Source organism: Streptomyces sp. NPDC046727, assembly GCF_040645635.1.
GTDB lineage: Bacteria > Actinomycetota > Actinomycetes > Streptomycetales > Streptomycetaceae > Streptomyces.
The window spans coordinates 1-56,556 of sequence record NZ_JBEYYR010000008.1 but is presented as its reverse complement, the minus strand read 5'-3'; the positions used below and the strand labels follow the sequence as shown (position 1 = coordinate 56,556).

Sequence of the window (56,556 nt, the reverse complement as noted above, 5' to 3'; positions counted from 1 at the left end):
GCGTCGAAGTAGCGGGCGACGGCGATCTCGTAGCGGTCGGTGTTCGCGGACATGGGCGATCAGCCTCCATCGAGAGGGTCAGTACTGGTCAGGGCCCGGATCCCGGCTTGCGGCGACCCGGTACGACAACCATGCCCGCCGCCGCGAGGACCGTCGATTACCCCGTGGGTCATGGCCGGGCCCGCGCATTTCGGCCAACGACCCTGCGGAATATGCCAAGAGACTGGCCGGAAAGTCATGGTGACAGTGATTCAGCAGTGAACATACTCGACTGTGTGGACTTCACTTCGAGCGAGGTTCCGATCACGCACCGCACATGAGCCGCATGGAAAGCGAGGCCGGCCGGCAGGCGAACGGCGCGACGGGGGGAGTGTGCATGCACGACGAATTCCTGTGCCATGTCACCGCGTACGGCATCTGCGGCGGACAGCGCATCGGAGTGCCCCTCGGTACCTACCGGGCGCCCACCCTGGCCCTCGCCCTGTGGTGGCTGCGCGATCGGGCGAGCTGGATCGCCGACCGCCTCGACCCGCGGCCCGAGGCGGGGCACTTCCCGCCCAGCTCCCTCGTCCCGGTCGCGGACACCGTGCCCGACGTGCCGGCCGTCCTGCGCGCCTGGTGCGGCGATCCGGCCCAACAGGAGCTGAACGCCGACGAGTTGGCCGCCGGCCGGCTGGTGAGGATCGCCACCGGCGACGACACGACGGAGTACGAGCTGCTCGCGGAGTCCGTCGACGCGCTGCGCATGCAGCGGACCGTCCCGGCGCTCGTCGTACCCGTCGCCTGACCGGCCGCACCGGCCGTCCCGGGGGTGCGCGGACGACCGCGGCGCGGGGCGCACATGTGCGCGAATCGGTAGAATTTTCCGCATGGCTGAGCGGCGACTCCACGGGTTCGCGGTCGCCCGGCCGCCGCGCCGGCAGGAGCCGGCCGTGATGCGGAAGTAGGCAGGTGATGGCCGCTCTCGGATTCCGGCCCACGCACGTCGTCCCGGCGCGCGGCATGCCCTCCTGGGAGGCCCCGGACCCGGCGCGGCCCACGGTGCCCCTGGACCCGCTGCTGCCGGTGCAGCTCGTGGAGCGGCGCGGCGACTGGGCGTACATCCGCTGCGCCAACGGCTGGTCCGCCTGGGTCGACGGCCGCTGCCTGGTCGCCGTACCCGAGGACCCGCCCGCCACCGAAGGCACCGAAGCCACCGCCGATCCCCTGCCCCTGCTGACCCGTGCCGAAGAGGCGCTCGCCGACTACCGGACCGCCGTGGCGGAACTGGCGGCCGGCGCCCTGGACGGCGAGGCGTTCGAGACCCGCACCCGGGGCCTGCGGATCGGGCTCGTGGTCGACGGCGAGTCCATGTGGCTGTACGACCCGCAGGAGGAGCGGTGGATGTACGGCGACGGACGGCGGCTGAGCACGTACACCACCGACCGGTCGGTCGCCGGCGCGGACGACGCCGAGCGCGCCCCTACCCGGCTGGTCGCGCGTGAGGGTGAGCGCTGATGGCGAGCGACACGAGCCTGTTCTCCGGCCGCCCCGCGGAGCCGGCCGGCCGGCAGGTGGCGGGCTACCGGATCGAGAGCGAGATCGGGCGCGGCGGGATGGCCGTCGTGTACCGCGCCCAGGACCTGCGCCTCGACCGCACGGTCGCGCTCAAGCTGCTCGCCCCGGAACTGGCCCGCAACGACACCTTCCGCAAGCGCTTCATCCACGAGTCCCAGGTGGCCGCCTCGATCGACCACCCGCACATCGTGCCCGTCTTCGAGGCCGGCGAGACCGACGGGGTGCTCTACATCGCCATGCGCTACGTCTCCGGCAGTGACCTGCGCCACCTCCTCGATGTGCGCGGCCCGCTGCCGCCGCCGGACGCGGTGCGGATCGCCGCCCAGGTGGCCTCCGCGCTGGACGCCGCCCACGAGCACGGTCTGGTCCACCGGGACGTCAAGCCCGGCAACATCCTGGTCGCCGAGGGCGCCGACAGCGACCACCCCGAGCACGTGTACCTGACCGACTTCGGGCTCACCAAGAAGTCGCTGTCCCTGACCGGGTTCACCAGCGTCGGCCAGTTCGTCGGCACGCTCGACTATGTGGCGCCCGAGCAGATCTCCGGGCGCCCGGTCGACGGCCGCTGCGACGTCTACGGCCTCGCCTGCGTCGTCTACGAGACCCTCACCGGCCGCCCGCCGTTCCAGCGCGACGACGACATGGCCCTGCTGTGGGCGCACCAGTACGACGAGCCGCCCCCGCCGAGCGGGGCCCGCCCCGGTCTCGCCCCGGCCGTCGACCCCGTCTTCGTCGAGGCCCTGGCCAAGAGCCCGGACGCCCGCCACGACACCTGCCTGGCCTTCGTCGCCGCCCTGCGCACGGCCGCGAACACCACCGGCGACGGCACGGAGCCGGACCACGCCCCGCCGGCCCCACGACCCCCGCACTGGGCCGAGCCGGTCTTCGGCTCGGTCGGGACGGGCGGCGGGGACTAGATCCGGGGGCCGTCCGCGTCGGCTTGCGAGCCGCACGGTACTCCGGCACACAATAGTGGTCACTGTGGAGGCAAACGCACCAAAAAGGGTTTAGCGGAATTGTGTGAGTAGAGCCACGCGTCGCGACAGGAAGAAGTGCTCGTGAGCGTCGAACCACCGGCCTCCGGCCGCCCCACCGGACCGCCTTCCGGCCCGCTGTCGGGGTCTTCCCGGCCGCCCTCCGGACCGCCGCCCACGCAGCCCCCGCCCGGTGCCACCGGACCTCGGCAGCCGCACGGGCCGTGGTGGAAGTCGGTGCCCCGCGTGGCCGCGCTCACCGCCGTCCTGATCGCCGGCGTGGTCCTCGCGGTGGTCTTCACCCGCTCCGGCGGCGGACCCACCGCCAAGGGCGGCGAGGTCTTCCTGGAGGCCGCCAACAGCACGGGCCAGGACCCGTTCACGGCGTCGACCGCGAACGAGAGCGCCACACGGCCACAGTCCCCCGGCCGCACCACGGCCACGACCCCCGCGCACACCTCGGCCGCGAAACCCACCTCCACGTCGACGGCCACCTCCAGGTCCACGTCCGCGTCCACCGCTCCCTCGGGCTCCGGCTCCGCCGCACCCACCGGACCGGGCACCGGCACGAACGAGGTCCGCGGGGTGGAGGGCGGGGCGCCCGGCCTCTACAGCGGCATCCGGAGCACGCCCAGCTGTGACGTCGAGAAGCAGATCAGAGCCCTGCAGGCCGACCCGCGCAAGAACCGGGCGTTCGCCGCGGAGGCCGGTGTCAAGCCCTCCGGCGTCGCCGCCTACCTCCGCGCCCTCACCTCGGTGCAGCTGCGCGCGGACACCCGCGTCACCAACCACGGGTACCGGGACGGCGCCACCACCGCCTATCAGGCCGTCCTGCAGTCCGGTACCGCCGTCCTCGTCGACGGACACGGCGCGCCCCGGCTGCGCTGCGCCTGCGGCAACCCGCTGACCCAGCCGGTCGCCCAGCGCACCGCGCCGAAGCTGGTCGGCACACGCTGGTCGTCGTACCGGCCCGCGAACGTCGTCGTGGTGATGCCCGCCCCGGTGATCGTCAACATCTTCGTGATCTACGACCCGCGCCACGACGAGTGGCTGCACCGCCACCGCGGCGACGAGCACGGCCGCCACGACCAGCACGGCAAGCCGCCGAAGCACCCCGACCCGTGGAACCGTCCCCTGCCCTGCACGTCCGCCCCGGGTACGACCCGGATGCCGGGCTCCACGATGCAGCCCTGCCCGCCGACCTCGACCAGGACCGGCACCTCGACGTCGTCCGTGTCGTCATCGTCCTCGTCCACGACGTCACCGTCCTCGCCGGCATCGGCGTCCCCGACGTCCTCCTCCTCGTCGCCCACCTCGAAATCGTCGTCGCCGTCCTCGAAGTCGACCCCGCCGTCGTCCAAGTCGTCGTCGCCGTCCTCGAAGTCGCCGTCGTCGGAGTCGGCCTCACCGTCGTCGAAGTCCTCGTCACCCTCCTCGAAGTCGTCGTCACCGTCGTCGGAGTCGGCCCCGCCGTCCTCGAAGTCCTCACCACCCTCCTCGAAGGAGACCCCTCCCTCCTCGAAGTCGACCTCCCCCTCCTCGGAGCCGGCCTCCCCCTCCGAGCCCGCTTCCTCGTCCGCCCCGCCGCCCTCCGCGTCCCCGGGGACCACGTCGCCGTCACGGGAGACGGAGACGCCGGCGACCGAGACCCCGCAGGCCACGCCCCCGTCCACCGAGGCGTCGGTCCCGTCGGCGGGCTCCCCGGCGACCGAGCGGTCCGTCGCCACGCCCCCGTCATCGGCCGCCACCCCGCCGGAGTCGGCGCCCGGCCCGGTCACCCCCCAGACCAGCGAACAGCCGCAGGCACCGACCTCCGAGCCGCAGGCGCCCGCCTCCGAGCCGCAGGAGCCGGGCGGTCCCGAGAGCTGAGCCGGCGCGCTACGGCCCGGCCCGACGGCGTGACGATCGCCACTGTGCGCGGTCCGCGAACGCATCCGGTGGACTGGCGGGCCGGGCTCGGGGTACGAGGACTGGTGCAACAGAGACCGGCCGGACCGGGCATTCCGAGAGAGACAGCATGACCGAACACCTGGGCGGGGCAGTGATACCGACTGGTTTCGACGTACCCGTGGAGCCACTGCGGCGCGCGGCGCACTACACCGGCGAACCCGGATGCATCGCCGAGGCGCGCACCTTCGCGGCCCAGTTCCTCCAGCAACTGCGGACCGAATGGTGCGCCACCGCCGACGGCCGCGCCGACGGCGAACTGCTCCTGATGGTGAGCGAGCTGGTCACCAACGCCGACCAGCACAGCAACGGCCCCTACATCCTGGAGCTGGAGGGCACGGACACCGCGATCGCGGTGTCCGTGTACGACAGCAGCAGCGCCCTGCCCCGCCGCTTCCCGAAGGACCCCCGGCGCGTCGGCCGGCACGGGCTGGAGATCGTGCACGCGCTGGCCTCCCAGGTCACCGTGGAGCGCGTCCCCGTGGGCAAGCGCGTGCGGGCGGTCTTCGAGCTGCGGCGGGACTGAGACGTCAGACGTAGTCGAGTTCGCCGAGCATCCCCTGGCGCAGCCGGGCGATGATCCGCTTGATCAGCCGGGAGACGTGCATCTGGGAGCACCCCAGCCGCTCCCCGATCTCCGCCTGGGTGGCCTCCTCCACGAACCGCAGGTGGATGATCTGCCGGTCACGGTCGCTCAGCTCGGCCATCAGCGGGGCGAGCGCCTGGAAGTCCTCGACGAGCTGCAGACCCTCCTCCTCCACACCGATGAAGTCGGCGAGCACCGCCTCGCCGTCCTCGGGCCCGTCGCCGGTGAGCGCGGCGTCCAGGGAGGCGGAGTTGTAGCCGTTGGAGGCCAGCTGGCCCTCCACCACCTCGTCCTCGGAGATGTTCATCAGGGTTGCCAGCTCGGCGACCGTCGGGTCCCGGTCCAGCCGGCTGGACAGCTCCTCGCGCGCCTTGGCCAGCTCCACGCGCAGCTCCTGGAGCCGGCGCGGCACGTGCACGGCCCACGTGGTGTCCCGGAAGAACCGCTTGATCTCGCCGACGATGTACGGCAGTGCGAAGGACGTGAACTCGACCTCGCGCGAGAGCTCGAACCGGTCGATGGCCTTGATCAGACCGATCATGCCGGTCTGGACGATGTCCTCCATGTCGTCGCCGCGGCCCCGGAAGCGTCCGGCCGCGAACCGCACCAGCGACATGTTCATCTCGATCAGCGTGTTGCGGGCGTACTGGTACTCGTGCGTGCCCTCTTCCAGCTCGGTCAGCCGGCGGAAGAACTGGCGCGACAGCTCCCGCGCGTCCCGCGGGGCGACGGACGACGGGTCCGCGATGCCGGGCAATGCTCCCTCGCCCGTCCTGTCCTGCTCGGTCCCCTCGACGACCTCTGCTTCCGACCGGATCCCGGCGGCGGTGTCCATTCCCTCTCCCACGAAAGTCACGTCGGCTCTCCGGCTGCCTCTTGGGCCTCCGCGTCCGCCCTGTCGTCTGCTCCTTGTCCAGGTCGCGGTCTGCGCGTACCCACTGTGCAGCGGGTCATGCCTCCCGCAGAGCCGCTCACGGCGCGGGTACCCACGGTGACGCCCCGCATGCGCCGCCCGTGCCGCTCTGGCGTGAATCGGCTGCCCCGGACCCCGGTCGGGGACGGATTTCCCTCAGGGCGCAACGCCGGGCCCTTGTCCCGGGCCGCACCGCACCTAGGCTGACGGGATGACCGACCCGGTGAGCGACGAAGCCCGAGTGATCCCCCTGCGACCGGCGCCCGCCCGCCCGGCCGCGCCGGAACCCGAGCCCGCCCCCAGGGAACCCCTCTGGCGTGATCTGGTCGGCGAGGTGCTGCGCCGCGAGCGGCAGGCGCAGGAACGCACGCTCAAGGACGTGGCCGACACGGCCCGGATCTCACTGCCCTACCTGTCGGAGATCGAGCGCGGCCGCAAGGAGGCGTCCTCCGAGGTCCTCGCCGCCGCCGCGCACGCGCTCGGCCTGGGCCTCGGGGAACTCCTGTCGCTGACGCACGGCGAGCTGACCCGGCGCACCGCCGGTGCGGTGCGCCGGCCCGCCGCCGTGCCGTACCGGTCGTACCAAGGTCTCTGCCTGGCCGCCTGACGCTCTGTGCGGAGGTCATGATCCGGATGGCAGGGGGACGCTCTTTCACCCGTTCGGATGATCCGGCGGCCCGGCCGATGAGTTTCGGGCCGGGCGGCGGTCCCTACCCCTGACCGCGTTCCACGCCCCAGGAGGTGCTCATGACCACCGACGGATTCATCACGTGTCTCTGGTTCGACGGCCAGGCGGAGGAGGCCGCGCAGTTCTACGTGTCGATCTTCAAGGACTCCGGCATCGGGCGCGTCGTCCGGTGGACCGAGTCGGGGCCGGGTCCGGCCGGCTCCGTGCTGACCGTGGAGTTCACGGCCAACGGCCAGAAGTTCGTCGCGCTCAACGGCGGCCCGGAGTTCACCTTCAACGAGGCGATCTCCTTCCAGATCCTCTGCGCCGACCAGGACGAGATCGACCACTACTGGACGAAGCTCACCGAGGACGGCGGCGAGGGCGGCCCCTGCGGCTGGCTCAAGGACAAGTACGGCGTCTCCTGGCAGGTCGTCTACGCCCGGCTGCTCGACATGATCGGCGACCCGGACCAGGAGAAGGCCGCGCGCGCCACCAAGGCCATGATGGGCATGGGCAAGCTGGACGCCGCGGCCCTGGAGCAGGCGTACGCGGGGGAGTGACAGCCTCCGGCGGGCCGGGGCGCCGTCACTCGGCCCGCCGCCCTGCCTCGGCGAGGATCTCGGCGATCACATGCCGGGAGTTCTCCGCCAGGGCCGGGTTGGTGTCCCAGTAGTACGGCAGCTGGATCAGGGACACGGACAGCGCCCAGCCCCGCCCGCGCGCCCACTGCGCGTCATCGGCGCCGACGGCCTTGCGGAAGGCGTCCCGGGCGGTCGCGGGCAGCAGGTTCCAGGCCACGATCAGATCCACGGCGGGGTCACCGGCCCCGGCGGTGGCGAAATCGATCACGGCGCTGAGCCGGCCCCCGTCGACCAGCACGTTCCCGGGAGACAGGTCCCCATGGGCCCACACCGGCGGCCCGCTGTGCTCCGGGGCCCGCAGCGCCTGCTCCCAGCAGGCCGTGACCGCGCCGGTGTCGACCCTCCCGCCCAGCTCGGCGATGGCCGCGCGGGTGGGTTCGTCCCGGTCCCGCAGCGGCCCGGACCGGTAACCGGGCGGGACGTCCCGCGGGGCGATCCGGCGCAGCGCGCGCACGAACGCCCCGAGATCCCCGGCGAGCCGCTCCGGCTGCTCGACGGCTCCGGCCACCGGGTTACGGCCCTCCAGCCAGCGGTAGACGGACCAGGGCCACGGGAAGTCCTCGTCCGCCTCGCCCGCCCCCAGCGGCTCGGGCACCGCCACCGGCAGCAGCGGCCCGAGCCGGGGGAGCCATCGCCGCTCGTGCAGTACGTCCGGTACGGCGGAGGGGCGCCGGGGCAGCCGTACCACGAGGTCGGTGCCCAGCCGGAACACGGCGTTCTCGGTCCCGGAGGACGGGAGGCGCCGTACGGGCAGCGCGGCCCACTCCGGGAACCGTCGGGCGATCAGGCGATGGACCAGCGGGGCGTCGAGGTCGATCTCGTCCGCGTGCATGCGCGGCGGTCGCAGGCTGTCGTAGGCACTCATCGGAGGCCATCCCAGCGTCTTGACGCCCTCGCTGTCGACGGAATTACCTGGGCTCAGACCCGGTCGGCCACGATGAGCAGGTACTGGAAGCTGCCGTTGCGGTACGCGGACAGGAAGGTGTCCTCGATGCCGGTGACCAGGTGGTCCGCCTCCTTGCGCAGTTCCCAGTAGGGGATCGTCGCCTCGGTCAGGTCCTCGACGTGGACCGGCACCAGCCGGTTGCGGGACATCGCGCGGAAGTACGCGGACCGTGGGTGGATGTCGCAGATGTAGTGCGCGTTGATCAGCGACACCTCGCGGGACGCCTGCCCGTAGGTGTCGTTGTAGCAGCCGGTGATCACGACGTAGCGTCCGCCGCGGCGCAGCAGCCGGGCGTGCTCGGCGAACAGCAGGTCCAGCTCGACGTACATGGTGGACTCGTTGTTCCAGGACGCCGCGTACGCGCCGGTCTCGAAGCCGGTGTCGAGCATGTTGCGGTGGTGGTAGCGCACCTTGTCGTCGATGCCCCGCGCGCGGGCCTGCGCGCCCGCGAACTCCGCCTGCTTCGCCGAGATGGTGACACCGTCGGCGTGGCAGCCGTACCGCAGATGCGCCACGACGCTGCCGCCGCCGCGGCCGCAGCCGGCGTCGAACACCCGGTCGGCGGGGGAGAGCGGCCCGAGGTGGGAGGCGAGCAGCTCGGCCTGGGCGTGCTCCAGGCGGTGCAGTTCGCCGGTGATGAGGTCCCGTCGCCGGCCGGGATCGGGCTCGTCGAGCATCGAGCGGTCGGCGGCCCCGATGCCGTAGTGATGGTGGTACAGGTCGTCGATCTTGCCCAGTTCGAGGTTGACCGGGTTCTCCTCGGCGTTCCAGTACTCCGCGACGCGGTTCTGGTACGTGGACTGGGCCGGCACCGGGACGGCTGCGATCCGGGCTGCGGGGGCGGTCGTCAAGGGTGACTCCTCGTTGCACATGTGACGGTGATCCGTTGAACGCGTGGCTGTTACCAGTAGTCGGGCAGGTGGTAGCGGTGCGTGTTGGTGGCGTGCCACTCGTGGTTGCCGGCCACCCAGGCCGCAAGGCCCTGGGCGTAGCGCTCCACGAGGGGTGAGGTGGCGGAGAGCAGGGCCGACTCCTCCTCGAAGGCCTCCATGATCCGGTTGTGGATCTCGACGGACTTCAGGTAGGCGGCCTTGAGCCCGCGCCGCTCGTTGGCGGCGACGACCTGCGGCAGATTGAGGTGGTCCGGGTCGCTCGCCAGCTCTTTGGTGAAGGAGTACAGGTCGTTGACGATGGTGGTGGCGTTGCAGGCGAGGGCCGTGATCCGCTGGATCTCGGGGCGGGCGTAGATCGGTTCGGGCAGTTCGTAGCCGTCCACCGCGTCGACGATCGACAGACAGGGCCGGAAGTTGTTGAACTGCCGCATCACCAGGTACTCCCAGATCCGCGGCTTGTAGCCGGTCTCCATCCAGGCGGCCTCGCCCAGGTAGCCGAGGTGCAGCCGGGCCATGTCGTGCACGAACCGGTCGGTCTGGCTGGGCGTGGCGAACAGGGCGAAGTCGGCCAGCGCGAAGTGGTAAGAGCGCAGCGGACCGTCGGCCCGGATGCCCTCGCGCCACCCCTCCTCCACCTCCGGGACGCCGTGGTACGGGTCCAGCGCGGACTGGGCGATGATCAGCGGGCCGCCCAGACCGCGCCGCGATCCGCCCCGGCCCTCGTCCTCCTCGCAGTAGCAGGAGTCGACGATGTTCTCGGCGAGCAGCAGCTTCCCGGCGGCCGTCAGCCGGTCCAGGTCGAGGGCGCCCGGATGCTGCAGCACGACGGCCCGGCCGAACTGGAAGCCGGAGAAGTCCCCCTTCCACGCCTCGGGGAACAGGTCGAGACCGCGGGCCCAGGTCTCCAGCCGGCGGTCGACCTCGGCGGCCTTCGCCGGGTCGGCGGGGGCGGCCTTCTGGTGGCGCAGGCCGGGAATGGTCCCGGTCCGCCGGTCCCGGCGCAGGCTCCGGGCGATGTCGGGCGGTCCGGGCAGCCGGTAGGAGGGGGTCGGTGTACTCATGGACGTGCTCCCGGCCGTCACTCGGCCGTCCGGCCGACCTGGACGTTCTCCAGGATCCCGGCCGCGTCGGGCACCAGGATGGCCAGCGAGTAGTAGGCCGTGACGAGGTAGTTGATGATCGCGGCGCTGTCGATCCCCATGAAGCGGATGTTCAGACCCGGCTGGTACTCCTCGGGGATGCCGGTCTGGTAGAGACCGATCACGCCCTGGTCGGCCTCGCCGGTGCGCAGCGCGATGATGCTGCTGGTGTGGTTCCCGGTGATCGGGATCTTGCTGCACGGGAAGATCGGCACCCCGCGCCAGGCGGGCACCTCGTGACCGTCGACGCTCGCCGTGCCGGGCACCAGACCCCGCTTGTTGCACTGCCGGAAGAAGGCCGCGATCGCCTTCGGATGGGCGAGGAACACCTTCGTCTTGCGCCGCATCGACAGCAGCTCGTCCATGTCGTCCGGTGTCGGCGGCCCCGTGAACGTGCTGATCCGCTGGCTGTAGTCGACGTTGTGCAGGAGTCCGAACTCCCGGTTGTTGACCAGCTCCCACTCCTGCCGCTCGCGGATCTCCTCCACGGTCAGCCGCAGCTGCTGGGCGGTCTGGTCCATCGGGTCGTTGTAGAGGTCGGCGACCCGGGTGTGCACCCGCAGCACGGTCTGGGTGAGCGACAACTCGTACTCGCGCGGGGCGAGTTCGTAGTCGACGAAGCCGCCCGGCAGGGTCGGCTCGCCCACATGGCCGGCCTGGACGGGCACCTCCGCCTCGCCCTTGCGGTTCATCGGCCGCTGCTGCCGCTCGACGTACGCCGCCAGGTGGGCCGCGAGGGACGGCACCCGCTCGGTGAACTCCTCCACGACCGCCCAGGGCAGCGCCAGCACCACACCGGCGGTCTCCGCCCGTACGGAGGTCAGCCACAGCGGATCGGACTGGCCGACCGCCTCGTCGCCCATCTGGTCGCCGTCGCTGACGACGCCGACGATCTCCTCGTCGCCGTACTTGCCGTGGGCGTAGCGGGTGAAGCGGCCGTGCGCCACGAGGTAGGCCTCGGTGACCGGCTGTCCCGCCTCGAACAGCACCTGACCCGGGCGGACCTCCCGGGGCCGGAAGCGGCCGGCGACCTCCCGCAGTACGTCGATGTCGGGGTAGCCGCGCAGGATCGGCAGCTCGGTCAGGGTCTCAGGGATGACCCGGATGTCGTCGGCGCCGTTCTGCTCGAAGTGCACGCGCCCGCGGCCGGTGCGCAGCTGCAGACGCCGGTTGACCCGGTAGGTGCCGCCCCGGATGTCCACCCACGGCAGGGTCTTCAGCAGCCATCGCGAGGTGATGGCCTGCATCTGCGGTTCGGACTTGGTGGTGGTGGTGAGCTGGCGGGCCGCCCGGGTGCTCAGGCTGGTGAGCTGAGCGTCTGCCGGGGACGCGGGGTCGGGTTCGTCGACTGCGGAACCGGTGGCGATGTCCGGAGTGGACACATTCCCTCCTGCGGAGAGGCGGACAGGGGTGATGTGGATCGGTCGGCGGTGCGCGGGGTGCCGGAGTGCTCGGACCAGCCAAACAGGGCGCGTGATGTCCCGGTACGGCGTGAAAGGGGCGCCCTTGATCACCGCGTGGTGCAAACCTGTCCCTGAGGGCGTTCCGTGCCGGGTGGGCGAGCGCGCGCCGGACGTTCGCCTCCACGCCCCGGGGCACCCGGGGTTTGGGCCCGCCGGTGCTCGGCGCGCGGCCCGACGGCAGGATGGCTAGCGTGATGTACCGGGACAAATCAGCTGAGCGAGAGGGCCCCGACCATGGCTGTGCAACCCGAAGGAACACCCTGTTGGGCCGATGCGATGTTCAGCGACATCGACGGAGCGAAGAGGTTCTACGGCGATGTTCTCGGCTGGACCTTCGGCGAGTCGTCGTCGGAGTACGGCAACTACACACAGGCCTACGTGGACGGCAGGGCCGTGGCGGCCGTCGTCCCGCCCATGCCCGGCCAGGAGGGCGCGTCGCAGTGGTGCCTGTACCTCGCCTCGCCGGACGCCGCGGCCACCGCGGAGAAGATCCGGCAGAACGGCGGCGAGGTGCTGATGGAGCCGATGCGGGTCGGCGAGTTCGGCACGATGTGCCTGGCCCGGGAGCCCAGCGGAGCCGTGTTCGGTGTGTGGCAGGCGGGCACCCACGAGGGCTTCGAGGCGACGGCCACGCCCGGCGCCTACTGCTGGGCCGAGGTCTTCACCCGTGAGCCGGAGCAGGCGGACACCTTCCTCTCCGCCGTCTTCCCGTACCGGATGAAGGAGATCGAGGACGAGTCGGTGGACTTCCGGATGTTCGACATCGGCGAGGACACCGTGCTCGGCCGGATGCGGATGACCGACGACTTCCCGCCCGAGGTGCCGTCGTACATCAACGTCTATTTCACCGTCGACGACTGCGACGCGGCCGTCGACCGGGCCACCAAGCTCGGCGCCGTCCTCAACTTCGGGCCGATGAGCAGTCCCTTCGGCCGCTTCGCGGCACTCGGCGACCCCCAGGGCGCGAACTTCTCGGTGATCGACATCACGACCACCGAGGGTGAGATGCCGAAGGTCAAGGACGTCTGACCCGTCCCGGAACGGCGCTCCGCGCGACCATGGCATGATCGAGCCCATGCGTGAACGTGTGGTGGCCGCGTGCGACGGGGCTTCGAAGGGAAACCCCGGGCCGGCCGGATGGGCGTGGGTGGTCTCGGACGACGACGAGCGGACCCCCGCCCGGTGGGAGGCGGGCCCGCTCGGCCGGGCCACCAACAACGTCGCCGAACTCACGGCCCTGGAGCGACTGCTCACGGCCGTCGACCCGGACGTGCCGCTGGAGATCCGGATGGACTCCCAGTACGCGATGAAGGCCGTCACCACCTGGCTGCCGGGCTGGAAGCGCAACGGCTGGAAGACGGCGGCCGGCAAGCCCGTGGCCAACCAGGACCTGGTCGTCCGCATCGACGAACTCCTCGGCGGCCGGTCCGTCGAGTTCCGCTACGTGCCCGCCCACCAGGTCGACGGCGACCCGCTGAACGACTTCGCCGACCGCGCGGCCAGCCAGGCGGCCTCCGTCCAGGAGTCGGCCGGCAGCGCGCTCGGCTCGCCGGAACCCCCGCCGTCGCCCGACACCCCGGCGGCCGGGGCAGTGCGCCGGAAGGCGCCCCGCCGCACCGGCGGCGCGTCCTCCCGCACCGGCGACGGCGCGTCCTCGCGCACCATCAAGGCGAAGTTCCCCGGCCGCTGCCTGTGCGGCCGGGCCTACGCGGCCGGCGAGAAGATCGCCAAGAACGCGCAGGGCTGGGGCCACCCGGAGTGCCGCACCGCCGAGGCCTGACCGGGCCCGGTCAGACGTCGAACGTGTAGTGCGCGGTGTGGTCCAGCATGTCCGCCGGGCGCACGGTGTTCCACGGCTTCATGGTGTCGTTCAGGTCCACCACGTCCGGCGTGCCGCCCGTCGGCACATAGCCGGCGCCCGGGTGCCGCCGCTGCCACTCCGCCCACAGCTTGTCCACGAAGGCGTGGTGCAGCCAGAACACCGGGTCGTTGGGCGACACGCCGGTGGCCATCTGCCCGCCGACCCAGACGTGCACCCGGTTGTGCAGGTTGACCCCGCGCCAGCCCTCCAGGTGGTTCCGGAAGCCGTCCGAGGCGCTGTTGTACGGCGCCATGTCGTACGTCGCCATCGACAGCACCGACTCCACCTCGGCGCGCGTCGGCAGCTCGCGCACGCCCGTGCCGAGCGAGCGGCGCAGGAACGTACGGCCGTCGACACGCACGTTGACCGACCAGTTGCCGCTGGACGCGGCGAACGGGCCGTCCATCACCCGGCCGTCGCTGCTGCGCCCGGTGCCGCCGAGGAAGTCGGGTGCCCACAGCGAGGCACGCACCGTACGGTCGGTGCTCCAGTCCCAGTAGGGCAGCGCCACCGAGGGGTCCACGGACTGCAGCGCCTGCTCGAAGTCCAGCAGGAATCTGCGGTGCCAGGGCAGGAAGGAGGGCGAGCGGTGGCCGGTCCGCTCGCCGTTGTCGGTGTCCGCCATGATGAACTCGTTGTGTGTGCGGACGAAGTCGTCGTAGCGCCCGTTGCGCTTCAGTTCGAGGACGGCGGCGACGAAACGACGCTTCTCGTCGGCGGTCAGGGTGGCCTGGTTCTTGCGTACGGTCATGGTGCGTGGTGCTCCGGAAGTCCTTGCGGGGGGCGGTCAGTTGGCGGGGAACGGCAGCAGCGGGGCGCCCTGCAGCTCGTCCACCGCGGCACGCGCGGCGGCGCGCGGGGTGGCGACCGGGTCGTAGTGGCTGACGACGCTGATCCAGCTGCCGTCGGCGTTGCGCATCACATGCAGCTGCACGCCGTCGACGAACACCTCGTATCCGCCGCCGTGTTCGTGGTGGTGTCCGCCGCCGCTCGCCGGACGGCCCTGTATCCGGCGGCCCTTGTAGACCTCGTCGAAGGACGTGGGCGCGGTGTGGTCGTGGCCGGCCGCCGACGCGGCGGGCGCGGCGAGGGTGACGACCGAGGCGGTCGCGGCGACGGCGGCTGCCGCGGTGAGCGCGCGGCGCCGGGTGATGTCGGGCATGCGGGGTCCTCCTGAAGAGTGGTCCGGTGGTGACGACGCATGCCTATCGGGACGTCCAGGAGCGGAAGAAATCGCCCGGAACCGGTTGGCTGGGATCCGGACAATTAGCCACATGTCGTACAGAGTTGAACCAAGATGATCTTGCTGTGGCAGTGGGTCGATCCGACCCGGAATAGGGAATTCCTTGCCGGGCCGTCCGGCTTTCCGGTGATCCTTTCCGGCTGCCGTCCGTCCGAGTGGTGCGGCTCACCACGCCAAACTGACGCGATCAAGGGGGTGTGCGAGCCTGCTACCCTCCGGTGCCGTTCGATCACGTCCGGTGACTGTCAGGGGTGTGCACGTGAAGGTCGTCTGTGTCGGAGGGGGGCCCGCGGGCCTCTACCTCGCCATCCTGCTCAAGCGGCAGGACCCGTCCCATGACATCACCGTCCATGAACGCAACCCCGAGGGCTCCACCTACGGCTGGGGTGTCACCTACTGGCGCGGTCTCCTCGACAAGCTCCGGGAGCACGACCCCGACTCGGCGCGGGAGGTCGAGACCCACTCCGTCCGCTGGAGCGACGGCATCGCCCATGTACGGGACCTGACGACCCGCCACCAGGGCGACCAGGGCTTCGGGATCGGCCGGCACCGGCTGCTCGACCTGCTCGCCGGCCGGGCCCGCGCCCTCGGCGTCCGCCTGGAGTACGAGAGCGAGCTGACGGAGCCGCCCGCCGGCGCGGACCTCGTGGTCGCCGCCGACGGCGTGCACAGCGCCCTGCGCACCCGCCACGCCGACCGCTTCGGCACCCGGATCAGCTCCGGCCGCAACCACTACATCTGGCTCGGCACCACCAGGGTCTTCGACTCCTTCACCTTCGCCTTCACCGAGACCGAGCACGGCTGGATCTGGGCCTACGGCTACGGCTACAGCGCCGACCACAGCACCTGTGTCGTCGAGTGCGCCCCGGAGACCTTCACCGGCCTCGGCCTGGACCGCGCCGACGAGGGGGAGGGCCTCGCCCTGCTGGAGAAGCTCTTCGCCGACGTCCTCGACGGCCACCCGCTGATCGCCCGCTCCGGCGCCTCCTGGCTGCACTTCCGCACCCTCACCAACCGCAGCTGGCACCACGGCAACCTGGTCCTGCTCGGCGACGCGGCCCACACCACCCACTACTCCATCGGCGCCGGGACCACCCTCGCCCTGGAGGACGCCATGTGCCTGGCCGGCGCCCTGCGCGAGCACTCCGGCCTGCCCGAGGCCCTCGCCGCCTACGAGCGCCGCCGCCAGGCCGAGCTGCTGTCCGTGCAGAGCGCGGCCCGCTACAGCGCCCAGTGGTACGAGAACCTGCCCCGCTACATCCACCTGCCTCCGCACCGGATGTTCGCCCTGCTCGGCCAGCGCCACTCGCCGCTGCTGCCGTACGTGCCGCCGCAGCTGTACTACGGCCTGGACAAGGCGGCCGGACAGCTGGAGGTGCTGCGCCGGCTCAAGCGCTGGCTCGGCCCCCGCGCCGCCCGCGCCCTGCACGCCCGCCGGCACTAGCCGGCGCCACCCGTCCTCCACACCCCCACCGGCCGCACCGAAGGAGCCCCCCATGGCCGTACCCGTCTCGTTCGACCACACCTCGACCGGCTACAGCCTCCAGCGCGCCTACTGGCTGGCCCGCGCGGCCGAGCTGGCCTACAAGGAACCGGCCGCCATCGAGGAGCAGGCCGCCCAGTGGGGCTTCGAGGAGGTGCGCCACCACCACACTCGCTTCACCCCGCCCTTCCCGCTCCAGGACACCCAGGCCTACACCCTGGCGAGCGACCGGATGATCGTCACCGCGTTCCGCGGCACCGAGCCCGCTCAGATCAAGGACTGGCTCTCCGACGCGACCACCCCGCCCCGGCCCGGCCCCGGCGGCAACGGCTACGTCCACCACGGCTTCGCCCAGGCCCTGGAGTCCGTCTACCCGGCCGTCCACGACACGCTCGCCGAACTGCGCACCGACGGGCAGAGCGTCTACTTCACCGGGCACAGCCTCGGCGGAGCGCTCGCGATGCTGGCCGGCGCCCGCCTCTACCTGGAGGAGCCGCACCTGGCCGCCGACGGCGTCTACACCTACGGCCAGCCCCGCACCTGCGACCGGCTGCTGGCCGAGGCGTTCCACAAGGGCTTCGGCGGCCGGATGTACCGCTTCGTCAACAACAACGACATCGTCCCGCAGCTCCCGCCGGAGCCCGCCTTCACCCACGTCAGGGCGCTGCGCTACTTCGACTCCAAGGGCAGGCTGCACGAATCGATGCCGGTGCTGTCGGCGCTGGGCGACCGGGCCAAGGGCCTGACCGCGGACCCGTTCGCGCCCACCGCCGACGGCGTCCGCGACCACTTCATGCACAACTACCTGGCCGCCCTGGAGAAGAACCTGGCCTGACCACCCGTTCCTGTTGGTGAATGGCCATTCACCAGATAGGGTGAATAGTCATTCACCTTATATCCGTGCCGCCCGCAGGAGCGCCGATGGACCAGCCCGCCCCGATATCCCCGCCGCCCCGAACGCGCGACCGGTTCACCATCCCGGTGCTGGCGTCGGGCGGCATCCTCATGGCGGTCATGCAGACCGTGGTCGTACCCCTGCTGCCCGACCTGCCCCGGCTCACCGGCGCGTCCGCCGCCACCGTCTCCTGGACGGTCACCGCGACCCTGCTCTCCGGTGCCGTCCTCACCCCGGTCCTCGGCCGGGCCGGCGACATGTACGGCAAGCGCCGGGTGCTCACCGCCGCGCTCGCCCTGATGACCGTCGGCTCGGTCCTGTGCGCGCTCTCCTCCGACATCCGCGTGCTCATCGCCGCCCGCGCGCTCCAGGGCGCCGCCGCCTCCGTCGTCCCGCTCTCCATCAGCATCCTGCGCGACGAACTCCCGCCGGAGCGCCGGGGCTCGGCGGTGGCGCTGATGAGTTCCACCGTCGGCATCGGCGCCGCGCTCGGCCTGCCGCTCGCCGCGCTGGTCGTGCAGTACGCCGACTGGCACACCATGTTCTGGCTGACCAGCGCCCTGGGCGCGGCGGGCGTCGCGGCGACCTGGTGGGCGGTGCGGGAGTCGCCGGTGCGCGAGCCCGGACGGTTCGACGTCGCCGGCGCCCTGGGCCTCGCCGCCGGGCTGGTCTGCCTGCTGCTCGGCGTCTCCCAGGGCGGCACCTGGGGCTGGGGGAGCGCGCGGGTCCTCGGGCTGTTCCTCGGGGCCGCCGTCGTCCTCGCCGTGTGGTGCCGGCAGCAGCTGCGCACCGCCCGGCCGCTGGTCGACCTCAGGCTGGTCACCCGGCCCCGCGTGGGCCTGTCCCATGTCGCCGCCCTGCTGACCGGGTTCGCCTTCTACGCCAACTCCCTGGTCACCGCCCAGCTGGTGCAGGCGCCGAAGGCCACCGGGTACGGCCTCGGCCTGTCCATCGTCGCCACCGGCCTCTGCCTGCTGCCCGGCGGTGTCACCATGCTGCTGTTCTCCCCGCTGTCGGCCCGCATCTCGGCCGCGCGCGGGCCACGGATCACGCTCGCGCTGGGCGCCGCCGTCATCGCCTGCGGGTACGCGCTGCGCATCGCCGACAGCCGCGACCTGTGGATGATCATCCTGGGGGCCACCGTGGTGGCGACCGGCACCACACTCGCCTACTCCGCGCTGCCGACCCTGATCCTGCGCGCCGTACCGGCCGCCCAGACCGCGTCCGCGAACGGCGTCAACGTCCTCATGCGCACCATCGGCCAGGCCGTCTCCAGCGCCGCCGTCGCCGCCGTCCTCGTCCACCACAGCAGCCCTCTCGGCGGCGTCCCCGTGCCCACCCTGCGCGGCTACCAGCTCGCCTTCGCCGTGGCGGGCGCCGTGGCCCTCGCGGCCTGCGCGGCGGCCCTGTCCATCCCGGGCGACGGCCCCTCCCGTCCCGCCCGGCGGGCCCCCGGTGCCACCCGGGGCGCCCGCGACGAGGCGATGGAGGGAGCATGAGGACCATGACCACGCCACCCGGTGAGGTGCCCGCCCCCGCACGCCGGGACGCCGAGGCCACCAAGGCCGCCATCCTGAAGGCCGCCCGCCATCTCCTGGCCCGGCACGCCCACGCCGACATCACCCTCAAGGCCGTCGCCGACCGGGCCGGCGTCAGCCCGCCGCTGATCCTGAAGTACTTCGGCAACAAGGACGCCCTGTTCGCCCGCGTGATGTCCTTCGACACCGACGCCGACGCCCTGCTGGACGCCCCGCTGGACGGCCTCGGCCGGCACATGGTCCGGCACGTGCTGTCCAGCCAGCGCGAGCGGGGCGCCGACCCGCTGCTGCGGATCGCCTTCGCCCCGCTGCACGGCGACCACGGCGACGTCCTGCGCGCCAACTTCCGCGCCCAGGTGACCGAACGCCTCGCCGCCCGGCTCACCGGCCCCGACGCGGGCCTGCGCGCCGAACTCGCCGTCGCCGCCCTCGTGGGCCTCGGCGTGATGTACGGCATCGCCCGCGGCCCGCACCTGCGCGGCACCGACGCCGACGCCGTCGCCGACCGCTACGGGCCCGCCGTACAGGAGCAGCTGACACCCGGGCGGTGAGTCACCGGGCGGCTTCCGCAGTCACCTCAGCAGCCGGTCCAGGAAGCCGTTCCCGAACACCCGGTGCGGGTCCAGCCGGTCCAGGGTCGCGACCGCCTGCCCCCACACCCGGTCGCCGAACGAGCCCGGCACGGCCGTACCGAGCACCCGCTCGTCGCTCCAGGCCGCCTCGGCGGTGTACGCCCAGCCCTTGGACCACTCCACGCGCGCGAGGGCGTACCCGCCGTCGTAGCAGCCGAGCAGGAAGTCCTCCAGCTCGCTCAGGAACGCCTCGGCGTACGGCGTGCCCGGCAGGGTCAGCACGTCCAGCCAGACCGCGGTGTCCCACTCGGGGTGCTCCGCGCTCGGCCGCACCGCGGACAGCAGCGGCGCGTGCGCGCCCGGCAGCCCGGTGTCGGCGGGGTCGTCCAGTCCCGTCACCCGTATCTCCACCGAGCCGTTGACCGGGAAGCGGCCACGCGCCGCGTAGCCGGCGAGCAGCTCGCGGTAGTGCCGGGTGAACTCGTGCACCACCCGCTGCACCCCGGCCCGCGAGGTGAGCACCGCGTACCCGTTCGCCGTCACCCGCAGCGTGGTCGGCCGCAGATACAGCAGCGTGTTCTTCGACGGCCCCCACAGGTCGGCCGACCCCGTCGCGGCGAGCCCGAGGGAGGCCGCCTGGAGCTGGGCCGCGCCGAGCACCGGCGCCAGATACCAGGCCGCGCCGGCGGCGAGCCGCCCCACCAGATCGGCGACCGGCTCCGGGACGCTGTCGGAGAAGGGGTAGTTGTACGGCGAGGTGACGTGCCGGGAGCCGGGCGGCCGGACCGGCGTCACGCTCCACTCCTTCAGCCACGGGAACTCGGTGAAGGCGAACCAGATCGCCTCCACCCGGCCCGAGCGCCGCAGGAAGGACTCCAGGGTGCGCCCGCCGGAACCGGGGGCCGCGAACAGTTCACGGGCCGGGACGTCGGTGCGGCTGACGCAGCGCAGACTGCAGTCCGGGCCGACCCGCAGCACCACCTCGGTGACCAGGGACCGGCCGAGATGGGTGAGCAGCGCGGCACACTCCGCCTCGTCCCGGCGGAACGTGCGCAGCACATAGGACCCGCTCTCCGCGTCCCACACCACCGCCGTCAGCTCCAGCACCCGGTTGCTCAGCGAGCCGTACGTGCTGCCGGGCGGCGGTCGTTCGCCGTCGGCCGGTACGGCGGTGCCGTGCGCGTCGATCGCCAGGGCGCCGCCCAGGCTGAGATCGCCGGGGGCGGGCGTCGCGGTGAGCCCGAGCCCGTGCTCCTCCAGGAAGGTGAGCAGGGCCTCCAGGGTGACGCCGGTACCGGCCCGGACCGCCGTGCCGGACTCCAGCGCGAGGCCCGTCAGATGCGCGGTGGTGTCGACGAGCAGGACCGGGGCCTCGGAGGTCGTGCCCTCGGTGACCGTGAGCGGCGACCAGCCGTGCGAGCGGCCCCGGGCGCGGACCCGCCAATGGTGGCGCCACGCCCAGTCCACCACGGCGAGCAACTGCTCGGGCCCGGTAGGGGCGCAGGCCCACAGTCCCTCGGCGGTGATCTCGCCCACCCAGTTGCGGTAGGCCGTGCGGTAGAGCGTCACCCGGTCCGGGAACCCCGGGAGTTCGGCCGCGGCCACCGCGGGGTCGGCGGCGACGAGCACCGGCGCGGCGGCCAGCGCGGCGGCGGTGCGCAGCAGGGCGCGACGGTGCACTGCACGATCTTTCACGCGTTCACGCTAGGGGCCGCCAGGGACACGTCCGTCGTTCGCCGACGCGTCTCACCCGTCCGGGTGAACTGCGCGGGCGGAGCCGTCCGCTCCGCGGGACGCCGTGCCGGATGACAGACTGACGCCATGGACGAACGCGACATCCGCAGGTCGGGTCAGTGGGCATCGGTGGTCGGACTCGGCACCTGGCAGCTGGGCGCCGACTGGGGCGAGGTGGACGACAAGGAGGCCCTGTCCGTCCTGGAGGCGGCGGCCGAGGCCGGGGTCACCTTCTTCGACACGGCCGATGTGTACGGCGACGGGCGCAGCGAGGGGACCATCGCCTCGTTCCTGCGCGGCCGTCCCGATCTGCATGTGCTCGTGGCCACCAAGATGGGCCGCCGGGTCGAGCAGATCCCCGAGAACTACGTCCTGGACAACTTCCGCTCGTGGAACGACCGCTCGCGCCGCAACCTCGGCGTCGACCGCATCGACCTGGTCCAGCTGCACTGCCCGCCCACCCCGGTCTACTCCTCGGACGCGGTGTTCGACGCCCTGGACACCCTGGTGGAGGAGGAGCGCGTCGCCGCCTACGGGGTGAGCGTGGAGACCTGCGCGCAGGCGCTCACCGCGATCGCCCGGCCCCACGTGGCGAGCGTGCAGATCATCCTCAACCCGTTCCGCATGAAGCCCCTGTACGAGGTGCTGCCCGCCGCCCGCGAGGCCGGCGTCGGCATCATCGCGCGCGTGCCGCTCGCCTCCGGGCTGCTGTCGGGCAAGTACACCAAGGACACGGTGTTCGCGGCCGACGACCACCGCACCTACAACCGGCACGGCGAGGCCTTCGACCAGGGCGAGACCTTCTCCGGCGTCGACTACGAAACGGGCGTCGAGGCCGCCGCCGAGTTCGCCGCGCTCGCCCCCGAGGGGTACACCCCGGCCCAGCTGGCGCTGCGCTGGATCATCGAGCAGGACGGCGTGACCACGGTCATCCCCGGCGCCCGCAACCCGGAGCAGGCCCGCGCCAACGCCGCCGCGGCCAAGCTGCCGCCGCTGCCGCAGGAGACGTTCACCGCGATCCGCGAGCTGTACGACCGGCGGATCAGGGACCAGGTCGAGTCCCGCTGGTAGCCGCGGGTCACCGACCGTTTGAACGGACGGCCGGAGGGTTACCCACACCGCATGACGGAGGCAGGGCGGCAGCGCACGGGGCGCGACGAGACCGAGGAGGAGCGGGCCGACCGGATGTGGGGCGAACTCATCCAGGAGGTCCGGGTGGCCCAGACGGGCGTGCAGATCCTGTTCGGCTTCCTGCTGACCGTCGTCTTCCAGCCGAGGTACGCGAGCCTGGCGACCACCGACCAGACGATCTACATCGTGACCGTCGTCCTCGGCGCCAGCGCGACCGGCGCCCTCATCGGACCGGTGTCCCTGCACCGCCTGGTCTCCGGCCGCCGGGTCAAGCCGCAGGCGGTGCGGCTGGCCTCCCGGATGACGTTCGTCGGCCTGGTCCTGCTGCTGGCCACGATGGCGTCGTCCCTGCTGCTGATCCTCCGGGTGGCGACGCACGACAGCCGGGTGCCGTACCTGGTCGCGGCCGTCGTCGCCGGCTATCTGCTGTGCTGGTACGGCCTGCCTCTGTGGGCCCGCCGCAGGCACACGACGCGGCCGCCGGACGGCTGAGACGCGCCCCGGCGACCGCGTGCCCTCGTGCGGGGCCTCGCTACTCGGACTCCGCCTTGATGAAGTCCTCGTACTGGGCGGCGGTGAGGAGGTTGTTCAGCTGCCCCTTGTCGGTGAGCCTGATCGCGATCATCCAGCCGTCCTCGTACGGATCGGTGTTGACCATTTCCGGCTCGTCGTTGAGCGCGGTGTTCACCTCGGCGACCGAGCCGGACAGCGGCATGTAGACCTCGGTCACCGCCTTGACGGACTCCACGGAGCCGAACGGCTCCGAGGCGTCGAGCCGGTCGCCGACCGTGGGCAGTTCCACGAAGACGACGTCACCGAGCTGCTTCTGGGCGTAGTCGGTGATGCCCACGTGCGCCGTGTCGCCTGTGACGCGGACCCACTCGTGGTCCTTGGTGTACTTGAGGTCCTCCGGGGTGGCCATGGGCTCCTCCGTGCACTGGTCGCCATCGTGCCGACCGATCGATCGGTCACCACCGGCAAGCGTCCTACAGCGAGCCGACCACGACCAGGATTCTCACCCCACCGAGTGAGTCACCGGCGCCGCACGGCCCCTCGGTCAGGGACGGACGTAGGGCCGGGTCATGATCTCCATGTTGTGCCCGGACGGGTCGGTGAAGTACGCGCCCCGGCCCCCGAAGAGGCGGTTGATCCGGCCGGGCTCGGTGTGGTGCGGGTCGGCCCAGTAGGTGACGCCGAGCGCCTCCAGCCGGGCGATCATGGCGTCGAACCGCTCCTCGGGCACCAGGAACGCGTAGTGCTGCGACTGGATCGGCTCCTCGCGCTGCTCGTAGAAGTCGAGCGTCACGCCGTTGCCGAGATCTACGGGCAGGAACGGGCCGAACGGGGCGCCGACCGTCAGGCCCAGCACGGCGGCGAGGAAGTCCGCCGACAGCCGCCGGTCCCGGGCGAGGACGGCGGTGTGGTCGAGCCGGACGGCGGTCGTCGGGGTGTGCTGCGGGGTGGTCTGCATGAGTGGGTGTGTCTCCGGGTCGTGAGGTCCGCTGGACGGGCGCCTTCATGGGCGCCGGGGCTGGAACGCGGAGACGTCGGCGGGCCTCTCGCCCGCCTCGGGGTCACGCCGAGGCCGGGAACCTCACTCGTGTATGGCCCATGGCCGACCCGGCAGTCACCCGCACAACCTTACTGTGTGTCAGGGCTCGGCGCCACGCCCTCCAGCGCCCGGAGCTGCCGGTCGTGCACCCGGCTGAGCAGGAGCAGGGACAGCACGGCACCGATCAGCGCGCAGAACATGTCCCACTGGGTGTCCCACACATCGCCCTGGGTGGCGAGGAACGCGTCCGCGCCGTGGCCGCCGATCTCGGCCGCCAGCCACTCCAGCAGCTCGAAGCAGGCGCTGAAGGCCAGGCAGGCGCACACGGTGAGCGGGGCCAGCCAGCGGCTGCCGCGCAACGGCGAGGTACGGCTGAGCAGTTCGCGGACCAGCACCGCCGGGACGAAGCCCTGCATCAGGTGCCCGAAGCGGTCGTACGGATTGCGGTCCAGGCCGAAGGTGTCCCGCACCCAGTCGCCCAACGGGACCTGCGCGTAGGTGTAGTGCCCGCCGAGCGCGAGGACCAGCGCGTGCGCGGTCAGCAGCCCGCACAGCAGCCCCGTCAGCGGGAAGCGCCGCCAGACCACGGCCACCAGCGGCAGGCCCGCCAGCGCCCACACGGTCTCCAGGAACCAGGTGGCACGGTCGCGCGCGCCCCACGCCGACAGTGCCAGCCCCACGGCCACCACGCCGGCGAAGAGGGCGGGCGGCACGCGGCGCGGCGCTGCGAGCGGGGCGGGATGCACTGCGGTCACGGCGGGGCTCCTTGGCTGAGGTCGTCGTCGAGCCCCATCGTGGCGCCGGGCCGGGCCGCGGGCATGAGTACGGCTACTCAGCCCGTGGAGAGGATCTCGGCGAGCAGTTCGTCCACCGGGACGCGCTCCCGCCCCGGCATGACGACCAGGTGCGTCTCGCGCAGGAACGCGGCGACCGCGGGCGCCCAGGCGAACACCACCGCGCGGTGCCGGCTGCCGTCCGGCCTGGTGTCCCCGAGGAACTCCAGGCGCAGCTCCTGCCAGCGGCCGGTGGCGGCCGGCCGCAGCCGTACGTCACCGACGCCGACCGGCCCGGCCAGGCCGGCGGAGAGCATCTCCCGGTCCAGTCGCCAGCACGCCAGCACCCGGCCGTCGTGGGCGAAGACGGCGGTGACGGCGAACGGGTCGTCGGCGTCGTAGCGGAGATGGGCCAGCACCGGGCAGCGGCCGGTGCCGGGCGCGAGGAGCTGGACCACGAGGGTCTTGTGCACGAACGAGTTCACGCGGGGGCCTCCGGGAACAATCGGCTGGTGCCCTCTAGTACCCCTCCCGGCCCCCGGATTGCTCATTCGCCGGACTGATTCCCGCGAGCTCCGCGCAGCGCGGCCAGACAGCCGCCGATGGCCTGCTGCAGTTCCTCCAGGCGCTGGACCATGTCGTCCTCGTAGAAGTCCTGCGCGTCGTCGAAGGTCAGCTCCTCGAACGCCCTGGTCGCCTTCTGCAGGCTGCTGTAGAACTTGGTCCGCCGCTCCTGTACCCGCAGTTCGGGGTCGGCCTCGACCGCCTCCGCGACGAGGGACTTCATGGTGTCGTAGGCCTCGGTGGCCCACTCGCCGCTGTCCTCGTCCTCCGCCAGCTCGTCGATGAGCGACAGATGCCGCTCGGCCTCCTCGCGGAGCTGGGCCGGGGCCTCGACGGTCTGCCCGGCGGGGGTCCTGATCCGCCCCGACTCGGCGATGCCGCGGACATAGCCGATCCGGTCGGCGGCCCGGCTCTCGCTCGCCACGGCCTTCTTGAGGTCGTCGGTCCGTACGACGTCCCGGGCCAGGTCCGCCTGCAGCTCCGGGTCCTCGCGGACCCGGTCCAGCAGGGCGGCGCGGGCCGCGCGGGCGGTGGAGGGGTCGGCGAGGATCGCCGCGCGCAGGGCCGTCGGGTTCTCGGCGACCTCCAGCGCCTTGGTGGGGCGGATGCCCTCGGCCTCCGCGGCCTCGGCGATGGCGGTGCCGCGCTCGGAGGTGGTGCTGTTGCGGGAGACGTAGTAGCCCAGCCACACGTCGGCGTCCGGCAGCTCCACGTCCTGGCCCGGCTCCAGGGCCTCGAAGTGCGGGACGAGGCCGTCGTCGGCGGCCCGGTCCCACGCCTTGTAGTAGCGCATGACCCGCTCGGCGGAGCAGCCGGCCAGCTCCGCGAACTCCTTCGCCGACACCTTCGGCGTCTCACCGGCACCCTGCCCGCCCGGGCGCACACTGCGGGCCACCAGCAGCGCGAAGGCCCAGCCGCCGGTGCGGGCGTACACGCCGAACTCCCGGGCGTCACGCGCCACCAGATCGGACAGCGGCGGCACGGCCGGGGCGGACGGCTCGGCGGACGACGTCCCGGACGGGTCGATGGCAAGGGTCACGGACGGCTCTCCTGCGGACAAGGCTCAAGGGACCGCACCCGGACGGGTGCGGACAGGAAAGCCTATATGGACCCATTGGCGCGCTTTGGCAGGTCCGGGCCCCGGCGAGGACGGGGACCGGCGTCAGGCGAACGCCTCCCGCAGCGCCGGCAGCAGGGTCTTCGCCGACCAGTCCAGGAACTCCGGCTGGGTGTCGCCGCCGATCTGCACGAGGGCGATCTCCCCGAACCCGGCCTCCGCGTACGGCCGTACGCCCGCGACGAAGGCATCGGGGTCGTCCCCGCACGGAATGGCGGAGCCGACGTCGTCCTCGGTCACGAACCGGGTCGCGGCCTCGAAGGAGTCGGGGTGCGGCAGCTCGGCGTTCACCTTCCAGCCCAGGCCGAACCAGCGGAACTGGGAGTGGGCGCGCTTGACCGCCGTGTTCCGGTCGGGGTCGTAGCACACCGGCAGCTGGCCGACGCGGGGCTTGCCGCTGCCGCCGTGCCGGTCGAAGGCCGCCAGCAGGCCCGCCTTCGGCTCGGTCGCGATGACCAGGTCGGCGAGGTGCCCGGCGAGCTTGCAGGACTGGTCACCGGAGACGGCGATGCCGATCGGCGGCGCCTCTTCCGGCAGGTCCCACAGCCGGGCCGACTCCACGTCGTAGTGCGGCCCGTGATGCGTGACATGGCCGCCCTCGAACAGCGCGCGGATGATCCCCACGGCCTCTTCGAGCATCTCGTGGCGGACGTCCACCGGGGGCCAGCCGCCGCCCACGACATGCTCGTTGAGGTTCTCGCCGGCCCCAAGACCGAGCCGGAACCTGCCGTCCGAGAGCAGCTGCATGGTGGCCGCCTGCTGCGCCACGAGCGCCGGGTGGTAGCGCAGGAGCGGGCAGGTCACATAGGTCATCAGCGGAATCCGTGAGGTGGCCTGGGCGGCGGCGCCGAGCACGCTCCAGGCGTAGGGGGAGTGCCCCTGCGAGCGCAGCCACGGAAAGTAGTGGTCCGAGGTCACCGAGAAGTCGAACCCGGCCTCCTCGGCCCGCACCAGGTGGTCCACCAGGTCTCGGGGACCGGCCTGCTCGGTCATCATCGTGTATCCGATTTGCACCATAACGGGCGAGTCCCCGGCTCGGCGGGCGGAAAACGGCGGGGCGGGTCAGCTCTTCGGTACGCGGAACGTCTGCAGGAACGTCTTCAGCGCCAGCCGGTTCTCCGCGTCGTCCCAGGTCGCGGCCGGGGTGGTGAAGCGCAGGGAGAAGCCCCGCCCGCCGCCGAGCAGGAAGCCCCGCCCGAACGTGTGCGCCCGTGCGTCCCCGGTGCCCGCCAGCCACTCCAGGTCGGCGGCCGGCCGGCTCTGGTACGTGGTGGCCCGCACCCCGCCGATCCGCTGGTAGCCGGGCAGCTGCGCCAGCCCGGGCTCGACGTCGTCCCGCCACACGGCGACCGGATCGGACCCCACGCGTTCGCTGTAGGTGACGGCGAGCGTGGGCACGTCGCCGCCCGGGCCGAACGTGACACGGTAGGCGAGGTCGCCGGACCGGGAGGTGGTCAGCCGTTTCCAGCCGTCGGGCAGCGCCACCGAGAAGCCCTCGGGAGCGCTGTACCGGTGATAGCCAGCCGGCAGGGCGGGCGAGGCCGGGGCGGTCGGTGTCGGCGCGGTCGCTGTCGGAGTGGGAGTGGGGGTGGAGGTGGTGTCACCACCGGTGTGCCGGTCGGTGGGGGCGACCGGGACCGTGGCCCGGGGCGGGCTCCCGGCCGTGTCCGTGCCCGACAGCGCGCCGGTCGCGGCCAGCGCCCCGGCGGCCACGGTGACCACGGCCAGCACGGTGCCGGCGACCAGGACCCGTCTGCCGCGCAGCGGCCCGGCGAGGCGCACGCCCCTGTACGCGCCGCGCAGCCGGGTCACGGGGGCCGGCTGCCGGTCGGCGTCCGTGTCCTCGGTCAGCGCCCGGGTCAGTGCCTCGCGGATCACCGGCCGGGTCAGCCGCTCCCGCGGGTTCTTGCGCAGAAGCCCCTGCACGGTCTGGGTGAGCGGCCCGGCCCGGAGCGGGGTGCGCAGCGGCAGCCGGTCCACGGCCTTCAGCGTGGCGTCGGGCCGGCCGCGGTCCCGGAACGGCGGCCGGCCCTCGACCATCGTGTAGAGCAGCGCGCCCAGCGCCCACAGATCGGCGGCCGGGCCGATGCGCTCGTCGCGGGCCTGCTCCGGAGAGGCGTACGACGGTGCCGTGAGGCGCGGCACGAGCGTCGCGCCCGCGAGCCCGAACCCGGCGACCACGACCGGGCCGTCGTCCCGGACGAAGACCTGCCCGGGGCTCAGCTCGCCGTGCGGGATGCCCTCGTCGTGCGCGGCCTGCAGCACGTCCAGCAGCTCCAGGCCGAGCCGGGCCGCCCGCACGGGGTTGAACGAGCCCTCCTGGGAGAGGAGTTCGCCGAGCGGTGTGCCGTCGATCCACTCGGTGACCGTCCACAGGGTGCCCGCCTCCACCACGGCGTCGACGACCGCGGCGACCTGGCCCGCGCGCAGCAGCCGCATGGTCTCGGACGTGCGGACGACCCGGGCCGTGACGCGGCGCGCGGTGTCCTCGGCGGCGGGCTCCGGCAGCGCGGTCTGCGCCACCAGGCGGGGCCGCTCCGCCGCCAGGTCCTCGGCGTACCACCACAGGCGGTTCGTCTCGCGGGAGAAGACCTCCAGGAGCCGGTACCGTCCGGCAACCAACTCATGTGCGGAGACGTGCGCCTTGACCATGGTCATCCCTCGCTGAAACCCCTGCCTCGTCTTTCCCAGAGGTACGCGGGGCACGCGGGGGAGCGTTCAAAGGATCCTCATACCGACGCGCTCACAGCAGCCCGAAGCCGTCGGCCCAGTCGAAGATCTCCCGCGGGGTCGAGTTGCCCCCGCACACCACCAGCCCGATCCGGGCGTCCTCGCCGACCCGGGCCACCACCTGCCGGGCCGCCGGGAGCAGACAGCCCGCGGCCGGCTCGGCCCACACCTTGGCGTGCTCGGCGAGGTCCAGGCAGCCCTGCACCGCGTCCCGGTCCGGAACCACCAGGACGTCCTCGACGAGCGCGGACACATGGTCGTACGTCAGCTGTGACACCGAGGGCGCGCTCAACGTGGTGACCAGCGAGGACAGCGGCACCGGAAGGGGACCGCCGGCCTTCAGCGCGGCGGACATCGCCTCCGCCCCCTCGGTCTCCACGCCCCACACGCGCACCCCCGGACGCCGGACGCGCAGGGCCGCCGCGATGCCGGCGATCAGGCCGCCGCCCCCGATGCTGACGACGACGTCCGTCAGCTCCCCGGCGTCCTCGGCCAGTTCCAGCCCCACGGTGCCCTGCCCGGCGATCACGACCGGGTCGTCGAACGGGTGGACCAGGGTCAGCCCCTCGTCCCGCAGCCGCGTCACCAGCCGGAAGGCGCTGTCCATGCCGTCGGTCAGCCGTACCGAGGCCCCGGCGCCCTCGGCGAGCGCGAGGGAGCGCGCGGGCGCGGTGCGCGGCATGACCACGGTCGCCTTCACATCGAGGGCCGCCGCCATCACCGCGAGCGCGATCCCGTGGTTGCCGCCGCTGACCGCGACCACGCCCGCCGCCCGCTCGGCCTCGCTCAGCGACAGCAGCTTCGCCGTGGCCCCGCGGGCCTTGAACGAGCCGGTGCGCTGGAGCAGTTCGAGCTTGGCGGTGACCGGGACGCCGAGCAGCGCGCCGAGGCCGGGGCTCGGCACCGTCGGCGTCCGGACGACGTGTCCGGCGATCCGACGGGCGGCGGCTTCGATGTCCGAGATGTCGATCACGGTGCTTCACCCTTCCGGCGCGGGTCGGGAACCGCGCCGCTCGCACCTTGGCCCGCCGGGACGCCGGCGGTCAACGCCATTCCGGATCATGGCTACAGCACGCGGCCCACCAGGAAGTCCAGCAGCCCGGTCAGCTCCTCGGCGGGCCCGGCCGCCAGGGAGGCAAAGGTGAGCAGCTCCCGCGCGGCGGCGGTGTGGGTGCGGGCCTCGGCCAGGGCCGCCGTACGGCCGCCCGCCGCCTCGATCAGCGCGGCGGCCTCCTCGGCGCGCTCGGCGGAGCCGAGCAGCTCGGGCAGGTGCCGGGCCGCCGGGGAGCCGAGCGCGGCCAGCACCGGGAACGTCTTCTTCCGCTCCCGTAGATCGCCGCCGACGGGCTTGCCGGTGACGGCCGGATCGCCCCAGATGCCGAGCACGTCGTCGACCAGCTGGAAGGCGATCCCGAGATGCCGGCCGGCCCGGTCCAGCGTGTCGGCCGTCTCCTGGGACGCGCCGCCGAGCGTGGCGCCCAGCGCGGCGGCACAGCCCAGCAGCGCGCCGGTCTTGCCCTCCGCCATCGCCCGGTACTCCTGCGGCGTCACCCGGTCAGGGCCGGTCCAGGGCCGGGTGGCGAACAGCAGGTCGTCGGCCTGCCCGCGCACCAGATCGGTGAGGGCCGTGGAGAGCAGCCGTACCGCGCCGGGGCCCTCGGGCGCGGTGGCGAGGGTCTCCACCGCCAGCGCGAACAGGGCGTCCCCGGCCAGGACGGCCGGACCCGTGCCGTACGCCCGCCACACGGCGGGGCGGCGGCGCCGGGTCGCGTCGCCGTCCATGATGTCGTCGTGCAGCAGCGAGAAGGCGTGCACCAGCTCGACCGCGACCGCCGCCGGGACCCCGGCCCGCCCGTCGGCGCCTGCCGCCTCGGCGCCGAGCACCGCCAGCGCCTGCCGTACGCCCTTGCCGCCCGGGGCGCTGGCGGGCGCCCCGCCGACCTCGCACCAGCCGAAGGAGTACGCGGCCATCTCGGCGACCCAGGGGTGCAGCCGCTCCACGGCCTCCCGCAGCCGTGGCCGTACCAGCTCCCGGCACCGGGCGAGGACCTGGGGAGCGGACTCCCGTACCGGTGAGGTGAGCGCCGTCACCGTACGGCCTCCGCGTCGAGACCGAACTCCCGCTGGGCGCGGGCCACCATCTCCCGCGCGTGACGCAGCCCGCTGCGCTCCAGGACGCGGGCGAGGTCGGCGAGTTCGGCGGCGGTCTCGGCGCGGTCGCGGCCGAGCCGGGCGAGGGCCTTGGCGAGGCCCAGCCGGGACAGTGCCTCGCCGCGCGGTTCGCTCATCGTCCGGAACTCCGTGAGCGCCAGCTGGTACCGGTCGCGGGCCTCGGCGTGACGGCCCGCGCGGTACAGCACGTTGCCCTGCATCTTGTGGTTGTAGGCGAGGGCGCTGGAGAGGTTCATCGCCCGGCAGGTCTCCTCCGCCTCGGCCAGCAGCTCCAGCGCCCGCTCGGTGGCGCCGTCGCGCACCGAGAGGACGTCGGCGAGTCCGCGCAGCGCCCAGGCGTGCCCGCGCCGGTCGTCGGCCCGGCCGGCTATCTCCGCCGCCTCCTCGAACAGGGCGTAGGCCCGGTCGTGGTCGCCGGTGTTGCGGTGCATCTGGGCGATGCCCTCCAGGGCCCACACCGTGTGCCGGGCCTCGCCGCGCTTGCGGGCCTCGGCCAGCAGTTGCTCGTGCAGCCGGCCGACCGCCGCGTAGTCGCCCTGGATCCGGCCGGTCTCCGCGAGGCCGGCCAGCGAGTAGCCGCGCACCACGATGTCCCCGCCCCGCTCGCCGAGTTCGGCCGCGAGTCCCAGGAGCCGCCAGGCCAGCGGGAACGCCCCGCGCTGCCGGGCCAGTGTGCCCCCGCTCCACAGCGCCCACGCCATCGCGGCGGTGTCGCCGGCCTCCCGGGCGGCGCGGTAGCTCGCCTTCCAGGCGCGGTCGGCGTCCCGCACATGGCCGAGCCGCCGGTGTGCCTCGGCGACGGCGAGCCCGCAGCGCGCCGCCTCGCCGGGGTGCCCGGCCCGCTCGGCCTCGCGCAGCCGCTCGGTGGCCTCGGCCAGCACGTCGACCAGCGAGGAGTTCACGGACAGGGTGGTCAGGGCGCCCTGGTACTCCGGGGCGAAAGCCTTGCCGTACATGCGTACCCTTCTATACACGGAGTGTATACATATCGTGTATAGCGTCTCGGAAACATGCCCCGGCCCAAGCGGCCGGGGCTCGGTCTGTTGCCGATCAAGACGCCGGTACGGCGGCGGGGGTTGCCCGTGCGGCACGGATCACATGTGAAGGATCAGTGCTGGTCCTTCTGCGGCGTCACCTCGCTGGGCCGCACCACCACATGGCCCTCGCCCTGCAGCATCAGCTGCACGGCCTCGCCGGAACCGCCGCGCAGCATCGAGCCGATGGACTGCGAGCGGTGCAGCGAGGTCTGCAACTGCGCGGTCCAGCCCACCACCGCGTCCGTGTCGACGTACACCGGCGCCTGCGCGGACACCGGTATGACCAGCGGGTTGCCCTCGCAGACCAGACCGAGCCGGCCCTGCCCGCTGAACACGCTGTTGAACAGGCCGCCGCCCGCGATGCCGGACCCCTTCACCGTCTTGATCTCGTACGACAGCGAGGCGTCGAAGCACAGGACGTTGCGGCCGTTGACGGTGAACTGGTCACCGTGCTCGACCTCGACGATGAAGCAGTTCTGCGCCTCGTGCGCGAACCAGGCCTCGCCCTGCCCGCGCACCGCCATGAGGGGCAGTCCCTCACCGGTGACCGCACGCTTGAGCATGCCGCCGACGCCCTGCCCCTTGCGCTCGAACTTCAGGTCGCCGCGGTAGGCGACCATCGCGCCCTGCCGGGCGTGCATCTCGCCGTTCACCGCGTACTTGATGCACTTGGCGTTCTCGACGGACATGCCCGGCTCCACGGCCGGCTGCACCACGTGCTGACTGGAAAAGAGATCACCCTTCATGCGGGGCATGGTGTCCCGGACGATGGCATTCCGCCAAGATCGCGGAACGTACCGGTTCAGCCACCGAACAGCTGGGTCCAGTACGTGCCCGCCCGGCCGCCGCCCGCGAAGCCGACGCCGAGGTGGGTGAACTCCCGTCCGAGGATGTTGGCGCGATGGCCGGGGCTGTTCATCCAGCCCTCCACGACCTCGGCGGGGGATCGCTGGCCGCAGGCTATGTTCTCGCCGATCGTGCGCCGCCGGGCCCCCGCGGCGGCGGCCCGGTCCCAGGGTTCGCCGCCGTCGGGCGAGGTGTGCGCGTAGAAGTCCCGGGCCACCATGTCCGCGCAGTGGGCCTGCGCGGCGGCCGTCAGCAGCGGATCCGTCGCCAGCGCGGGCAGCCCGGCCCGGCCGCGCTCGGCGTTGGTGAGCGCGAGGACCTCGGCGGCCGTGCGCGTGAGGCCGTCCGGTGTGAGGGGTGCGGCCCACAGCGCGGTCCAGTACCGGTCGCCCGCGTCGGCGTGGGCCAGCGCGGCATGCCGGAAGGCCGGGTCGAGCAGGGTGCGCCGGGCCCGCTCCGCGCCCAGGCAGTGGTCCACGAAGCCGGCCGGGGTGCGCGGCCCGGAGACGAGGTGCTCGCCGACGGTGAGGTACGCGTATCCGGCGGCCGAGATCCGCTGGTGCACGGACACGCCGTCCGGTCCCTCCCCGCCGAGCCGCCCGGCGTCCGCCATGGCCCGGGCGTGCGCCCGCGCGGCGGCGGCCAGACGCGGGTCCGGTACGACGGGCGGGGAACCGGCGCGGGCCCGGGCGGCGTTGACCAGGCGGGCGAAGTCGTCGGACGCGCACGGCACCGCTGTCCGAGGGGCGGCTGCCGCCGCCGTCCGGCCACCGTCGTCGGATATGTCCACACCGAAGTCCCGGGCGAGCCCCGCCAGTCCGTCCGCGTACCCCTGCCCCACCGCCCGCAGCTTCCAGCCGACGCCCGGACGGAGGTACAGCTCGGCGAGCAGCAGCACGGTCTCCGGGCCCGGCCGGGGAGGCGCGAACCGGGCGACCGTACGGCCGGCGCCGTCGGTGACGTCGAGCCGGGGCGCGGGCAGCCGGCCGAGCGGCGTGCCGGGCTCGGCCGCGCTCACCACGACCGTGACCCGGCACGCGCCACCGCGCAGCCGGGCCGGATCGACGGCCAGGGTGTCCCCGCGCAGCCGGACGCCGGGCGCGTCGGGCTGGTTGTAGAACACGAAGTCGGCGTCGCCGGCGACCCTCCCGTCGGCCCCGGTGACCAGGGCGGACACGTCGAAGGCACCGGCCACCCGGAGCCGCACCACACCGGAGGGCAGGGCCGCGTTGCCCCCGGGAACGAGTTCGCCCATGCCCCGTACAACGCCGGTCACATGTCGGTGGGTTCCCGGAGCGGCTTCGCCTCCGCCTTCGTCCCGCCCTTCGGCTTCCCGCAGAACGCCGACTCCAGCGCCCCGGCCATCGTGTCGAGCACCTTCGCGTTGTTGGACGTGTTGGCCACGGCCGTGAGACTGCGCCCCCCGTCCTTCGTGCTGAACGCGTACGTGTAGTACCCCTGCACCGCCCCGGTGTGCCCGTACACCGACACCCCGCAGGACAGGTCGCGGCGCCGCAGACCGAGCCCGTACGCCGTCGTGTCGCTGACCTTCGTGAAGCGCTCCATCTCCGCGAGCCGCGCGGGGGACATCAGCCTGCCCTTGAGCAGGGCGCTGTAGAAGGTGTCGAGGTCCCGTGCGCTGGAGATGATCGCGCCCGCGCTCTGCGCCCAGGACACGGTCTGCGCGGTCGCGTCGACCAGCGGGTCGCCCGCCTTGTCCGGAGTCAGGTACCCACGGGCGTACCGTCCCGGAATGGCCGTGTCCGGGTGCACGTAGAACGTGTCACCCAGCTTCAGCGGCTCGATGATGCGCTTCTGGTACGCCGTCTGCACGGACTGCCCGGTGAGCTTCTCGATGAGCAGGCCGGCGACGACGAAGTTGGTGTTGGAGTACGCGTAGGCGGCCCCCGGCGCGTTGGTGCGGGGCTTCTTCAGGGAGAGGTCGACCAGCTGCCGGTAGGTGAAGACCCGCTTCCGGACCGCCTCGAAGCCGGCGACGCTGTCGGCGAACATGTCGTCCGAGTAGTCGTAGAGACCGCTGCGGTGGCTCAGCACATGGCGGACCGTGATCCGGTCGTCCGGCAGCAGCTGCGGCAGGTAGCGGTTGACCGGCGCGTCGAGCGAGAGCCGGTGCTCGTCGACGAGCTGGAGCAGCACCACAGCCGAGAAGGACTTGGTGACGCTGCCGACCCGGAACCGGTCGCCGGTCGTGATGGCCCGCCCGGTGGCACGGTCGGCGATGCCCTGTGTGGCCTGGTATGTCCGGCCGTTGTCGTCGATCCGGGCCAGCGCCCCCGGTGCGCCCTGGGCCACCGCCGACCGCAGCACCGCGGCCAGTCCGGCGGTGTCCGGCGCCGCAAGTGCCGCTGCCGCCGGGGTGTCCGGCCCTCCGGTCGCGGCCTGCGCCGGGACCGCGAGAAGCGACAGCGCGACCGCCCCGAGGACCGCTCCCCGCCCCACCGTTGCTGAGACCATCCCCTACCCACTCCCGTCGTCCGGTTTCTGATGCGATATCGGTCACATTCCGCCCTGGGAACCTAGGGGATTGAGGCAACGTCTCCACAGCCGACACACAGTTGGTCATCTCGTGATCACCCTGTGGCTCCCATTCGTAAAGGATTGCCATAGAAGTTCGCGAAATGGATCATTCCGGCTTTACGTGCCCATGACTGATCCGCAAGGGTTACCCCCGGAGCCGAACCGGCTCCCGTGGCGCCCAACTGTGCCACGCCTCAAGGCGGTTGGTTCATCACCTGCCGCCTGTGAACGAAGGAACCCTGATCAGATTGCGTAGACCGCACATACGCACCGTGGCGGTCGCCGTCGCGGTGACGACGGCTGCCACGGGCCTGGCCGGTACGGCCTTCGCGGGTCCCTCCGCAGGAGTGGAGCGGTCCGCCGCCTCCACCGCCTCGAACGCCACGGTGGTGGTGGAGGCGGCGCGCACCGCGGCCTTCGCGCACGCCTCGGCGACCGGCGTCTCCAAGGGCGACGAGCTGCACGCCCAGGACGTCATGATCGACCCCGAGGGTGCTCGGCACGTCCGATTCGTCCGCACGCACAACGACCTGCCGGTGCTCGGTGGCGACCTCATCGTCCACCTCGACGGCAAGCTGGCCTACACGGGCGTGACCCGCGCGGCCGGCCACGCCGTCAAGCCGGCCGGCCAGGCCAAGCTGACCGCGGCCCAGGCCGCCGCCAAGGCCGCCGAGGCGGCCAAGGGCGACGCGAGCAGCGCCCAGCTCGTGGTGGACGCCCGCGGTGGCGCCTCCGCCCTCGCCTACCAGGTGACCGTCACCGACAAGGACAACTCGAGCACGGTCGTCGTGGACGCCGTCACCGGCAAGGTGCGCAGCAACACGCCCACCCGGGACGAGTTCCTGTCGCCGAAGCTGCTCGACGCCCTGCGCGAGCGCGGCGAGACCGTCGACCCGGCCACCGGCATCGGCTCCGCCTCCACCGGGTCCGGCCTGCTCGGCTCGGGCGCCTCCGGCGCGGCGGCCTACCCGTCGGCCGCCAAGGGCACCGGCAAGACCCTCTTCGTGGGCACCGTCGGCCTCACCACCACGCAGACCTCGCGCGGCCACTACCAGCTCAAGGACCCGAACCGGTACGGCACCGAGACGCGGGACGCCAAGGGCTCGTACACGGAGAAGTTCAGCGCCGGTTCGAAGCTGACCAACACCACCAACGTGTGGGGCAACGGCAAGACCACCAGCCGGGTCAGCGCCGCCGCCGACGCCCAGTACGGCATCACCAAGACGCTGGACTTCTACAAGTCCACGTTCAAGCGCAAGGGCATCGCCAACAACAGCAAGCCCGCGCAGGCGATGGTGCACTGGGGCAACAAGGTCGCCAACGCCTTCTGGGACCCCACCTGCAACTGCATGCTGTACGGCGACGGCGACGGCCAGATGTTCAAGAAGCCGCTCGTCGTCCTCGACGTCACCGGTCACGAGCTGACCCACGGCGTGGTCGAGGCGACCGCCAACCTGCAGCCGACCTTCGTCGACTCCGACGGCAACCAGTACGGCGAGCCGGGCTCGCTGAACGAGTCGCTCGCGGACATCTTCGGCTCGAACGTCGAGTTCTACGCCAAGAACACGAAGGACACGCCGGACTACCTGGTCGGTGAGAAGCTGGGCCTCGCGCAGAAGTTCCTGCGCCGCCTGGACCACCCGTCCCTCGACAAGCTTGAGGGCACGATCGACTACTGGTCGTCGGACACCTACTACACCGAGGTGCACGCCGGTTCCGGTGTCTCCTCGCACGCCTACTACCTCCTCGCCGAGGGCAGCGGCAAGAAGACGATCAACGGCGTGAACTACAACTCGCCGACGTACCACAACATCACGGTCAAGGGCATCGGCCGCACCAAGGCGACCGCCATCTACTACCGTGCGCTCACCCGCTACATGGTCTCCACGACCGACTTCCACCAGGCGCGCATCGCGACGCTGAAGGCGGCCAAGGACCTGTACGGCGCGAACAGCACCGAGTACAAGACCGTGGACAAGTCGTGGGCCGCGGTCAACGTGACCGCCGCCAACACGCCGCGCGCCCACTGACGGACGCCGGCACACGCCAGCACCACCGGATGCCCCGCCTCGCGCGGGGCATCCGCATGTCCGGGTGCGTGCGGGGGCCATCGCCGACAGCGACTGGTCACCGGAACAGGGCCCGTTCGACGCCAAGGGCTCCGCGGCGACCACGTTGGGCCGCGACCCCGACCACGCCCGCACCGTCGCGAACAGCTTCGGCTGGGCCAACGCCTGGCGCGCCCTGTGCTGGGCGCGTTTGAAGAACCCCGACAAGGCGTACCAGCTCATCGTGACCAACCTGCGCCCGTCGACCGGTGGCGGCAACGGCACCGCACCCAACCTGTTCGACATCTACGAGGTCGAGCGGGGCCGGGGCCTCGTGGACCTGGACCGGCGGGACGGAAGACCCACCGAGGTGCGGATCCGCAGCGTCGGCGGGACCATGACCTCCGTGGGATACGAAGGTGTGTTCCGGACGGTCCGCGTGCAACCCGGCGAGACCGTCACGCTCCGGGACTTCGCCCGGTGACCGGCCGAACAGGGCGCTGCTGCCGCGCCGCCGCCGCCCTTCTCACCGCCGTCGCCTGCCAGTCCGCACGCGCCGCCGCCCCGCCCGACTCCGTCGCCCGGGCCTCCGGTGTGGTCACCTGGGCGGCGAGCGCCGACCGCCTGGGCGAGGGCACGGCCGGCCAGGGCTACCGGCTCGTCGTCCGTACCAGCGTCGGCGGCAGCGATCTGCGCGTCCGCTTCACCAACGCCTTCGGCGACCGGCCGCTGACCCTGGACAGAGTCCACGCCGGCCTGCGCGACCAGGGCGCCGCCCTGCGGCCGGGCAGCAACCGGCCGCTCACGTTCGGCGGCGCCCGTACGGTCACCGTCCCGGCGGGAGCCGTCGCCTGGAGCGATCCGCTGCCCGGCCGGATACCGGCCGGCACCGACCTGGTCGTCAGCCTGCGCACCCCGGACGCGGCCGGCCCGGCCACCGGTCACTGGATGGCGATGCAGACGTCGTACACCGGCCAGGGCGACCACACCGCCGAGGAGAGCGGTGCCAACTGGACACGGACTACCGGCTCCTGGTGGTACATCGACTCCGTCGCCGTACGGCCCGCCCGCCCGGCCGTCGGTGCCGTGGTCGCGCTCGGCGACTCCGTCACCGACGGCCGGCAGTCCACCACCGACCTCGACCGCCGCTGGCCCGACTACCTCGCCCGGCGCCTCGAAGGGGCCGGCACGGCCGTCCGGGGCGTGGCCAACGAGGGCATCTCGGGCAACAAGGTCCTCGCGGACGGCGCCGGGCAGGCCGCGCTGCACCGGCTGGACCGGGACGTCCTCTCCCAGCCCGGCGTGCGGACCGTGTTCCTCTTCGAGGGCGTCAACGACCTCAAGGCCGACACCGGTGTCACGGCGGCCGATCTGATCGACGGCTACCGCGAGGTCGCCCGGCGGGCGCACGCGGCGGGCACGTGCGTGGTCGTCGCCACCGTCGGCCCGTTCAAGGGCTGGCCGGAGTGGGACCCGGCCGCCGAGGCCGTACGGCAGGAGGTGAACCGGTTCCTGCGCGGCAGCGGGGACTTCGACGCCGTCACCGACTTCGACCGGGTCCTGCGCAGCCCCTACGACCCCGAGCGGGTCCTGCCGTTCTTCGACGGCGGCGACCACCTGCACCCGAACGACAAGGGCATGCAGGCCCTCGCCGACGCCGTCGACCTGGACAGCCTGGACTGCGCCCGCTGACCACGACCGGCGGCCCACCCGGTCCCCCTGGGCGAGGTCACCCCGAGCCGGCCCGCTCCGGCGCGATCAGGCCCCGGCGGTAGGCGACCGCCACCGCCTCCGTGCGGCTCGCGGCGCCCAGCTTGGCCAGGATGTTGGAGACATGCACACTGGCCGTCTTGCCGGTGATGAACAGCTCCTCGCCGATCTGCCGGTTGCTGCGGCCCCGCGCGAGCAGACGCAGGACGTCCCGCTCCCGCGCGGTCAGCGGCGCGGCACCCGCACCGGCCGCGTCGGACGCCGGGCGGCCGTGCAGGGTCAGCGCGTCGATCCGCTCCAGCAGGGGCGCCGCGCCCAGCCGGGCCGCCGTCTCGCGGGCCAGCCGGCACTGCTCCGCCGCCTCCGTCCGCCGCTCCACGGCCAGCAGGGCCCGCGCGTACCGCAGCCGGCACCGCGCCTGCTCGTACACATCGCCGTACCCGAACGCGGCGACCGCCTTCTCCCAGGCCGCCGGATCCGGCCCGGACACGACCGTCGCCCACTCCGCCTCGGCGCGGGCCAGCCACGCCTGCCCCTCCGGGCCCTGCACCCGGCCGTCCTCGCCCCGCGCGGCGGTGGCCCGCGCCAGCTCCACCAGCTCGGTGCCGATCTCGGTCCAGCGGGCCGGGTCTCCGCCGGTGTCGCCCACGCGTCGCGGCTCGGTGGCCCGGTCGGCGACCGCCGTCAGGCCGAGCGCGGCCAGCCGCACCGCCACGCCCGGCCGCTTCGTCGTACTGTCGCTGAGGGCCGCGACCGTCTCCCGTATCCGCTCGACGGCCCCTTCCGCGTCACCGTGCCACACGGCGGCGTCGGTGAGCACGATGCCGGCGACCAGCGTGACCATCCAGTCGAACGGGCCCCGCAGCAGCGCACGAGCCCGGTCGGCGGCGCTCTCGTCGCCGCGGGCCAGCGCCACGTGCAGGGCGGGGCTGGTCGCGAAGGCGCCGCCCGGCGAGGGCAGCCCGGGCGCCGCCTCGGCCGCCGCGCGCAGGCACTCGTCCCAGCGGCCCAGCGTGTACAGCACGACCAGCTGGAGGTAGCGCACCTCCAGCGGGTACACCGAGGACAGCAGCCCGGCCCGGCGCGCCCGGTCGAGCCCGTCGGTCAGCAGGGGCAGGCACTCCGCCAGGTCACCGGCCTCGAAGGCACTCATCGCCAGGTGGTACAGCGCGCGCAGCTCCACCGTGGTGTTCCCGGCGGTGCGGGCCAGTTCCCGGGCCTGCCGCAGCCGGTCGCGGCCCTCCCGGGAGCGCCGGCCGCCGTCCTCGGCGATCGCCAGGGAGATCAGCAGATCCGCCTGGGCGGCGCCCATGCCCAGCTCCTCGGCGGCCCGCAGGGCCTGCCGGCCGACGCACACCGCGGTCTCGTCCTCGCCGATCTGACGGGCCGCCGCGACATGCATGGCCGCCGCCCACACCCAGGTCCGCGACGGCGGTTCGGCGGGGATCATCGCCAGCGCCTCACTGCTGTAGCGGAACGCCGCCGGCAGGCTGTCCACGTTCATCAGGTTCCCGGCCAGCGTGTACCGGACCCGGGCGGCCAGCTCGCCGTCGGCGTTCTGGCCGACTCCGGCGAGCGCCGCCCGGGTGAGCGAGACGGCGCAGTGGAACTCCCCGGCGTGGGCCGCAGCGGCCGAGGCACGCAGGGTCAGCGTGACCTGGTTCAGCTCCTCGCCGGCGGGCCGCGCGGACGCCGGCACCGACGACCACAGGTCCAGCGCGGCCTGCAGGTGCCGCAGCTCCTCGGCGGGGGCGCCCAGCCGTCGGGCGTGGTCGGCGGCCTCCAGACAGGCCGCGAGCGCCTCGGGCCGGTCGTGGCTCTCCCGGGCGTGGTGGGCGCGCTCCGCCGCGGTCTCCGGAGCCCGGCCGCGGGCCGTGAGCAGCCGGGCGTACGCGCCGTGCAGCCGTGACCGCTCGCCCGGCAGCAGGTCGGCGTAGACCGCCTCGCGCGTGAGGGCGTGCCGGAACGCGTACGTGCCGTCGTCCCGGGGAAGGAGGAGCTGACGGCCGACGGCCTCCCGAAGTGCCGTCTCCAGTGCCTCCTCGGGCAGCCCGGCCGCCTCGCGCAGCAGCGCGTGCTCCACGCGCCGCCCGGCCACGGCCGCGGTGCGCAGCACCTGCTGGGCGGTCTCGGACACCTGCTCGACCCGGATGAGCAGCAGGTCGGCGAGGCCGCTGGGCACCCCGCCGGCCTGGGCGCCGCTCGCCGCGAGCAGTTCCTGCGCGTAGAAGGCGTTGCCCTCCGCGCGGGCGACGATGCCGTGCACGACGGCGTCGGGCAGCGGACCGTCCTCCAGGGCCCGCACCAGCCGAGCGACCTCGGGATCCGGCAGGGGGCGCAGCTCCAGTCGCTCCACGGCCGGGAGCCGGACCAGCTCGGCGAGCAGGGGCCGCAGCGGGTGGCGGCGGTGCAGGTCGTCGGCGCGGTAGGAGGCGAGGACCGCGAGCCGCCGGTCCGGGGCGCCGCCGCCCGGCCGGTGCAGGACGCCCCGGCTGAGCAGGAAGCGCAGCAGGTCCCGGGAGGACTGGTCGGCCCAGTGCAGGTCCTCCAGGACGAGCAGTAGCGGGGCCACGGCGGCCAGGTCGGCCAGCAGTCCGGCGACGTCCTCGAAGAGCCGCAGCCGCCGGTCCGGGCCCCCGGCCGCGTCCGGCCCGGCGCCGAGCAGCCGGTCCACCGCGGGATGCGCGGCCAGGACGGCCGTGAACCGCTCGTCGGCGGCGAGCACGCCGAGGATCTCGGTGAACGGCAGATACGGCAGGCCGACGTCCGCGAGGTCCACGCAGTGCCCGGTGACCACGGTCGTCCCGGCCCGCGCCGCACGCCCGGCGACCTCGTCCAGCAGCCGGGTCTTGCCGACCCCGGCGTCCCCGGCGAGCAGCACCGCTCCCGGCGCACCGCCCCGGGCACGCTCCAGTACGCCCGTGAGCCGGGCCAGTTCCTCGTCCCGGCCGATCAACGGCGCTGTGGTGAAGGGGGTCTGTGACACGGCCCCATCCTGACACGTGCCGCCGACAACACCCCTGCCGCAGCCGTACCCCCCGGCCTCAGCGCAGCATGCGCGCCCAGTCCTCCGGCACCCGCCCCGCCGGACCCGGGGCCGGCTGGTCGTCGGGATGGCTGACCGGGGGAGCGAGTTCGGGCCCCGAGGAGTACAAGTCCTCGGTGGCGTAGTTCCAGAACCAGGCCTCGCCCGGCTCGAAGCTGCGGATCACCGGGTGTCCGGTCGCCCGGTAGTGGGCGGTGGCGTGCTTCTCGGGCGAGTCGTCGCAGCAGCCGATGTGCCCGCACTGCGCGCACCGGCGCAGGTGGAACCACCAGCCGCCGGCCTCCTCGCACTCCACGCAGCCCGGGCCGCTGGGCGGGACCTGCGGATCGATTCCGTCGATGTCGGTCATACCGGCTCCTCGTCAGGGGTCTCGGCGGTCAGGGGCAGCAGCACCTGGAAGCGCGTGTCGCCGGGCACCGACTCGACCCGCAGGCTGCCGTGGTGCTTGTTGACGACGATCCGCCAGGAGATGTCCAGGCCGAGCCCGGTGCCCTCGCCGACCGGCTTGGTGGTGAAGAACGGGTCGAAGATCCGGTCCTTGATCTCGGGCGGGACGCCGGGCCCGGTGTCCCGGAACTCCACCAGCAGCCGCTCGTGGTCCAGCGCCGTCCGCACGGTCAACGTGCCCTGGCCGCCGTTGCTCTTGATGGCCGAGACGGCATTGTCGACGAGGTTGGTCCACACCTGGTTCAGCTCCGCCGGGTAGGCGGGCACCGGCGGGAGGGTGCGGTCGTACTCCTTGACGACCTCGATGCCCGGCCCGATCTTCCCCGACAGCATCAGCAGCGTGCTGTCGAGGAGTTCGTGCACGTCCGCCTCCCGGTACGGCGCCCGGTCCAGCTGGGAGTACTGCTTGGCCGCGTCGACCAGGTGCGAGATGCGGGTGGTGGAGTCCTCGATCTCGTTCATCAACAGCTCGGTCTCGATGGTGTAGTTGAGCCAGCCCACCGCGTTGGGCAGGATCTCCTCGGCCACCGCCGCCGCGACCTGCTCCAGCCAGTCGACGTCGAGACCGGCCTGCACGAAGGTGGGCGCCACCTGCCAGCCGTGGTCGATGCCGTGGTCCTCCAGCCAGTCGGTGAGCGTGTCCTCCCGGTCGGTGGCCTCCAGCGGGCTGAGCACCGGTGCCTTCGCCACCCGCTCCGCGGTGCGCTCCTGGATCTCGATCAGGCTCGCCAGCACATCGCGGGAGAAGGGTCCTTCGGCGATCAGAGCGAGCTTGTGCCGCATCTTCGCGACCCGCTCGCGCAGGGTCGCGGTGGCCCGGACCGCGGCCGCCGCGGGGTTGTTCAGCTCGTGCGTGAGCCCCGCCGACAACGAGCCCAGCGCCAGCAGCCGTTCCCGCTGCCCGATGGTCGCCTGGGCGTTCTTCGAGCCGAAGAACAGGCCCTCCAGCAGATGCACGGCCATCGGGAACCACTCGCGCATGACGTCCGCGAAGATGTCCGCCGGCACCACGAAGAACCGCGTGGGCACCGTGACCCGCATCGAGTTGTTGTAGACCTGCGGCACCCGGTCGCCGAGGTAGGCCTGCATCGCGCCCGCGTACACCCCGGGCTGCGAGGTGCGGGTGACCTCCACGTCGTCACCGCCGACCCGCCGGGACAGCACGACCGTGCCCTCGATCATCACGAAGAAGCAGGTGGCCGGGTCGCCCTCGGTGTACACCGGGCCCGGTTCGAACCGCTCCACGCGGCCCTCGCCGCACAGCCGGCCCAGCTGCTCGGGGCTCAGCTTCTCGAAGAGGAACAGCGAGCCGATCTCCTTGGGGCTGCACGGCATGAGCTGCCCGCTCATGACTGCTCCAGATAGCGGTGGACGAGCATGACGGCCATGGCTCCCTCTCCGACGGCGGACGCGACACGCTTGGCGGACTCGGCGCGTGCGTCGCCCGCCACGAACACTCCGGGAATGCTGGTCTCCAGGTGGTACGGCGGCCGGTCCAGCTCCCAGCCGGCCGGCGGCCGTCCGTCGGCGGTCAGGTCGGGCCCGGCCAGGATGAAGCCGCGCGCGTCGCGCAGCACCGTCTCGCCCAGCCAGTCGGTGAGCGGGGCGGCGCCGATGAACACGAACATCCACTGGGCGTCGACCCGTTCGGTCTCGCCGGTCCCCACATGACGCAGCGTCAGCTGCTCCAGGCGATCGGTGCCGTGTGCGGCGTCGACCACCGTGTGCGTGCGCACCGAGATGTTCGGGGCGTCGCCGATCTGCTGGATCAGGTAGTACGACATCGACGCCGACAGGTCGGTGCCGCGCACCAGCAGCGTCACCGACTTGGCGAACCGGGACAGGTACATCGCCGCCTGGCCCGCCGAGTTGGCACCGCCGACGATGTACACGTCGTGCCCCTGGCAGGAGGCGGCCTCGGTCAGCGCCGAGCCGTAGAACACCCCGCAGCCGGTCAGGTCGACGCAGCCCGCGGCCTCCAGCTGCCGGTACTGCACACCGGTCGCGAGGATCACGCTGTGCGCGGCGATCGCCGAGCCGTCCGCGAACCGTACGATCCGGGCGGCGCCGTTGACCTCAAGTCCCGTCACCTCACGGGCGCTCAGAATCTCGGCGCCGAACTTGGCGGCCTGCCGCCGCGCCCGGTCGGTGAGCTGGGCGCCGGAGACCCCGTCCGGGAAGCCGAGGTAGTTCTCGATCCGGGAGCTCTGCCCGGCCTGCCCGCCGGTCGCCGACCGCTCCACCAGCACGGTCCTCAGGCCCTCGGACGCCCCGTACACGGCCGCGCCGAGCCCGGCCGGACCGCCGCCGATCACGACCAGGTCGTAGAAGTCGGCCGTCGGGTTCGTCGCCAGACCCACCCGCGCGGCCAGCTCGGGAGCGTCGGGCTCGACCAGGGCGGTGCCGTCCGGGGTGATCACCAGCGGCAGCCGCCGCCCGTCCTGCCCGGCCGCCGCCAGCAGCCGCTGCCCCTCCGGCTCCTCCACCGAGTACCAGCGGTACGGCACCTGGTTGCGGGCGAGGAACTCACGCACGTCCGAGGAGCGCGCCGACCACCGGTGCCCGACCACCTTGGTGCTGGGCACCGGCCGGAAATCGCTGGTCCGCCAGGCCTCCAGCAGGTCGTCCAGGACCGGGTAGAGCTTCTCCTCCGGCGGGTCCCAGGGCTTGAGCAGATAGTGATCGAGATCGACCACGTTGATCGCGTCGATCGCCGCGTTGGTGTCCGCGTACGCGGTCAGCAGCACCCGCCGGGCCCCCGGATACACGTCGAGGGCCTGCTCCAGGAACTCGATGCCGTTCATCTGCGGCATCCGGTAGTCGGCGAGGATCACCGCGACCAGGTCACCGCGCAGTTTCAGCTCGCGCAGCGCGTCCAGCGCGGACTCGCCGGACTCCGCGCGCACGATCCGGTACGACTCGCCGTAGCGCCGCCTGAGGTCGCGGGCGACGGCCCGGGAGACCCCCGGGTCGTCGTCCACGGTCAGGATGACGGTCCGCGCTGCGTCGGCGGCCTGTGCCATGCGTCTCCCCACCCGAGGTCCGGTACCCGCGGGGCGGTGTCGTGGGGACCACCGCACCGCTTTCCAGCCATCGTATGTGCGTTCGCCCGGCTTCGCTCCGGGATACGGAAGCGGCCGGCCCGGCCGGCGACCGCGGCCGTCGCGGACCTGATCGCCTGCGTGTCCCCTACCCCCTGGGACCGTGCGACGGCTCGTGGAAGAGATCGTCGTGCCCGTGCGCGCCGATGCCCGATAGTGGGCACCAGTACCACCGGTGACGCGGCGACACGAGGAGGCCCACGGATGACACGCCCGATCACGGCAGGGGTGGATGGTACCGAGGAGAGTCTGGCCGCGCTGGACTGGGCGGCCAGGGAGGCCGTGCGCCGGGGCCTGCCGCTGCGCGTGGTGCACGCATGGCGCTACGCCGAGGCCCTCGCCACCGCCGACCGCGACACCCAGCACGGATGGGTGTCGGAGGGGGTGTCGGAGGCCGTGCGCGTCGTCTCCGACCGGCATCCGGGGCTGACGGTGACCACCGACGTGGTCGAGGGCGGAGCCGCGCACGCGCTGGCCGGGGCTGTGGCCGAGGCCGAGATGCTGGTGCTCGGTTCCCGCGGCCACGGACCCGTCCTCGGCTTCCTGCTCGGCTCGGTCGGCCAGCAGGTGATCGCGGAGGCCTCGCGGCCCGTGGTCCTGGTGCGCGCCGGCGACGAGCCGGCGGCGGAGGCGGCCGGCCGGGACGTCGTGGTCGGCCAGCACGGCGGTCCCGAGGACAGCGCGGCGGCGCTGCGCTTCGCGTTCGAGACGGCCGCGGCCCGCGGCGCCGCGGTCCGGGCCGTCCGGGCGTGGACCCTGCCGCCGGTCTTCGCCTACAGCCCCGGTTCGCTCAAGCTGCTGGACGACGCGGGCGGCCTCGAACCGTACGAGAAGCAGGCCCTGACCGACGCCCTCCAGCCCTGGCGCGAGCGGTTCCCCGAGGTGCCCGTGGCCGAGCACGTCGAGATGGGCAGCGCCGGCCAGGTGCTGCTGTCGACGGCCGGCCGGGCCCAGCTGATGGTCGTCGGGCGCCGGGCGCACCGTACGGCCGTCGGCGCCCGGATCGGCTCGGTCGCGCACGGCGTGCTGCACCACGCCGGCTGTCCGGTGGCCGTGGTCCCGCACGAGTGACCTACTCGGGGTCGGTCGGCTCCAGCGTGGCCCGGGCCCTGGGCAGGATGTTCTCGATGTAGTCCCGGACGGCGGTGTCGAGGCCTATGTCGTGCTGGGCGTGCTCGGACAGGTACCAGCGGTGTTCCAGCAGCTGGTGGTAGATCTCGGCCGGGTCCACGGAGCCGCGCAGCTCCGGCGGCACCGCCCGCACGGTGGGCCGGAACACGTCCCGCACCCAGCGGTGCGCCAGCACCTCCGGGCGGGCGGCGAGGGGATCGCCGGGCGCGTAGTCGTCCTGGGTGGCCATCCAGCTCTCCAGGTCGGTCAGCAGCCGCCGCGCCTGGTTCTCCTCGGTGTCCAGGCCGGTCAGCCGGAGCAGCTGCCGCTGATGGTGGCCGGCGTCGACGACCTTCGGCACGAAGGTGACCGTGTCACCGCCCGCGGAGTGCTCGATCTGCATCTCGGCGACGTCGAAGCCCATGTCGTTCAGGCGGCGGATCCGGCGTTCGATGTAGTGGTACTTGCCCGCCGGGTACACCGAGGTGCGGGTCAGCTCCTGCCACAGCCCCTGGTAGCGGGTGCAGATCTCATGGCCGAACTCGACGGGGTCGACGGACGGGTGCAGCGCGCCGGACGCCTCCAGGTCCAGCAGCTCGCCGCTGATGTTGACGCGGGCGAGGTCCAGGTCGTACTCCCGCTGCCCGGGGCTGAGCCGCGGGTGCAGGTCGCCCGTCTCGGCGTCGACCAGATAGGCCGCGTAGGCGCCCGCGTCCCGCCGGAAGAAGGTGTTGGACAGCGAGCAGTCGCCCCAGGCGAACCCGGCCAGGTGGAGGCGCACCAGCAGCACGGCAAGGGCGTCCATCAGCCGGTGCATGGTCGCCGGTCGCATGGTCGTCTCGAACATCGACCGGTACGGCATCGAGCCGCGCAGGTGCCGGGTGATCAGCACCGGTTCCAGCGGGGCGCCGATGGGGGTCCCCCGCGCGAGCGGAGCCGAGCGTGGGGGAGGTCGGTGCGGCCGGTGACCACGGCCAGCGGGTCGACGGCGGGGATGCCGAGCCGGTCCAGGTCGCGCAGCAGCTCGTACTCGCGCAGCGCGGGCCGTTCGGCCAGTTCCTTGACGGCGATGACCTCGTCACCGGCGTGCGCGTAGCGCACCACGTGCCGGGAGATGCCGCGGGGGAGCGGCACGAGGTACTCCTCGGGCCACTCCTCCAGCGGGGTGTCCCAGGGCAGGGCGAGCAGGAGCGCGGGATGCTCCGGGTTGGTGGCGTTGATCTGCAAGGCCATGGCACGAACCCTAAGGCTCCGCACGCCCGTACCAGGAGCCTCGGTTCCGCTACGACCTCACGCGCGGTCCCGGGCCTGCTCGGCCGCGGCCCGCACCGAGCCGCGGTGGACCGGCCCGTGCCCCGGCAGCAGGGTGTCGCCGTCGAGCGCGCCGACCAGCTCCAGGGAGGCCAGCGCCCGCGTGGGCTCGTGGTGGAAGAAGTCGAGCAGCAGCTGCGGGCCCTTGACCCGGGAGGTGGCGTGCCCGCTGACCAGGGCGTCCCCGGAGATCACGATGCCTCTGTCGGGCAGGTGGTAGACGCAGTGGCCGTCGGTGTGACCGGGGGTGTGCACGGGGACGGGCCGGCCCGGCAGGTCGAACGGACCCTCGGCCGGGAACGGCTCGGGCTCCGCGACGGGGTGGCTCTTCAGGCCGCCCACGCGCAGTACGTGCGCCGTCCAGGGCAGGACACCGGGCCGCCAGGCGTTGCGGACGACGTCGCCGATGGCGGCCTGCTGCAGGAACTCCCGGCGCGCGTGCGGGACTTCCGCCGGGTGCAGATAGACCGGGGTGCCGTGGGCGGCGCGCAGGTACTCGGCCGAGCCCAGGTGGTCGTTGTGCGCGTGGGTGATCAGGACGGCGGCGACCGCGTCCGGTGAACTGCCCACCGCCGCGAGGGACTCCAGGAGCCCCGGCCGGTCCCCGGGGTACCCGGTGTCCACCAGCGTGACGGCGTCGCCGTCCTTGAGGATCACCCAGTTGGTGTTGTGGCCGTGCACCAGGTAGGTGCCGTCGGCGACTTGGTGTACATCAGCCCGCATGATCTCTCCGAGCCCTGAGCGGCGGATCGTCGGGGACAGCCAACCAGATCCGCCGCCGCTCTGCGACAGGGGCCCGCTGCTCAGGCGGGAGTCTCCCCGGCAGCCGCCTCGATCGCGGAGGCCAGCGACCGCAGCCGCGCGGCGATCGCACAGGGCGGTGCCGCGATCACGTGGCCGGTGCCGTCCCGCGCCACGCCCGCGATGCCCGGGCTGCCGAGAAGAGTGAGCGCCTCCTCGATCTCCTTCTTGCCGAGCGGCTCGTTCAGGCACGCCTTCGTCTCCCGCCAGAGGTGCCCGACGTCCAGCGCCCCGGCGCTGAACGCGATCTCGTCCGGGTCGTTCGCGCTCCTCCACAGGGCGGCGACCACGAGCGCCACGGCCTGGGTGCGCCGCCGCGCCGCGTCCCGGACGCGGGCGTGCGCGGCCTCACCGGCGCCCGACAGCAGCGTGATGACCTCAATCGGATGGAGCGGGGTCCTGTCGAGGAGGACGAGGGTCTCGGCGAGCTGCTCGGCCCGCAGGACCGCCACGCTCAGGCGGTCCTCGGCCGGGAGCATCCGGGCGTCGAGCCCGGGGCCGATCAGCACGGCCTGGTCGGCTTCGTGGTCGTCACGCAAAGAGGACAGGCCGGTCGGTGGGACGGCCGTCTCGGTCGTGGCCCTGACGGCGATGCGCCGCCGGATCGTCGGCGACAGGAACAGGGTGACGACCAGGCAGCCCGGCGCGGCCGGCCCGGCCACCTCGACGTCCGTCCCGAGGAACCGGAACGCCTCGGCCAGCGCGTCCACGAACCGCTGCGGGTCCGCGGTGTCCGTGGCCGTGCGCAGGACCTCGGCCGCCAGCTGCTCGGGAGACGGGCGGGGTCGGCTCCCGGTGGGCGGCTCGCCGGGCGTCCCGTCGTCGCCGGCCTCGTGCTGCCGCTGCAGGGGCAGTGATCCGGCCAGGGCCGTGCCGAGCGGGGTCCGGTGCGTGCGGGTCCCGATGCGTTCGGCGAGCCCCGTGTCGACCAGGAGCGCGACGCGCGCCGTCACGTCCTTCCGGGTGAGACGGCAGTCGGGGTATCGCTCGGCGAGGATCCGGGTCAGCGTCGGAGAGTCGCTCGCGGTGCCCAGCGCGTCCAGGGTCTCTCCCAGGAGGGACAGGCTGAGGTGCAGGTGGCGGGCGAGGTCCGTCACCTCGCCCGAGTCCAGCCACTCGGCCGCCGGCGGGGCGGCCACGAACCGGTCCGTTCCGACCTGGCGCAGCAGGCCGAGTCCCAGGAGGGTGTTCAGGGACTGCGCCGCCGACGACCGCGCGACGCCGAAGGTCTCCGCGGAGAAGCGGACGAACTCAGCGCGGGTCACCCCGGCCGCCGCGGCGTCGACGAGCCGGCTGAGGGCCGTCGGATTCGCCCCGCCCGCGATATACCCGAGGACGCGCTTGCGGGAGCGCAGTTCCTCCTTGGTGACCCCGGCCAGCCGCTCGGCCAGCAGGCGCGGCGGCTCCGGAAGCTCGGCGGGACGCCCACCGGCCTGGTGGGTCCCGTCCGGGCCGGGGCGGAAGAGGCTCAGCCGACCCGCCAGCGCGCGGCCCTTCCCGGTCGGGACGATCTGTCCGTTGGTCCAGTACTCGACCATTCCGGTGGCGCGCAGCCAGTGCACGCGGCGGCGCAGCTGGTCGAGCGAGGTCCAGTTGAGCGCGTAGCGGTCCACGGCGATGCGGTGCAGCTCGTCGTGGGTGAGGCCGGCGCCGAGCGCGTCCAGCGCCTCTCCCACGAAGCGGACGTGCGCGTGCAGCACCGCGATCAGGTAGCTGGTGTCCCCCGACTTCAGGAAGTGCCGGGCCTCGGGGGTGAGCCGCACCCGCGCCGGGCGGCCCTCCCGGGTGAACAGGCCGCAGCTCCCCAGGGAATGCAGCACCTGACGCAGCGGGACGGGCGCGTCACCGCCCGGCCAGGTGAACGAGCGGTCCACGAGTGGTTCGGCGTCGATGCTGCGCAGCAGTGCCGTGAGGTTCGTGACCAGCTCGGGTACCTGCCCCGGTACATGGGGCGCCGTGCCGGCCCGGGTCGCCCACGGGAGCGGGGCGGGGAGGTCCGCACCGTCCGGTGCCGCCACTTGTCGCATCGTTCGGACTCCTGATGGAGAGGCTTGTCCAGGTGATGTGCAGCCTGGCAAGGCGCATCGCGCATGTCCTCGCATGCCTGGCGGATTCACTTCTTCGGCTCGTCCCGACCGTGTCCGCCTGTGCCGTACGGCGGGCTGTGGTAGCCCCGTGCCCGTGCCCCGCGGGACGTCAGTGCACGCCGTGCGGCCGGAACTGGATGCTGATCCGCGGGCCCGTGGCCCGGCTGGTCTTGGGGACGCAGTGCTCCCAGGTGCGCTGGCAGGAGCCGCCCATCACGATGAGGTCGCCGTGGCCGAGGGGGCGGCGCAGGGTGCCGCCGCCTCCGCCGGCCGGGCGCAGCAGCAGGTCCCGGGGTGCGCCGACGGAGAGGATCGCGACCATGGTGTCCTCGCGGGCGCCCCGTCCGATCCGGTCCCCGTGCCAGGCCACGCTGTCCCGGCCGTCACGGTAGAAGCACAGCCCGGCGGTGGTGAACGGCTCGCCCAGCTCCTCGGCGTAGTGCCGGGACAGGGCGGCGCGGGCCTCGTCCAGGACCGGGTGGGGGAGCGGGTCCGCCGCGCCGTAGTGGGCCAGCAGCCGGGGTACGGCGACCACGTTGTCGTACATCGTGCGGCGCTCGGCCCGCCACGGCACGTCCGCCGCCAGCTGTTCGAACAGCGCGTCGGCCCCGCTCAGCCAGCCCGGCAGCACGTCGATCCAGGCGCCGGCGCCCAGCTCGGTCCGGCGCAGCCCGTCGAGCGGGCCGAGCCGCAGCTCGTCGGTCTGGTCGAACAGGGAGCCCTGCAGGTGCGTGGACATGGGTCCAGCGTACCCCTGAATCGAAAATACGTTCCATTGCGGAGGGTCTTTCGATACATCGGTGTATCGGATACATTCCTGTATCGAACGGGGTCGACGGAGGTTTCGGTGATGACGGCGCAGGACGCGGCCCGGCGGGTCACCAAGCGACGGGCGCGGACCCGGGCCAACCTGCTCGACGCCGCCTTCGAGGTGTTCGCCGCCAAGGGCTTCGGCCACGTCTCCATCGAGGAGGTCTGCGAGGCCGCCGGCTACAGCCGGGGCGCCTTCTACTCCAACTTCGCCACCCTGGACGAACTGTTCTTCGCCCTCTACCAGGAGCGCGCCGACCTCATCGCCGCCCAGGTCGCCGACGCCCTCGCCCAGGACGGACCCGACCTGGACGTGCCGGCCTCCGTGGACCGGGTCACCGAGGTCCTGCTGCTCGACGTGGACTGGCTGCTGGTGAAGACCGACTTCCTCGTGCACGCGGCCCGCGACCCGGCCGTCGCCCACGCCCTCCTCGACCACCGCACCCGGCTCCGGGAGGCCATCGCGGACCGGCTCTTCCGGGCCCGGGGCCACACCGAGCTGCCCGCCGTGCTCGGCGATGCCGACGGCGCCGCCCGCGCGGTGGTCGCGGCCTACGACGGCGTCACCACCCAGCTGCTGCTGGACAAGGACGTCGACGCGGCCCGCACCTGGCTCAAGCAACTGCTCACCGCCCTGCTGACCGACGGCGGCGGCTCCCCCGTATGAGCCGAAGACGGAAACAGACGCAAGCAGACGCAAGCGGAAGGAAGGAACGGACGCCATGGACGCGGACGTCATCGTCGTCGGAGCGGGTCTCGCCGGTCTGGTCGCAGCACACGAACTCACCAGCCGGGGCCGCCGGGTGGCCCTGGTCGACCAGGAGAACGCCGCCAACCTCGGCGGCCAGGCGTTCTGGTCCTTCGGCGGGCTCTTCCTCGTCGACTCACCCGAGCAGCGCCGCCTCGGCATCAAGGACTCCTTCGGCCTCGCCTGGAACGACTGGCAGGGCAGCGCCGGGTTCGACCGGCTGGCCGACGAGGACTCCTGGGCGGTGCGCTGGGCCCGCGTCTATGTCGAGTTCGCGGCCGGCGAGAAGCGCTCCTGGCTCCAGGGGCACGGCATCGAGCTGCTGCCCACCGTCGGCTGGGCCGAGCGCGGCGACCTGCGGGCGGACGGGCACGGCAACTCGGTGCCCCGCTTCCACATCGCCTGGGGCACCGGCACCGGCGTGGTCGAGCCCTTCGTGCGGTACGCGCGGCAGGCCGCCCGCGACGGACTGCTGACCTTCCACCACCGCCACCGGGTGGACGAGCTGGTCGTCGAGGACGGCACGGCACGCGGCGTGCGCGGCACCGTCCTCGCCCCCGATGACTCCCCGCGCGGCGTCGCCTCCAGCCGCGACCGCGTCGGCGACTTCGAACTGACCGCCCAGGCCGTCGTCGTGACCACCGGCGGCATCGGCGCCGACCACGACATCGTCCGCCGCTACTGGCCCGAGCGGCTCGGCACGGCCCCCGCCGAAATGGTCACCGGCGTCCCGGCCTACGTCGACGGCCGCATGCTCGACATCAGCGCCGAGGCCGGCGTACGGCTCGTGAACCGCGACCGCATGTGGCACTACACCGAGGGGCTGCAGAACTGGAGCCCCGTCTGGCCCGGCCACGGCATCCGGATCCTGCCCGGCCCCTCGTCCCTCTGGCTCGACGCCCTCGGCCGCCGGCTGCCCGACCCCTGCCTGCCCGGCTACGACACCCTCGGCACGCTCAAGTACCTGCGCACCACCGAGGACATCGCCGGGTACGACCACTCCTGGTTCATCCTCACCCGGAAGATCATCGAGAAGGAGTTCGCGCTCTCCGGCTCCGAGCAGAACCCCGACATCACCGCCAAGGACCGAAGGGCCGTGCTGCGCGACCGGCTGCTCGGCAAGGGCGCCCCCGCACCCGTGCAGGCCTTCCTCGACAAGGGCGCCGACTTCGTCACCGCGGGCAGCCTGGAGCAGCTGGTCGACAAGATGAACGGCCTGACCGGCAAGGCGCTGCTGGACGCGGCGGACGTGCGCCGCCAGATCGAGGCCCGCGACCTGCAGATCGCCAACCCCTACAGCAAGGACTCCCAGGTCCAGGGCATCCGCAACGCCCGCCGCTACATCGGTGACCGGCTCGGCCGGGTCGCCGCTCCCCACCGCATCCTCGATCCCGCCGCGGGCCCCCTCATCGCGGTCCGGATGCACGTGCTCACCCGCAAGACCCTCGGCGGCATCCAGACCGACCTGGACTCCCGGGCGCTCGGCACCGACGGCACCCCGATCGAGGGGCTGTACGCGGCGGGCGAGGTGGCCGGGTTCGGCGGCGGCGGTGTCCACGGCTACAACGCCCTGGAGGGCACCTTCCTCGGCGGCTGCCTCTTCTCGGGGCGGGCCGCGGGGCGCGCGGCGGCGAAGCAGACGGCCTGAACTCAGCCCGCCAGCAACTCCGCCAGTACGGACGCGTGGCTCTGCTCCGGCTTCTTCGACGCCGTCAGCAGCGTCACCTGTCCCGCACGCGCCGACTTCCGGAGGCCGTCGAGCAGTTCGGCGGCCTCCGGCGCGTCGAGTTCCGCCTCGTAGCGGCGGCGGAACTCCTCGTACGAGCCACCGCCGTGGTACCACGTACGCAGCTCGCTCGACGGCGTGAGGCCCTTGGGCCACTCGTCGATCTCCGCCGCGTCCTTGGCGAGACCGCGCGGCCACAGCCGGTCGACCAGCACACGCAGGCCGTCGTCGGGCTCGGGCGGTTCATAGATCCGGCGCACGCGCACGCTCACGGTCGGGGGCCCTTCCGGGTCGGGGACGGTTGTGCGAGCGTACTGCGGTGTACCGCGCCCACCGGCGACGCGACATGACTTGACCGGAAGAAGAGGGAGAACGGGCCCGCGCCGCACCTAGTCTGACGGCCAGTCGATCAGCGGCCACTCCCCGAGGAGCGCATGTGACGCCACCCCACAGACAGCCCGCACGCCACCGCACCGCCGTCCTGGCCACCGTCCCCGTCGCCGTCGCGGCCCTCCTCGGCGCCGCGGCACCCGCGGGCCCCACCACCGGCGCGCCGGGCGCCGGCGACCCGTACTTCCCACTCAGCGGCAACGGCGGCTACGACGTCCGGCACTACGACCTGACACTCCGCTACGACACCACCTCCCGCCGCCTGGACGCCACGGCGGTGCTCACCGCCCGCGCCACCCAGCGACTCACCCGCTTCGACCTCGACCTGTCGGGCCTGAAGGTCACCGCGGTCACCGTCGGCCGCACCGAGGCCGGCTTCCGCCGCGACGGCCAGGAACTCGTCGTCACCCCGCGCCACGCCCTGCGAGCGGGGCAGGAGTTCCGGGTCACGGTCGCCTACCACGGCACCCCGAAGCCGGTCACCGACCCCGACGGCGCGGCGGACGGCTGGATCCCCACCGACGACGGCGCGTTCGTCGCCGGCGAGCCGCAGGGCGCGATGACCTGGTTCCCGACCAACGGCCATCCCAGGGACAAGGCGTCGTACGACATCACGATCACCGTGCCGAAGGGGCGCACGGCCGTCGCGGGCGGCGTCCTGCTCTCCGAGCGCACCGCGCACGGACGGACCACGTTCCACTGGCGCGAGACACAGCCCATGGCCGCCTACCTGGCCACCGCCACCATCGGGAAGTTCCAGGTCGAGCGGTACACCACCCGCGACGGCATCCAGGTGTACAACGCCGTCGACGCCCGCGAGGCGCGCGCCGCCGCACCCGTCCTGAAGAAGCTGCCCTCCGTGCTGGAGTGGGAGAGCAAGCTGTTCGGGCCCTACCCGTTCCGGGCCGCCGGCTCGATCGTCGACCACGCCCCGGACGTCGGCTACGCCCTGGAGACCCAGACCCGGCCGCTCTACGACTCCGCGCCCGGCCTCGGCACCCTCGTCCACGAGAACGCCCACCAGTGGTTCGGCGACTCCGTCTCGCTCACCGCCTGGAAGGACATCTGGCTCAACGAGGGCTTCGCCACCTACGCCGAGTGGCTCTACCGCGAGCAGCACGGCGGCCGCAGCGCCCAGCAGGCCTTCGACGCGCTCTACGCCCGGCCCGCGAGCGACGGCCTGTGGGCCTACCCGCCCGGCGACCCGGGCAGCGGCGCCCATATCTTCGGCACGCCCGTCTACCAGCGCGGCGCCATGGCCCTGCACGAACTGCGCCGGGCCGTGGGCGACCGGGACTTCTTCCGGATCCTGCGCGCCTGGGCGACCGCCCACCGCGCCGGGCACGCCACGACGGCACAGTTCGTCAGGCTTGCCGAGGAGAAGTCGGGGAAGTCGCTGAAGGAGCTGCTCCACACCTGGCTGTACGCCCCGGGCAAGCCGAACAGCACCTGAGCCTGACCGCTTCCACACAACTGTCGGCCAAGGTCGACCCATGATCCAACGCAGAACCGCCGTCGCCCTCCTCGCCTCCCCGCTGCTGCTCACCGGCTGCGGCGGCGGGGCCGCGGCGACAGAGCGCCGGGCGCCGGCCCGCCGTCCGGCGCCGGCGCCCACCCCCCAGACGTGCACCCCGCCCGCGCCACAGGGCCTAACCGGACTCGGCCCCCAGCGGTCCGCGGCGATACCCGGGGGCAGCGGGCCGGAG

General features: G+C 73.0%; 51 protein-coding genes and 2 pseudogenes (1 of these 53 only partly in view). 22 read left to right on the top strand and 31 right to left on the bottom strand.

Going from position 1 to position 56,556, the window contains the following annotated elements; translation table 11 throughout:
* Positions 1-53, bottom strand: the beginning of a protein-coding gene (locus ABZ937_RS12255) for a nuclear transport factor 2 family protein (protein WP_361689607.1). Its footprint begins 331 nt before the window's first position; the window shows 53 of its 384 coding nt (coding positions 1-53); the start codon lies at positions 51-53; its stop codon lies beyond the left edge, outside the window.
* Between the two features lie 323 nt (positions 54-376).
* Here ABZ937_RS12255 and ABZ937_RS12250 point away from each other — a divergent pair, with 323 nt between their 5' ends.
* From ABZ937_RS12250 to ABZ937_RS12230, 5 genes are all read left to right on the top strand, one after another.
* Positions 377-787 carry a hypothetical protein gene (locus ABZ937_RS12250; protein ID WP_361690167.1) on the top strand — a complete coding sequence of 137 codons (411 nt, stop codon included), beginning with the start codon at positions 377-379 and terminating at the stop codon, positions 785-787.
* Between the two features lie 167 nt (positions 788-954).
* Complete coding sequence (locus ABZ937_RS12245) at positions 955-1,497, top strand: hypothetical protein (RefSeq protein ID WP_361689604.1); 543 nt, start codon at positions 955-957, stop codon at positions 1,495-1,497.
* A complete protein-coding gene (locus ABZ937_RS12240; protein ID WP_361689601.1) occupies positions 1,497-2,474 on the top strand; it encodes a serine/threonine-protein kinase in 978 nt (325 codons plus the stop codon). Before ABZ937_RS12245 ends, ABZ937_RS12240 begins: the two co-directional genes overlap by 1 nt.
* A 294-nt stretch (positions 2,475-2,768) precedes the next feature.
* A complete protein-coding gene (locus tag ABZ937_RS12235) occupies positions 2,769-4,400 on the top strand; it encodes a DUF6777 domain-containing protein (RefSeq protein WP_361689598.1) in 1,632 nt (543 codons plus the stop codon).
* Positions 4,401-4,548: 148 nt separating this feature from the next.
* Positions 4,549-5,004: an ATP-binding protein gene (locus tag ABZ937_RS12230; protein WP_361689595.1), complete on the top strand. Its 456-nt coding sequence runs from the start codon at positions 4,549-4,551 to the stop codon at positions 5,002-5,004.
* A 4-nt stretch (positions 5,005-5,008) separates the two neighbouring features.
* Here the strand turns inward: ABZ937_RS12230 and ABZ937_RS12225 are convergent, their stop codons facing one another.
* Complete coding sequence (locus ABZ937_RS12225; RefSeq protein ID WP_361690164.1) at positions 5,009-5,899, bottom strand: RNA polymerase sigma factor SigF; 891 nt, start codon at positions 5,897-5,899, stop codon at positions 5,009-5,011.
* A gap of 289 nt (positions 5,900-6,188) precedes the next feature.
* On the opposite strand from ABZ937_RS12225, the gene ABZ937_RS12220 reads away from it, so the two are divergent.
* Positions 6,189-6,584 carry a helix-turn-helix transcriptional regulator gene (locus tag ABZ937_RS12220; protein ID WP_361689592.1) on the top strand — a complete coding sequence of 132 codons (396 nt, stop codon included), beginning with the start codon at positions 6,189-6,191 and terminating at the stop codon, positions 6,582-6,584.
* Between the two features lie 140 nt (positions 6,585-6,724).
* Positions 6,725-7,207: a VOC family protein gene (locus tag ABZ937_RS12215; RefSeq protein ID WP_361689589.1), complete on the top strand. Its 483-nt coding sequence runs from the start codon at positions 6,725-6,727 to the stop codon at positions 7,205-7,207.
* A gap of 25 nt (positions 7,208-7,232) precedes the next feature.
* Here ABZ937_RS12215 and ABZ937_RS12210 read toward each other — a convergent pair whose 3' ends face one another.
* The 4 genes from ABZ937_RS12210 to ABZ937_RS12195 are packed head-to-tail and all read right to left on the bottom strand — an operon-like array spanning position 7,233 to position 11,648.
* The gene (locus ABZ937_RS12210; RefSeq protein ID WP_361689587.1) at positions 7,233-8,153 is read right to left on the bottom strand and encodes an aminoglycoside phosphotransferase family protein; all 921 of its coding nucleotides are present in this window, start codon (positions 8,151-8,153) and stop codon (positions 7,233-7,235) included.
* A 53-nt stretch (positions 8,154-8,206) separates the two neighbouring features.
* A complete protein-coding gene (locus tag ABZ937_RS12205; RefSeq protein WP_361689584.1) occupies positions 8,207-9,085 on the bottom strand; it encodes a geranyl diphosphate 2-C-methyltransferase in 879 nt (292 codons plus the stop codon).
* A 50-nt stretch (positions 9,086-9,135) separates the two neighbouring features.
* Positions 9,136-10,188, bottom strand: a complete 1,053-nt coding sequence (locus ABZ937_RS12200; RefSeq protein WP_361689581.1) for a family 2 encapsulin nanocompartment cargo protein terpene cyclase — start codon at positions 10,186-10,188, stop codon at positions 9,136-9,138.
* 17 nt (positions 10,189-10,205) lie between these two features.
* Positions 10,206-11,648, bottom strand: a complete 1,443-nt coding sequence (locus ABZ937_RS12195) for a family 2B encapsulin nanocompartment shell protein (protein WP_361689578.1) — start codon at positions 11,646-11,648, stop codon at positions 10,206-10,208.
* 315 nt (positions 11,649-11,963) lie between these two features.
* On the opposite strand from ABZ937_RS12195, the gene ABZ937_RS12190 reads away from it, so the two are divergent.
* Positions 11,964-12,758 (top strand): VOC family protein, encoded by a 795-nt coding sequence (locus ABZ937_RS12190; protein WP_361689575.1) that lies wholly within the window; start codon positions 11,964-11,966, stop codon positions 12,756-12,758.
* Positions 12,759-12,792: 34 nt separating this feature from the next.
* Positions 12,793-13,509 (top strand): ribonuclease H, encoded by a 717-nt coding sequence (locus ABZ937_RS12185; protein ID WP_361689572.1) that lies wholly within the window; start codon positions 12,793-12,795, stop codon positions 13,507-13,509.
* Positions 13,510-13,519: 10 nt separating this feature from the next.
* On the opposite strand, the gene ABZ937_RS12180 is transcribed toward ABZ937_RS12185, so the two are convergent.
* Both ABZ937_RS12180 and ABZ937_RS12175 read right to left on the bottom strand, forming a co-directional pair.
* Positions 13,520-14,341 carry a tyrosinase family protein gene (locus tag ABZ937_RS12180; RefSeq protein ID WP_361689569.1) on the bottom strand — a complete coding sequence of 274 codons (822 nt, stop codon included), beginning with the start codon at positions 14,339-14,341 and terminating at the stop codon, positions 13,520-13,522.
* 36 nt (positions 14,342-14,377) lie between these two features.
* Complete coding sequence (locus ABZ937_RS12175; protein WP_361689567.1) at positions 14,378-14,752, bottom strand: tyrosinase cofactor; 375 nt, start codon at positions 14,750-14,752, stop codon at positions 14,378-14,380.
* 334 nt (positions 14,753-15,086) lie between these two features.
* Between ABZ937_RS12175 and ABZ937_RS12170 the strand changes: the two genes are divergently transcribed.
* The 4 genes from ABZ937_RS12170 to ABZ937_RS12155 all read left to right on the top strand — a co-directional run bounded on the left by ABZ937_RS12170 (position 15,087) and on the right by ABZ937_RS12155 (position 19,300).
* Positions 15,087-16,277, top strand: coding sequence for an FAD-dependent monooxygenase (locus ABZ937_RS12170; RefSeq protein ID WP_361689564.1), 1,191 nt, complete (start codon positions 15,087-15,089; stop codon positions 16,275-16,277).
* Between the two features lie 52 nt (positions 16,278-16,329).
* Positions 16,330-17,151, top strand: coding sequence for a lipase family protein (locus tag ABZ937_RS12165; RefSeq protein ID WP_361689561.1), 822 nt, complete (start codon positions 16,330-16,332; stop codon positions 17,149-17,151).
* Positions 17,152-17,237: 86 nt separating this feature from the next.
* On the top strand, positions 17,238-18,710 hold the full coding sequence (locus ABZ937_RS12160) for an MFS transporter (protein WP_361689558.1): 1,473 nt from the start codon (positions 17,238-17,240) through the stop codon (positions 18,708-18,710).
* The gene (locus tag ABZ937_RS12155; protein WP_361689555.1) at positions 18,707-19,300 is read left to right on the top strand and encodes a TetR family transcriptional regulator; all 594 of its coding nucleotides are present in this window, start codon (positions 18,707-18,709) and stop codon (positions 19,298-19,300) included. The genes ABZ937_RS12160 and ABZ937_RS12155 overlap by 4 nt, the downstream gene beginning before the upstream one ends.
* A gap of 21 nt (positions 19,301-19,321) precedes the next feature.
* Here the strand turns inward: ABZ937_RS12155 and ABZ937_RS12150 are convergent, their stop codons facing one another.
* Positions 19,322-21,016 carry a cholesterol oxidase substrate-binding domain-containing protein gene (locus ABZ937_RS12150; RefSeq protein ID WP_361689552.1) on the bottom strand — a complete coding sequence of 565 codons (1,695 nt, stop codon included), beginning with the start codon at positions 21,014-21,016 and terminating at the stop codon, positions 19,322-19,324.
* 126 nt (positions 21,017-21,142) lie between these two features.
* Between ABZ937_RS12150 and ABZ937_RS12145 the strand changes: the two genes are divergently transcribed.
* Both ABZ937_RS12145 and ABZ937_RS12140 read left to right on the top strand, forming a co-directional pair.
* Complete coding sequence (locus tag ABZ937_RS12145) at positions 21,143-22,126, top strand: aldo/keto reductase (RefSeq protein WP_361689549.1); 984 nt, start codon at positions 21,143-21,145, stop codon at positions 22,124-22,126.
* Positions 22,127-22,177: 51 nt separating this feature from the next.
* Entirely contained in the window at positions 22,178-22,678 is a 501-nt protein-coding gene (locus tag ABZ937_RS12140; RefSeq protein WP_361689546.1) for a DUF6328 family protein, read from the top strand.
* 40 nt (positions 22,679-22,718) lie between these two features.
* Here the strand turns inward: ABZ937_RS12140 and gcvH are convergent, their stop codons facing one another.
* The 13 genes from gcvH to ABZ937_RS12075 all read right to left on the bottom strand — a co-directional run bounded on the left by gcvH (position 22,719) and on the right by ABZ937_RS12075 (position 35,452).
* A complete protein-coding gene (gene gcvH / locus ABZ937_RS12135) occupies positions 22,719-23,108 on the bottom strand; it encodes a glycine cleavage system protein GcvH (RefSeq protein ID WP_361689543.1) in 390 nt (129 codons plus the stop codon).
* 135 nt (positions 23,109-23,243) lie between these two features.
* A complete protein-coding gene (locus ABZ937_RS12130; protein ID WP_361689540.1) occupies positions 23,244-23,657 on the bottom strand; it encodes a VOC family protein in 414 nt (137 codons plus the stop codon).
* A 170-nt stretch (positions 23,658-23,827) separates the two neighbouring features.
* A complete protein-coding gene (locus tag ABZ937_RS12125) occupies positions 23,828-24,451 on the bottom strand; it encodes a DUF2238 domain-containing protein (RefSeq protein ID WP_361690161.1) in 624 nt (207 codons plus the stop codon).
* 119 nt (positions 24,452-24,570) lie between these two features.
* The gene (locus ABZ937_RS12120; protein WP_361689537.1) at positions 24,571-24,996 is read right to left on the bottom strand and encodes an SsgA family sporulation/cell division regulator; all 426 of its coding nucleotides are present in this window, start codon (positions 24,994-24,996) and stop codon (positions 24,571-24,573) included.
* A 62-nt stretch (positions 24,997-25,058) separates the two neighbouring features.
* Positions 25,059-26,114 (bottom strand): hypothetical protein, encoded by a 1,056-nt coding sequence (locus ABZ937_RS12115; RefSeq protein WP_361689534.1) that lies wholly within the window; start codon positions 26,112-26,114, stop codon positions 25,059-25,061.
* Between the two features lie 123 nt (positions 26,115-26,237).
* Positions 26,238-27,209, bottom strand: coding sequence for an LLM class F420-dependent oxidoreductase (locus ABZ937_RS12110; RefSeq protein WP_361689531.1), 972 nt, complete (start codon positions 27,207-27,209; stop codon positions 26,238-26,240).
* Between the two features lie 45 nt (positions 27,210-27,254).
* Positions 27,255-28,850, bottom strand: coding sequence for a protein kinase (locus ABZ937_RS12105; protein ID WP_361689528.1), 1,596 nt, complete (start codon positions 28,848-28,850; stop codon positions 27,255-27,257).
* Positions 28,851-28,935: 85 nt separating this feature from the next.
* Complete coding sequence (locus ABZ937_RS12100) at positions 28,936-29,895, bottom strand: threonine/serine dehydratase (protein WP_361689525.1); 960 nt, start codon at positions 29,893-29,895, stop codon at positions 28,936-28,938.
* A gap of 92 nt (positions 29,896-29,987) precedes the next feature.
* Positions 29,988-31,013, bottom strand: coding sequence for a polyprenyl synthetase family protein (locus tag ABZ937_RS12095; RefSeq protein WP_361689522.1), 1,026 nt, complete (start codon positions 31,011-31,013; stop codon positions 29,988-29,990).
* Entirely contained in the window at positions 31,010-32,050 is a 1,041-nt protein-coding gene (locus tag ABZ937_RS12090) for a tetratricopeptide repeat protein (RefSeq protein ID WP_361689519.1), read from the bottom strand. The genes ABZ937_RS12095 and ABZ937_RS12090 overlap by 4 nt, the downstream gene beginning before the upstream one ends.
* A gap of 152 nt (positions 32,051-32,202) precedes the next feature.
* Positions 32,203-32,877: an AIM24 family protein gene (locus tag ABZ937_RS12085; protein WP_361689516.1), complete on the bottom strand. Its 675-nt coding sequence runs from the start codon at positions 32,875-32,877 to the stop codon at positions 32,203-32,205.
* Between the two features lie 56 nt (positions 32,878-32,933).
* On the bottom strand, positions 32,934-34,232 hold the full coding sequence (locus tag ABZ937_RS12080; protein WP_361690158.1) for a CAP domain-containing protein: 1,299 nt from the start codon (positions 34,230-34,232) through the stop codon (positions 32,934-32,936).
* A 17-nt stretch (positions 34,233-34,249) separates the two neighbouring features.
* On the bottom strand, positions 34,250-35,452 hold the full coding sequence (locus ABZ937_RS12075) for a serine hydrolase domain-containing protein (protein ID WP_361689513.1): 1,203 nt from the start codon (positions 35,450-35,452) through the stop codon (positions 34,250-34,252).
* A gap of 311 nt (positions 35,453-35,763) precedes the next feature.
* Here ABZ937_RS12075 and ABZ937_RS12070 point away from each other — a divergent pair, with 311 nt between their 5' ends.
* The 3 genes and pseudogenes from ABZ937_RS12070 (at position 35,764) to ABZ937_RS12060 (ending at position 39,255) form a co-directional block, all read left to right on the top strand.
* On the top strand, positions 35,764-37,545 hold the full coding sequence (locus tag ABZ937_RS12070; protein WP_361689510.1) for a M4 family metallopeptidase: 1,782 nt from the start codon (positions 35,764-35,766) through the stop codon (positions 37,543-37,545).
* A gap of 82 nt (positions 37,546-37,627) precedes the next feature.
* Positions 37,628-38,047 (top strand): annotated as a pseudogene (locus ABZ937_RS12065) (glycoside hydrolase family 95 protein); the annotation flags it as partial.
* Positions 38,044-39,255: an SGNH/GDSL hydrolase family protein gene (locus tag ABZ937_RS12060; protein ID WP_361689507.1), complete on the top strand. Its 1,212-nt coding sequence runs from the start codon at positions 38,044-38,046 to the stop codon at positions 39,253-39,255. The pseudogene ABZ937_RS12065 and the gene ABZ937_RS12060, both read left to right, overlap by 4 nt.
* Positions 39,256-39,292: 37 nt before the next feature.
* Here the strand turns inward: ABZ937_RS12060 and ABZ937_RS12055 are convergent, their stop codons facing one another.
* The 4 genes from ABZ937_RS12055 to ABZ937_RS12040 are packed head-to-tail and all read right to left on the bottom strand — an operon-like array spanning position 39,293 to position 45,789.
* The gene (locus ABZ937_RS12055; RefSeq protein WP_361689504.1) at positions 39,293-42,259 is read right to left on the bottom strand and encodes an AAA family ATPase; all 2,967 of its coding nucleotides are present in this window, start codon (positions 42,257-42,259) and stop codon (positions 39,293-39,295) included.
* Between the two features lie 58 nt (positions 42,260-42,317).
* A complete protein-coding gene (locus ABZ937_RS12050) occupies positions 42,318-42,668 on the bottom strand; it encodes a UBP-type zinc finger domain-containing protein (protein ID WP_361689501.1) in 351 nt (116 codons plus the stop codon).
* Entirely contained in the window at positions 42,665-44,116 is a 1,452-nt protein-coding gene (locus tag ABZ937_RS12045; protein WP_361689498.1) for an ATP-binding protein, read from the bottom strand. The genes ABZ937_RS12050 and ABZ937_RS12045 overlap by 4 nt, the downstream gene beginning before the upstream one ends.
* Positions 44,113-45,789 carry an FAD-dependent oxidoreductase gene (locus ABZ937_RS12040; protein WP_361689495.1) on the bottom strand — a complete coding sequence of 559 codons (1,677 nt, stop codon included), beginning with the start codon at positions 45,787-45,789 and terminating at the stop codon, positions 44,113-44,115. The genes ABZ937_RS12045 and ABZ937_RS12040 overlap by 4 nt, the downstream gene beginning before the upstream one ends.
* A gap of 282 nt (positions 45,790-46,071) precedes the next feature.
* On the opposite strand from ABZ937_RS12040, the gene ABZ937_RS12035 reads away from it, so the two are divergent.
* Positions 46,072-46,938, top strand: coding sequence for a universal stress protein (locus ABZ937_RS12035; protein ID WP_361689492.1), 867 nt, complete (start codon positions 46,072-46,074; stop codon positions 46,936-46,938).
* 1 nt (position 46,939) lies between these two features.
* On the opposite strand, the pseudogene ABZ937_RS12030 reads toward ABZ937_RS12035, so the two are convergent.
* The 4 genes and pseudogenes from ABZ937_RS12030 to ABZ937_RS12015 form a co-directional block, all read right to left on the bottom strand.
* Positions 46,940-48,210, bottom strand: a pseudogene (locus tag ABZ937_RS12030) (DUF4032 domain-containing protein).
* A 57-nt stretch (positions 48,211-48,267) separates the two neighbouring features.
* Entirely contained in the window at positions 48,268-49,011 is a 744-nt protein-coding gene (locus ABZ937_RS12025; RefSeq protein ID WP_361689489.1) for an MBL fold metallo-hydrolase, read from the bottom strand.
* Between the two features lie 80 nt (positions 49,012-49,091).
* Positions 49,092-51,116 (bottom strand): hypothetical protein, encoded by a 2,025-nt coding sequence (locus tag ABZ937_RS12020; RefSeq protein ID WP_361689486.1) that lies wholly within the window; start codon positions 51,114-51,116, stop codon positions 49,092-49,094.
* A gap of 169 nt (positions 51,117-51,285) precedes the next feature.
* A complete protein-coding gene (locus ABZ937_RS12015) occupies positions 51,286-51,915 on the bottom strand; it encodes an alpha-ketoglutarate-dependent dioxygenase AlkB (protein ID WP_361689483.1) in 630 nt (209 codons plus the stop codon).
* Between the two features lie 111 nt (positions 51,916-52,026).
* Here ABZ937_RS12015 and ABZ937_RS12010 point away from each other — a divergent pair, with 111 nt between their 5' ends.
* A complete protein-coding gene (locus tag ABZ937_RS12010; RefSeq protein ID WP_361689480.1) occupies positions 52,027-52,653 on the top strand; it encodes a TetR/AcrR family transcriptional regulator in 627 nt (208 codons plus the stop codon).
* A 55-nt stretch (positions 52,654-52,708) separates the two neighbouring features.
* Entirely contained in the window at positions 52,709-54,382 is a 1,674-nt protein-coding gene (locus ABZ937_RS12005) for an FAD-binding dehydrogenase (protein ID WP_361689477.1), read from the top strand.
* A 2-nt stretch (positions 54,383-54,384) separates the two neighbouring features.
* On the opposite strand, the gene ABZ937_RS12000 is transcribed toward ABZ937_RS12005, so the two are convergent.
* Positions 54,385-54,732, bottom strand: a complete 348-nt coding sequence (locus ABZ937_RS12000) for a DUF488 family protein (protein ID WP_361689474.1) — start codon at positions 54,730-54,732, stop codon at positions 54,385-54,387.
* A gap of 164 nt (positions 54,733-54,896) precedes the next feature.
* Between ABZ937_RS12000 and ABZ937_RS11995 the strand changes: the two genes are divergently transcribed.
* Entirely contained in the window at positions 54,897-56,303 is a 1,407-nt protein-coding gene (locus ABZ937_RS11995; protein WP_361689471.1) for a M1 family metallopeptidase, read from the top strand.
* Positions 56,304-56,556: the final 253 nt, after the last annotated feature.

Excerpts from the sequence above, each read along its gene's own strand:
- ABZ937_RS12040 (WP_361689495.1), bottom strand. The coding sequence starts at position 45,789 with ATGGCACAGGCCGCCGACGCAGCGCGGACCGTCATCCTGACCGTGGAC.
- ABZ937_RS12175 (WP_361689567.1), bottom strand. The coding sequence starts at position 14,752 with ATGCCCGACATCACCCGGCGCCGCGCGCTCACCGCGGCAGCCGCCGTC.
- ABZ937_RS12250 (WP_361690167.1), top strand. The coding sequence starts at position 377 with ATGCACGACGAATTCCTGTGCCATGTCACCGCGTACGGCATCTGCGGC.
- ABZ937_RS12245 (WP_361689604.1), top strand. The coding sequence starts at position 955 with ATGGCCGCTCTCGGATTCCGGCCCACGCACGTCGTCCCGGCGCGCGGC.
- ABZ937_RS12015 (WP_361689483.1), bottom strand. The coding sequence starts at position 51,915 with ATGTCCACGCACCTGCAGGGCTCCCTGTTCGACCAGACCGACGAGCTG.
- ABZ937_RS12005 (WP_361689477.1), top strand. The coding sequence starts at position 52,709 with ATGGACGCGGACGTCATCGTCGTCGGAGCGGGTCTCGCCGGTCTGGTC.
- ABZ937_RS12035 (WP_361689492.1), top strand. The coding sequence starts at position 46,072 with ATGACACGCCCGATCACGGCAGGGGTGGATGGTACCGAGGAGAGTCTG.
- ABZ937_RS12140 (WP_361689546.1), top strand. The coding sequence starts at position 22,178 with ATGACGGAGGCAGGGCGGCAGCGCACGGGGCGCGACGAGACCGAGGAG.
- ABZ937_RS12075 (WP_361689513.1), bottom strand. The coding sequence starts at position 35,452 with ATGGTCTCAGCAACGGTGGGGCGGGGAGCGGTCCTCGGGGCGGTCGCG.
- ABZ937_RS12160 (WP_361689558.1), top strand. The coding sequence starts at position 17,238 with ATGGACCAGCCCGCCCCGATATCCCCGCCGCCCCGAACGCGCGACCGG.
- ABZ937_RS12010 (WP_361689480.1), top strand. The coding sequence starts at position 52,027 with ATGACGGCGCAGGACGCGGCCCGGCGGGTCACCAAGCGACGGGCGCGG.
- ABZ937_RS12045 (WP_361689498.1), bottom strand. The coding sequence starts at position 44,116 with ATGAGCGGGCAGCTCATGCCGTGCAGCCCCAAGGAGATCGGCTCGCTG.
- ABZ937_RS12200 (WP_361689581.1), bottom strand. The coding sequence starts at position 10,188 with ATGAGTACACCGACCCCCTCCTACCGGCTGCCCGGACCGCCCGACATC.
- ABZ937_RS12230 (WP_361689595.1), top strand. The coding sequence starts at position 4,549 with ATGACCGAACACCTGGGCGGGGCAGTGATACCGACTGGTTTCGACGTA.
- gcvH (WP_361689543.1), bottom strand. The coding sequence starts at position 23,108 with ATGGCCACCCCGGAGGACCTCAAGTACACCAAGGACCACGAGTGGGTC.
- ABZ937_RS12020 (WP_361689486.1), bottom strand. The coding sequence starts at position 51,116 with ATGCGACAAGTGGCGGCACCGGACGGTGCGGACCTCCCCGCCCCGCTC.
- ABZ937_RS12180 (WP_361689569.1), bottom strand. The coding sequence starts at position 14,341 with ATGACCGTACGCAAGAACCAGGCCACCCTGACCGCCGACGAGAAGCGT.
- ABZ937_RS12090 (WP_361689519.1), bottom strand. The coding sequence starts at position 32,050 with ATGTACGGCAAGGCTTTCGCCCCGGAGTACCAGGGCGCCCTGACCACC.
- ABZ937_RS12185 (WP_361689572.1), top strand. The coding sequence starts at position 12,793 with ATGATCGAGCCCATGCGTGAACGTGTGGTGGCCGCGTGCGACGGGGCT.
- ABZ937_RS12105 (WP_361689528.1), bottom strand. The coding sequence starts at position 28,850 with ATGACCATGGTCAAGGCGCACGTCTCCGCACATGAGTTGGTTGCCGGA.
- ABZ937_RS12085 (WP_361689516.1), bottom strand. The coding sequence starts at position 32,877 with ATGAAGGGTGATCTCTTTTCCAGTCAGCACGTGGTGCAGCCGGCCGTG.
- ABZ937_RS12050 (WP_361689501.1), bottom strand. The coding sequence starts at position 42,668 with ATGACCGACATCGACGGAATCGATCCGCAGGTCCCGCCCAGCGGCCCG.
- ABZ937_RS12110 (WP_361689531.1), bottom strand. The coding sequence starts at position 27,209 with ATGGTGCAAATCGGATACACGATGATGACCGAGCAGGCCGGTCCCCGA.
- ABZ937_RS12220 (WP_361689592.1), top strand. The coding sequence starts at position 6,189 with ATGACCGACCCGGTGAGCGACGAAGCCCGAGTGATCCCCCTGCGACCG.
- ABZ937_RS12215 (WP_361689589.1), top strand. The coding sequence starts at position 6,725 with ATGACCACCGACGGATTCATCACGTGTCTCTGGTTCGACGGCCAGGCG.
- ABZ937_RS12145 (WP_361689549.1), top strand. The coding sequence starts at position 21,143 with ATGGACGAACGCGACATCCGCAGGTCGGGTCAGTGGGCATCGGTGGTC.
- ABZ937_RS12210 (WP_361689587.1), bottom strand. The coding sequence starts at position 8,153 with ATGAGTGCCTACGACAGCCTGCGACCGCCGCGCATGCACGCGGACGAG.
- ABZ937_RS12165 (WP_361689561.1), top strand. The coding sequence starts at position 16,330 with ATGGCCGTACCCGTCTCGTTCGACCACACCTCGACCGGCTACAGCCTC.
- ABZ937_RS12225 (WP_361690164.1), bottom strand. The coding sequence starts at position 5,899 with ATGGACACCGCCGCCGGGATCCGGTCGGAAGCAGAGGTCGTCGAGGGG.
- ABZ937_RS12155 (WP_361689555.1), top strand. The coding sequence starts at position 18,707 with ATGAGGACCATGACCACGCCACCCGGTGAGGTGCCCGCCCCCGCACGC.
- ABZ937_RS12025 (WP_361689489.1), bottom strand. The coding sequence starts at position 49,011 with ATGCGGGCTGATGTACACCAAGTCGCCGACGGCACCTACCTGGTGCAC.
- ABZ937_RS12080 (WP_361690158.1), bottom strand. The coding sequence starts at position 34,232 with ATGGGCGAACTCGTTCCCGGGGGCAACGCGGCCCTGCCCTCCGGTGTG.
- ABZ937_RS12240 (WP_361689601.1), top strand. The coding sequence starts at position 1,497 with ATGGCGAGCGACACGAGCCTGTTCTCCGGCCGCCCCGCGGAGCCGGCC.
- ABZ937_RS12190 (WP_361689575.1), top strand. The coding sequence starts at position 11,964 with ATGGCTGTGCAACCCGAAGGAACACCCTGTTGGGCCGATGCGATGTTC.
- ABZ937_RS12130 (WP_361689540.1), bottom strand. The coding sequence starts at position 23,657 with ATGCAGACCACCCCGCAGCACACCCCGACGACCGCCGTCCGGCTCGAC.